This window comes from Phenylobacterium sp., assembly GCF_030680185.1.
In the GTDB taxonomy this organism is placed as follows: Bacteria; Pseudomonadota; Alphaproteobacteria; order Caulobacterales; family Caulobacteraceae; genus Phenylobacterium.
In genome coordinates, this window is sequence record NZ_JAUXVZ010000024.1 from 1 (window position 1) to 47,784 (window position 47,784).

Consider the following 47,784-nt stretch of genomic DNA (forward strand, 5'->3'; position numbering starts at 1 on the left):
CGCCGAGCTGATCGAGGTTGTTGACCAGGTCGACCATCAGAAACTCAGCCGTGAGCTTCTTCGGGAACGCGGGCTTCATCCGAAAATCGTAGGTGCGGCCGCCGAGCGCGAATTTGCCGTGGCGCTTGTGGTTATAGACCACGGTCTTGTTGTGCAGCTGGGTCGTGCCGACCCCAAGGGCATTGTAGGCGTTGGGCGACGCCAGCAGGAACGGGCCCCCCTTGAGGAAGGTCGACACCAGGGTGTCGTCCTCAGGCGGGGCCTTCCCAAACGCCGTCTGTTTGGGCGCATAGTAGAGGCCGCCGGCCAGCTTGGTTAGCACGCCGGCCTGTACCGCCTCCTTGAGGTGACGATCGACCGCCGTCGACCATTGGGCTAGGTCCGCCCGGCGATAGGTCTGCCCCGGGCGGAGCTTGGCCTTGAACTGGTCGAACTTGCTCATGGCTTCAACTTAGGCCTCCGCAGTCAGTTTGCAAGGAATGTCATTAAGAATCCATGCAAAATGGCGGGCTGGGCTTTCGGGCTAGGTATGATGGCGCGGCGCGCTGGAGCGCGCCGCGCTAAGGACGTTTGAGTTAGGTGGCTGGCGGCGGCGGGACTTGAACCCGCGACCTCCCCGCCCATACTAGGGGTGCGACCCACCTAGACTGTCGAAAACGGGGGCTCTATCCGGCTGAGCTACGCCGCCATGGGGCCTCCTATTCGCTGGCCTTGACCAGCTGGAGCTTGGGCTTCTTGCGGGCGATACGGTCTTTCTCCGCCTCGTCCCGCTTCTCGCGTTCGGCGACCTTTTCCTGGGCGTAGGGCAGGGCGGCGTCGATCAGGCCTTCGAAGCTGTAGAGATTGGTGTCGCTTCCGAACCGGGTCTTGCGCCGTTCGGTCCGGGTCAGCAGGCCGATCGCCTGCAGGGAGGCCACGCGCTTTTGCACCGTCCGGCGCTTGATGCCGATCGCCTTGGCGATGGTTGCCACTGACGGGCAGGGGAGGTTATCGGCGTGCCACCAGTAGTTCGACAGGTGGAGGATGATGTTCATGTCGATGGCGTCGAGACCCAGGGCCTCCTGCTTCTCGATGATGATGCTGGGGATGGCGTTCCAGCCGGCGGCCATCAGTGGCTTGGTCCACTTGGCTTCGTTCTTCCGCAGCGCTTCGGCTTCGGCGGGTTTGATTGCGGTGTTGGTCATGGCGAAAACTCGTGATCTGTTGTGGCGAATATCCGCCCGTGCCGCGCCGACTTCAATGGCCGCGGCGGTCCTTGGGGGTGCATATGGGTTCGCCCCCGGATGAATCCAAGGACGGGGAGCGGATGCCCCCAGGTGCAGGGATGGGGCGCAGCCGGGTTCACCCAAAATAGGACGTTCCGTAACCAGGACGAAGGCATCGAGGACCAACGGGTCAGAGCAATAAGGACAATAAACCCCGCGTACCCCGGTACACCCGGTCCAGCTCTAAAATCCGCTTTCTCATCGAAATGTCCGGCAGGGGGGAAAGTCTTCCCCTGCGGCCGAGCCTGAGGTCTCGGCCGACCCCTTCGAGCGGGGACACCCCGCAACGCCCCGGAATATGGAGAGCGGCCGGCGGGCGTGCTCGGTCCCGCCGCATACTGCGGCTCCTGCGGGTCCGCCCCTGGCGGGCGCCTTCAGGCGCCGCCGGCCGCTCGACGGCGCTTTCCGCCATGGCCTCCGGCCAGGCTCCTTGCGGCCTTCATATTAGAGGGGCCGGCCCGGGGCCGGGCCAGTCACACGAGACCTCTAGTCCTCACCCCAATTCTTGAGGGTTTCGCCTTCTGGCAACGGCTGGCCCAAGAGGTCGACCCAGGCTGATTGATCGAGGCACCAGCTCACGGCAACCAGACGCGCGCCGCCGTCAAACCTGAACCAGCCCCGGATCACGCGGCCATCCTTCGGCGCGGTTTCGGCTGGATGCGGCGCGATCACAGGGTCACGGCGCGCGAGCTCATTCCTAGACCTCTTCCCCTTCGGCTTCGACGGCCACAGAGGCGGCGCCGCCCAGCGCTTCGTAGCGTCGAGCCGACAGCCACTGCAGGCGCTTGGCCTGGGTCAGCAGGACCCGCCGCAGGCCGCCCTGCACCTTACGCTCGGAAATCACCTGGGCGAGCCGCGAGAGGATCAGTGAGCGGCGGGCGATGCGAAAGTCGGGGTGGGAACGCAGCTCGAAGACGCGGTCGGAGACGATCCGGCCACGGAAGGACGGCGGCGCCTCGACGGCCAGGTCGCCGGGCGGCGGGTCCTTCTCGTTGAGGATCGCCTTGAACTGCGAGCCCTGGACCGCGCGGTCGGTGATCAGCCGCTCGAGCGCATCGAGGTGCTGCCGGGCGGCCAGATCGGACCGGTTCGAATCCTGGAACTGGGGGAGGGGCCAGACCTCAATCTCGAAGACCTCGAAGGGATCGAGCACGGACATGGCCACGGCGTCGGTACGCTGGTTGGTCAGGTGACGGCGGATGCGGGTGCGCAAGCGCTCGTTGGTCTGGCCGACATAGATCGGCTCGCCGTCGTAGTCGAAGAAGGCGTAGACGCCCCACTTGTAGTTGCCCACGAAGGGGTGGGTCCCGGCGGGATCGTCAAAGGGGCTGTTGAGGAAGCGGCTGAGGTTCTGGCGCAGATCCTCGGTCTCGAACGGCGGGATGTTGACCGCGTCAGGGTCGCGCCTGAAGAGCTCGGTCACGCGACCGCACGCGCCTCGGCCGCCTCCGCCAGCAGGGGTTCGAACACGTGCTTGGCCAGGTGGCGCACGACGTCAACCACCACGCCATCGCCGGTCAGGTGGTAGGCCTCGTTGTAGTTCTTGGGCAGCTTGTAGTCGTCCGGCAGACCCATCAGCCGGGCGGTCTCCCGCGCCGAGATCAGGCGCGAGCGAATCTTCTTGCCGTCGATGACCAGGATCACTTGGCGGCTGGATCCGCCGCCAGGGGTCCGAAGGCAGCCCGATACATCGTCAAACCGGACTTCGGCCCGCTGCACCTTAACGCCGCGCTCATCGAGGCGGGTGCGGTTGTACACGCCGCCCACCATACGCCGGCCCGCCCGCACGGCCGCGGCGACCTTGGCCTTGTTGACCGGGGACATCCTGGCCAGCAGGCGCTCAGTCTCAGCCGGCGTGTGCCAGGCGACGCTCGTGGGGTGCTCCTCGATCTCGTCAGCCAGGGTCCGCACCCGGTGTCCGGGCGTGGGGACATTCCACCACAGCATGTTGGCGCGCACAGCCTTAGGCAGGGCGTCGACCGCGCGGCGGATAGCTCGGGTGTGGAACGGGTCGAGCGGCTCGGGCGACAGGAGGGCCGGGTCGATCGCCACATCCTCGCGCACGCCGATGACGAAGAGCCGCGGGCGCGATTGGGGCACGAACAGGTCGGCGTTGATGACCAGGGCGCCGAAGCGATAGCCGGCCTCAGCGAAGGTCCGGCAGATCGCCTCGAAATCCTTGCCGCCGTGGGAGGTGAGCGTCCCGCAGACATTCTCCAGGGCGATCAGCCGTGGGGCCCGACCTTCGGCCTTGAGCGCGCGGACCACGTCCCAAAAGGGATAGAAGGTCCCGGACCGCTCGCCTTTCAGCCCGGCGCCGACGCCCGCCAGCGACAGGTCCTGACACGGGAACGATCCCCACATCAGGTCGGCAATGCCCGGTAAATCGGCGGGCGTGACGGTGCGGATATCGGCCACCTTCAGCGCGTCCGCGCCGAAGTTGGCCTGGTAGGTCAGGCCCTTCTTGAAGTCGAAGTCGTTGGCGAACAGGCACCTCCAGTCGGGGCCAAGGCCCGTTCGGGCCATGCCGCCGCCGGCGAAGAACTCGTAGAACTCAGCCATGGGCGCGACGCTCGGGGCTGTGGGCAGCGGTCCGGGGCTCGCGGGCCAGCTTCTCCTGCACGGCCTCAGCTATCCAAGTGTTGCGCGAGACGTTGCCGGGCCGCGCGGCGCAGGCGGCGTCGATCTCAGCGAAGGTGTCGGCGGCCAGGCGCAGGTTGATGCGGTCGAGGCTGCGGACGGTGGCGGTTTTCGAATCGGAATCCATGGAGCCACGTTGGCGCCTGCGTGGCGCCACGTCGAGCGGTGTTTCTTGTTTTGTTCTGCGACCTGATAGACGGTGCGGCATGACCGAACAACGCCGTGCCCCTGCAGCGCTCGTGGTGACTTCGCGCATTGAAGAGCGTGAAATCGGGAAAGCCGGATTGACGGATTCCTGTCTTTCTGGCTTTCATTACACGATTGGCGGTCGGCGCCCCCACGAGGTCCTCTTCAATGGCGACGCAGCGCGCAGAAACGCAAGTGGATGGCGACGCCGACAAGGATCAGACGCTCAATTTCCGCGTCACTGCCGAATTCAAAAAAGCCTTCAAGGGATACGCGGTCGCCGAGGGCATCAGTATGACTGATCTCCTCAAGGAGGGTTTCCTCCTTTCAAAGAAGGCCCGCGGAAAGTGAAGGTCCAGGGAAACGTCTGGAGGCCGTCGATTCGCGGCAGCACGAGCGCCGAACGATGAGCGTGCGCGCGGCGTCACGCCGTGAGTCTGACGCCAGTTGGCTGTTCGAGATTGGGGTCGACGCCACTGGCCCCGTCGTCGATGGCCTGATCCGGGTCGACGATTTCGTCACAACCTCCCAGGCGCCCGAAGTTGTAGCGGTGCTGGAAAAGGCCCGCCGTTACGGCGCGCATTCCGTTTTCTTCGAGGCGTCGCGGAACGGCCGAGCTCCAGTGGCGCAGGCCTTTATTTTCCTTGCCCCTGGCGGTCTCGATGATGCCGCGTTCGCCCAACTGCACAAGCGGCTGTGGAGCTGGGGGGGAGTGCCCCTTCTGTACCGCGTCGCTCCCGGGCAGGTGCAACTGTTCCGATGCGCCCACAAACCGGATTTCGTTGATGCTTCCGGAGCGCCGATCTGCAACCCGGTCCGGACGCTTCAGATCGGCGCTGCTGTTGCTTCCGCCGATGGATGGTGGGACCGTGAGCAACTCCGGAATGGAACGCTGTGGGATGATCCAGCCGCCTGTCAGCTCATGCTGTCGCCACACGGATCGTCGCACCGAATGCTCGTCGATACTGTCCGCGACCTGCACGTCGAGCTCTCGGCCGAAAATCTCTTAGACCCGCACCTCCGGCGGCGCCTGCTGATCCTCTCGCTTTTAATCGCCTACTTAGAGGAACGTGGGGTACTTGAAGCGGACTACTTCGGTTCGTTCCTGCCGGGGGCCAGTCGGTTTTTTGAAGTGCTCGGAAACGGGCCCGCTCTCGTGCGGTTGCTTGCTGCGCTGGAGGACCGATTCAACGGTCACGTCTTCACGTTGCCGCCTGAGCAGCGTCGTTTGCTTGAGACTAGCAGCCAGCTAGGGCGCTATGCGCGTCTAATAGAAGGCTACGAGGAGGCTGGGGGTCAGTTGACCCTCTGGCGTCTGTATTCTTTCCGCGACCTGCCGATCGAACTGATCAGCAACATCTACCAGTTGTTCGTAAAGGACGCAGCGAGCTCAGTTTACACGCCTCCAGCACTTGTCCGAGCCATCCTCGAGGAGGTGCTAAGCTGGGATCGACTTGACCAGATTATGAAGACGGACGAGGTCATTCTCGATCCTGCGTGCGGATCTGGTGTCTTCCTTGTTGAGGCCTACAAGCGGCTCGTCCTTCATTGGCGCAGTAAAAACGGCTGGGCGAAGCCCGGCGTGGAGGACTTGCGGCCACTATTGCTCCGAGTCCATGGTGTGGACTTGGAGGAGGGTGCGGTCGAACTCGCGGCGTTTAGCCTGTGTCTGGCGCTTTGCGACGCTCTCGAACCAGAGGAAATCCGATCGAGCGTGAAGCTTTTCCCGCCGCTTGCGGGCGTGAGCTTACATCGCATCTGCTTCTTTGAGGCTAAGTCCACGGGCGTGATCGGCGCGCCTGTCGCGGCGGTCGTCGGCAATCCGCCGTTCGCGTCGTCGTTGACCACGCCTGGCGCTCGAGCCGCCTACGCTGCCTATAATGTGGATCACGGTCAGCTAGCGGATCATCAACTCGCCTACCTTTTCCTCCACGAGGCCATGGGCCTGCTGGTGGAAGGCGGGATGATCGGGATGATCGAACCGTCCGGCTTTCTCTACAATCATCACGCGCTGTCGTTCCGCCGCACCTTCTTCTCAAAATGGCGTGTGCGGGAGATCCTCGACTTCGTTTCGGTTCGGGGCCTCTTCAAGAAAGGAGAAGCGGACCCGAAGATCGTTGTGGTGGTCGCCGAGGCTTCAGCGCCGGTTGGCGAGCCAGTCTTGCACGCTGTTTTCCGAAGGAGCGGACGAGCGGCTGCCGAACAAGGGTTCGATATCGACTACTATGACCTTCACTGGCTGAGCGCCGAAGACGCCGCTAACAATCCCCACGTCTGGCGGGCTGACCTCATGGGCGGCCCAAGGGTGCTCAATCTGGTGGAGCGCCTAAGCGCAATGCCAACCCTCGGCGAGTTTGTCCGTAGTCGGGGTTGGGAGGTCGGCGAGGGGTATATCGCCGGCCGTCAGGGCAGTTCGGGGGACGCTGCGCACCTAGCAGGTAAACCTCTGCTGGCAACAACCGCGTTGTCGACGGCAGGCATCGATCCTGCAGGAATTAGCGTCGTGCCAAGCGGACCGATTATCCGCCCTCGCACCGCCGCGCGATTCACACCCCCGTTGCTCCTGGTGAAGGAACATGAGGACCTGCCGCATGCCCTCTGGGAGAAAGATTTTCTCGCCTACAAGCACGAAATTCTAGGGATTTCGGCTCCGAAGGCTGACACCCCGGCGCTCCGTGCAGTCGACGAGTGGCTGGACCAAGAAAGCTTGGCGCTGCGCGCCTATGTCGCCAGCACGAGCCCAAGGCTCTTCAACCAACGGGCCACAGCTATCCTCTTTGACGACATCTTGGCGCTTCCATACACGCCGGACGCCGGACTCGATCTCAGTGATAACGAGCAGATCGTTGTCGAGGACGTGGTGCACTTTCAGCGGGATTACATTCGCCTTGGTGCCAAATCGAAGCTCATGGCGGTGCCCACGTCGGCGGAGCTGGACAAGTTTGATGAGTCGCTCATCGCCCAGCTCAGTGCCGTTTATCCGAATCCTCCCCTCAAGGCCCTTACCGCCTACAAATGGCCCGGTGCGATTTGTCGAGCATATGTGCTCGGCGACGGGGATGTGGACTGGACGGGGGCGGATGCACTTCGCGGAAAACTTGACGGTCTTTTGAAGGAGGTCCGCGGCTCCGGGGTCGAAATGACTCGAGTTGCCAGGCTTTACGATGACCGCTTCATCTTCCTCCTGAAGCCCGACCGCCTGCGCTTTTGGACTCGCTCAATCGCCCTGCGCGACGCTGACGACGTGCTCGCTGACCTTCGGACTGAAGGCGTCTGACGTGCTGGCCGATGAACCTGCTTTTTCGAAGCCTGCCGGTCGACTTAGCGACGACCTCCACCTTCCAGCCGAGTGGAGGGCGTCTCTGGTGGCATTCATCGCCGACACTCTGCCTTCCTGGCGAGACGACCCCTTGCGGCCGTCGGCCACAGCTGAGACCGTACTCACTGCCCAACTCTGCGCGCTCCTCAACAGCGCCAGCCGCAAATCCAGAGGGTGGGACTACCTCCAGTTCAGAATGGAAGAGCCCGATGAGATAGTCCGCGGCCGCGCGATCGATCTTGTCGCCGCGCCATCGGGGCAGCTGATCTGGATCGATGGACGGCGCTATTCTCAGTACGAGCCGCTGCTTCCGGTGGAATGTAAGCGGTTGCCGACGCCACCAGGCCGTGAACGTGACGAGCGCGAGTATCTCCATAGCCGGCACGGGTCGCGAGGCGGTGTCCAACGCTTTAAGGCCGGGGATCACGGCGCAGCACACACCCACGCCGCGATCATCGCCTACCTTCAGAGCGACGACATTCCGGCGTGGCACGCCCGAGTCGCGCAGTGGGTCATTGATTTGTCGGCAGAGACCACGAACTGGACTTGCGACGATGGGCTCGCTCTCAACACCCATGATCCCGAACGGGGAATGGCGCGGCTGTCTTCCAACCATGCTCGCGATCGTGGCCTGGCGGACATCGCCCTCGACCATATCTGGATCCGCGTCTAGGAGCGGGGCTCAGAACCGCAACACGCTCCCTCTAATATTCTCTCAAAAATCTAGTGAAATCAATGCGTTATGGTTTGCGCCTAAGGAACATTATCGGAAATTATATAATAAGATCAATAATATACCACAGTTCCGGATCCGTGGACAGAGCGTCTACTTGGCATCGGTCGTCGCCCTCCCGCCGACAGAGTGAACCGGCAAGCTCGAACAGGTTGCCACCTGAAATAGCGAACTGGCCGCTCTCAAGGGCGCTTGATCCTCTAGCGGCTTGAGGTCGTAGGCTCCCCAATCCTTCGGAGGTCGACCCGATGGCTGAGAACATCCTGAGCGTTCTGCTCGATGCCCGCAGAGCCGCCAAAGGCGATCGGGCGGGGATTGAGCGCCGCCAGCGCGCCCGCCTTGGCGACATGGTCGCCTTTGCGCGCGAGCATTCCCCCTTCTACCGCGAACTCTATCGCAATCTCCCGGATCGCATTGAAGATCCTTCCGCCCTGCCCGTCGTCGACAAGAAGATGCTCATGGCGCGCTTCGACGACTGGTGCACGGACCGGAACGTGACCCTTGAAGCCGCGGAAACCCGATGCCCGCGATCCGCGTCCAGGGCCGCTCCGCCGACGTCCTCACCTTCCGCACGCCGCGCGGCGAGGTCAGGGTTCCGCCGCTGGCGCTCAGCCAGCCGATCGAGGCCGTCCGCGGGATCACCCTCTTCCAGATCGCCCAAACCGCGCCGGAATCGCTTGAACTGCGTCTGCTCGTGGCGCCGACCGCGAATTCAGACGCCGTCTGGGGCGAGGCCGAAGCCGGCCTGCGAACGGTGTTGGCCGGGCACGGGCTCGAACACGTCGCACTCGCGCGCGGCGGCAAACCGCCCGAGCAGGGCGGTGGCGGCAAGTTCCGGGAGGTCGTTCCCTTGGAGCCCGCAAAGCCCGAGCGCGGTCGACCCGCAGCGGCCCGATCAGACACCTGAGGAGACGTCAGCGATGAACCGAGCTCCGATACCGAAAGACCTGCCCGCGGAGATGGCGCGCGTCCGCCGTCAGGCCGCACTGTCTTTCCTGTTCTGCGCGCCCGTCCTCGGAGCCGCCGTCTGGTGGCTGCCGCAGCAGTTCGAATTTCCGGCAGAAATGGGCGAGCGGCTGGCCTTCGCCGCTCGGGCGTGCCTGCTCATCATGCTGTGGGTCCTGATCGGGGTCGGAATCATTGCGCGGCTCCGGCGAAAGTCGGCGCAAGACAATGCGGGGTCCGCCTACGGCCCGCCGACCGAGCGGCTCAGGGTTCCGCTGGCCTTCCTGCAGAACACGCTCGAGCATGCGACCTTGTCGGCCTTCGCAATCCTGGCGCTCGCCACCGTCGAGGGCGAGGCCCCGCTTGCCTTCATCGTAGGAATGGTCGTGCTGTTCGCGATCGGGCGTATCACCTTCCTTCGCGGCTACCCGCATGGCTCGGCCGGCAGAGCGTTCGGTGTCGTGACGACCGCGTTGCCGATTATGGGCGCATTCGCCTGGGTCATCTACGACATGGTCGACCGTCTACTCCGCGCCGCGATTTAGCTCAGATGAGCCCACGCCCAGCGGCCTGCAACTTCGGGCCGTGGTCTTGCATCGGTCGAAGCCGTGACCGTGCGGCGATGGCCGAAGAAGGGTCCGTTGCGCTGGGGAGCATCGACATGGGCGCGCGCGAACGGTCGTGTCACCTGGTTGGCTTCCTCGGACGCGCCCAGAGCCGGTAGGTGTCCCCGAAGACCTCGGGATGCAGGCCTTCGTGGCGATGCAGGCCATCGAGGTCGCGCAGCGCGGCCGGCCGAGGGTTCTCCGCTAGATATCGCGTCTGGTCGGCCGCATGGCCGAACCGCACGCCGAGGAACTCGAGCCCGGCGGCGTCGAACATCGCGCCGACCTGCGGCAGGGTGAAGCGATGCTCGTTGACGTGGAACAGCAGATCCCGGCAGTCGGACAGCGTCCAGAAGTCGGAAGCCGGGCTCATCACCCCCTCCAGGGCGGGCGGCGCCCCGTCGAGCATGAGGTCCCGCCGCAGGGCGCGGATCCCCTCCGCATCGTCCCGATATCCGGAATGCGCGATGTGCGCCCGCGCCGCGGCAACCGCCTGGCGGCCGATGTCGCTGTAGAGCCCGACGAAGAGGAAGCCATCGGGCTTGAGCAACTTGGCGAGGACCTGCAGGCCCTTCGCCGGATCGGCCATGTGATGCAGCACGCCGAAGCTGTCGATCAGATCGAAGCGCTCGCCGAGCGTCGGCAGGTCCAGGATGTCGGCCTGCAGATGCTGAACCTCGGCGAGCCCATAGGCGCGCGCCTTGCGCATGGCGTAGCCGAGGCTGGCGGCGCTGAGGTCGACGGCCAGGATCGAGGCGCCGCGGTAGGTGCTCGCCACGCGCAGGGTTTCCAGGCCGGTGCCGCAGCCGGCGACCAGCACGCGGGGCCGTTCGACGTCGGCGATCTCGCGGGCGGGCAGGTCCGGCAAGGCGCCCTGAATCGCCATGCGGAACGGCATCGGCTCGGCCAGGCCGCCCCGGGTCCAGCGGGGATAGGGATTCTGTTCGTACTGGGTCTGGACCGCGAGCGAGGTCGCGTCGGTGGGCGGTTTGAGCACCGGCAGGGCGGCGCGCAGCTCCGCCTCCTCGGCCGGCTCGGCCAGCTGTTCGCGCAGCAGGTCGGCGAGCGGCGGCAGCGCGCCGCCTTCGAGCCGCGCCGCAAGCGGCGTCGAACCGAGTGGGCGGTACGCCGCCACGATCGCGATCCTGGTGGCGTCTCCGGCCTCCGCGCCCAGATCGTCGCGGTCGAGGCGGGCGATCAGGGCGTCCAGCCGCTGCGGCTCGTCGGCCGCCGCGAAGAAGACGTACTCGTTCAGGAAGGCCTGCCGGGCGAGCGCGACCGCGAGACCGAGCTCCTCCTCCAGGGCGTCGGGCTCGGCGTCGGCGAGGCTCAGAAGATCGGCCCGCAGCTGCACGAGCAGCAGCTCGATCCCAACGTCCGGGATCGGTGCGGACGCCAAGAGTCTCTGGAAGAGCGGGGCCTGAATCAGCCGCGTGGCGGCCGTGCCCTCGTGCTCCAGCGTTTGCGCAACGTCACGCGGCGCAGCGACGATCGACTCCAGGAGCCGATCGATCTCCGCATCCTGGCGCAGGACCGCAATCGCCGCGGTCGCCAGGCTGCGGGGATTGACGTCGGGGCGTTCAAACAGCTTCAGCAGGATGGCCCGAAAAGCAGGCGTCGCGGGCGCCAGGCGCGTGCGCCGGAGCGCGCGTGCCAGTCGCCGCCAGGCTTCGGCATCCCCGGGCGCCGCCTCCACGGCCTGAGCAAGCGCGTCCAGCCCCTCCAGCCCCTGCCCGAGCTGCAACCGCGCAAGGCCGAGGTTCGCCAGGAGCGCGGGCCGTATTGGATGGCCCGGTGCGGCTGCGCGCAGGCCGGTCGCGAACAGCTCGGCCGCGGCGCCCGGTTCGCCGCGGCTGAGGCGCAGCAGGCCGTAGCCGTTCAGCGCGGCGGCCGAAGCCGGCGCGAGGCGCAGCGCCTTGTGGTAGTGACCCTCGGCCTCCCGGGTTCGGCCGAGGCCCCGGAGCGCATCCCCGGCGGCGGCGAAGGCCTCCGCGAAATCCGGCTTCAGCCGGGCGGCGTGCGCGAACGCGGCGGCCGCGCCCTCCAAGGCCCGCGCGCGCCGATGCGCCTCCCCCAGGTTGTACTGGATGTAGGGGTTCTTCGGCTGGCCTGCTGCGGCGCGTTCAAACCAGGCGATGGCCTCCGCGGACCGTCCAGTGTTCATCGCCACGGTGCCGAGCACGTTCAGGGCCGACGGGTCTCGAGCGTGCAGGGCGAGCACCCTCTCGGCATGGACCTCGGCGTCCCTCCACCGGCCGGCGTTCGCGTGCGCGACCGCCTGATGCAGATCCCGCATCGCCGGCGGCTGCAATCCCGGCGGCGACGGCGGCGGAAGCGATGGCCCGCGCTTCATCCGCACGCGCTCAAGCCGCCGTGGCGGCGCGCGCCTCGCGCAGGTCCGCACGCGCATGGCGCACGATCAACCACGAGGACTGCAGGAAGAGGCCCGCGATGATCACCGCCACGATCAGGTCCGGCCAGGCGGTGTCCGTCCACGCCACCAAACCCGCGGCGACGACCACGGCCAGGTTTCCGAGCGCGTCGTTGCGCGAGAACAGCCAGACCGCGCGAGCATTGGCGTCGCCGCCCCGGTGCGGCAAGAGCAGGAGGGCGGCGATCACGTTGGCGACTAGGGCGATCACGCCGAAGACGCCCATGATCTCGGCTTCGGGGCGATTGAGCACCAGGACCCGGTACGCCGTGTTGAGCAGGACGCCCGTGCCGAGGAGGCCCAGAAACACCCCCTGGATGAGCGCTGAGCGGGCGCGCCAGGTCAGCGACCAGCCCACGGCCAGCAGGCCGAGGAAGGTGATCAGCCCGTCGCCCATGAAGTCCAGGGCGTCGGCCTTAAGGGCCTGGGACCCCGCGACGAAGCCGGCGACGATCTCCGCCAGGCCGTAGCCGACGTTGATCAGGACGACCAGCCAGAGCGCCCGCTTGTACGCCGGCGTGATGTGGCTGAGGTCCTTCGGCAGGTCGTCGTCGTCGCCCGGCGCCTCGTCTCGCTGCCGGTCGAGCCGGTAGCCCAGCGACTCCACCGTCTCCTCGACCTTGGGCGCGCGGCGCGCCGGATCGTCGAGCTTCAGCGTCATGAGCGAGGTGGCGATCGAGACGCGCGCCTCCTCGACGCCGGGCAGCTTGCCGACGGCCTTCTCGATCTTGGTGGCGCAGTCGGGGCAGTCCATGCCCGTGATCCGGTAGCGGACCATCTCCAGAGCGTTCGCATTGGTGGCCGTCATCGCGGGCATCCCTTGTTCGAGCGGAGTTTAGTTCCTCTAGCCGCTAGAGGATCAACGGGGAAAAGCGCGCCCCTCACCAACCCGTTCCGCTGCGGATTCAACTCGCGAGGCTACGTCGAGCCACCCGCGCGGCGGTTTCGCTTGATCCTCTAGTAGGTCGAGGATGTAAGAACGCGCTGCAAGCCATTCGCAATCGCAGCTCGGAGCCCCGATGCCCCTCGCCTCCCGCATGTTCGCGGCCTTCCTGGTCCTGGCTGCGCTTGCCATGCCCGCGATGGCCTCCGCGCAGCAACAAGGCGCATCGGCGCAGGTGGCCTGGCGTCTGCTCGATTACATCGCCGTGGATTATCCCGCCGCGGTGGCCGACGGCCGGGTGATCAGCGCCGCCGAGTACGCGGAGATGCGGGAGTTTTCTGCGTCGGTCCGTGAGCGCCTTGCGGCCCTGCCCGCCACCTCCGCGACGCCGCAGCTGCTCAAGGACGCGGACGTGCTCATCGCCGCTATCGAGCGGCGCGCGCCGGAGGCCGAGGTGGGCCAGCGGGCCCGCGCTTTGGCGGCGGAACTGCTTCGCGCCTATCCGACGCCGCTGGCCCCCAGCGCCCCGCCCGACCTCGCGCGCGGGGCGACGCTCTACGCCGAGCAGTGCGCCTCGTGCCACGGGGCGACGGGCGCGGCCGACGGCCCAGGCGCCAAGGGGCTAGAGCCCCCGCCGATCGCGTTCACCGACCTGGCTCGGGCGCGGGAGCGCAGCCTCTTCGGGCTGTACCAGGTCGTCAGCCAAGGCCTGGAAGGCACCGCCATGGCGAGCTACGGCCACCTCTCGCCGGAGGATCGGTGGGCGCTGGCCTTCTACGTGGGCGGGCTGGCGTTCGACGCCCGGTCGGCCGAGGCCGGCGAGCGCCTGTGGCGGGAGCGCCCGGATTTGCGAGGCCGTGTGCCGGACCTCCAAGCGCTCACCCAGGCGACGCCGGCGGGCCTCGCCACCGCCATTGGCGACGCCGACGCCGGCCACATCACGGCTTACCTCCGGCGGCATCCCGAGGCCGTGGGGCCGAAGGCCTCGGGCGGGCTCGACGTCGCCCGGGTCAAGCTGGCCGAGAGCCTCGCCGCCTACCGCACAGGCGATCGCAAGCTCGCGCAGGAACTCGCCCTGTCCGCCTATCTCGACGGGTTCGAGCCTGTCGAGCCCCTGCTGCGGGCCCGGGACGGCGCCCTGATGGCCAAGGTGGAAGCCGCCATGGGCGGGCTTCGCGCCAGCATCAGCCGCGGCGCGCCCGAGGCCGAGGTCGCCGACCAGGCGCGGGCGCTTCAGGCCCTGTTCGACGAGGCCGAGCGGGCGCTGGCGCCCGAACGGGCCAGCGCGGCCTCCGCCTTCCTGGGCGCCTTCACCATCCTGCTGCGCGAGGGGGTGGAGGCGCTGCTGATCGTGATCGCCATGATCGCCTTCTTGCGCAAGGCCGAGCGGCAAGACGTGCTGCCCTACGTGCACGCCGGCTGGATTACGGCCCTGGTCGGCGGCGCGCTCACCTGGGGGGCGGCCACCTATCTCATTTCGATCAGCGGCGCGAGCCGGGAGCTCACCGAGGGCGTGGGGGCTCTGGTCTCGGCCGTGGTGCTGATCTCCGTCGGCGTGTGGATGCACGGCAAGGCGCAGGCGGGCGCCTGGCAGGCCTATATCCGCGACAAGCTCTCGGCGGCGCGCTCCCAGCGCTCCGCCTGGTTCCTGTTCCTGCTCGCCTTCATCGTCGTCTATCGCGAGGCGTTCGAGACCATCCTCTTCTACGCCGCCCTATGGAGCCAGGGCACGCACCTGGCCATGCTTTCCGGCGCGGCGGCGGCCTTGGTCGCGCTGGCGCTCATCGCCTGGGGCCTGCTCAGCTACAGCCGCCGACTGCCGATCGCCCAGTTCTTCGCCTACAGCTCGCTGCTGATCGCCGCGCTGGCCGTGGTGCTCGCGGGCAAGGGCATCGCTGCGCTGCAGGAAGCCGGCGTCCTGGCGGTTCGCCCGCTGCCGGCAATTCCGCGGATCGAGGCGTTGGGGGTATTCCCGACCTGGGAGGGCCTGATAGCGCAAGTCCTGACACTCCTGGCCGTCATCGCCGGCTTCCAGCTCGTGGGTCGCCAGGCGCGCGCTCGCGCTTGAAGGGCGCGGTCTTGCGGTGCGGATCAGGATTCGCAGAGGCGCCGCAGGTCCTCCGGGATCGGCATGGCACGGATCGCCGAAACGCGGGCGCGGCCGGTGTTCCCGGCCGGCAGCCAGCCTGCCACCGACAGCAGGCAGCCCGCAGCGAGGCGCACGAGCTGACCGGCCGCCTCGCGTACATCGCCGTCCCCGACCGCGAGCTTGAGCATCGCCCAGTGGCTCCAACTGTGGAGCCCGGCCCAGGGCTGTTCCAGGATGTGCGCCCGCTCCAGGTGGCGGTAGGCCGCGCCCTGGTCGCCCGCGGCCATGGCCTTTCTGGCGGCGGCCGCCTCCGCCGCAATGGCCTCGCGTCGGGCGCCGGACCTGATCATGCCGGGCGCTGGGCGCGATAGATCGAAATCGAACCTGTGGGGGTCGGCGTCACCGTCAGCTCCCCCACCTCGACGAATCCCGCCTCCCGCATGAGCTGCGGAAGCACGCCGTCGGCATTCGGTTGGGTCTTGTCGAAGCCGTCGAGCGCCTGCACCTGCCGGAACAGGAGGCGCATAAGCCCCGTGCGCTGCCAACCGTAATCGGCGATCAGGAGCACGCCGCCTGGCCGGAGCACCTCGCGCGCCGAGCTCAGAATCGAGCGCTTCACGGGCAACGGGCACTGGTGCAGCACGAGGCTGGAGACGACCTTGTCGAGGCTTGCAGGCTCAGCCACGGCCGTGAGCGCGTCGCCGAGCCCCTGGCGCCAGTCGACCGTCACGCCGGCGGCCTCAGCCTTCGCCTTGGCGATCTCCAGCACCGCCGGGTCGGGATCGAGGCCGATCACCCGCGCCGCAGGCGCCTCACGCTTCAGCATGATCGCGAACGTCCCCGTGCCGCAGCCGACGTCCAGGATGGTCTCGCCCGCACCAGGGGCGGCGAGTGTCAGGAGCGCCTCCCGCCAGCGGCGCTCGCGCGTCATCAGGGCGATGACCTTGTCGTACTGTCCCGTGAGCTCGTGCCGGCCCAGCGCGGGGACGAAGTCGGTGTTGCTGTTCATCCGCCGATGATGCCAGCTCGCCGAGAGGTGGGCTTGAGCGAAGCGGCTAAGGACCGGAGGTCAGCTGGGTGGCGCGGACGCCAAGCATCGCGCGCAGGGTGCGGGCGAAGTGCGCGCTGTCTGCGAAGCCGGCGTCGTGGGCGGCGGAGGTCACGTCGCCGCCTGCCTCCAGGGTCCGGAACGCGCGCTGCAAGCGTCGCCAGAGCACGTAGCGGCGGAACGGCAGGCCGACGGTTTCCACGAACAGGTGGCGGTAGCGCTCCGCCGAAAGACCCGCAGACGCGGCGGCTCGGCCCAGCGGGACAGGTCCGCCGCCAAGTGACGACTCCACGACGGCGAGGGAGCGGGCGAGCGCCTCGGATGGCCGGGACGCCACGCCAGGGGCGCCTTCCACCAGCAGGCGCCGCCAGAACCGGCGGGTCGCCGCCGCCGCTTCGAGCCACACGGCCTCGCCGAGCCGCTCGGTCAGGCGCCGCCGCACCTCTGCGGGAAGCTTGGCCGCATACGCCGGCTCAACGAACAGGATCTCCGCCTCGCAGGCTCCGTCCAACCTGTGGGGCACGAGCGGGTCGAGGAGGATGGTGCGGCCAGACCGGGCGGCGCCATCCTCGGCGTACACCCGGACTCGGTCGGCCGAAAGCACGGCCTGCGCGGCGATGTGTCGGTGGAGGGCGTTGTCGCCGACCGTGCCCCGCCAGATCGCCCACCCGTCCCCCAGGCTGAGCGCGCCCCGCCAGGACTGTGGTTTCATAGACGGACCCTCGCGCGAGCTGAGGCCGGGACCCCTCCGAGCGCGGCTCCGTGCGGCCTCACGTCTTCCGCCGCACGTTGGCCATCACGAAACCGCTGCGGGGCAGCGCCGGGAGGCGCTTGAAGTCGATGCTGAGATCCTGGTCCGGAACCTCGTAGGCGATGTCCTCCGTCAGGACCTGCAGCGATCGCTGCATGACCTCGAGGACGATCCATTCGCCCGGGCAGCGATGGCCGTTGAAGTGATCGCCGCCGCCCTGGGGCACGAACTCGAACGGGCCGGGCGTCCGCTCCAGGAACCTCTGCGGGCGGAAGGCCTCCGGGTCGCCCCAGACCGCCGCATCGTGGTTGGTGCCGTACAGATCCAGGATCGTCTGGCGTTCCGCAGGAAAGAGGAAGCCCCGCCAGGTGAACGGCCGCCGCGTGCGTGCGGCGACGGCCGGGAAGAAGGGGTAGAAGCGCCGGACCTCCTGGACCAGGGCGCGCCGGCCGTCGGCGCTGGAGAGGCAGGCCGCGGCAGGCTCCGGAAAGGCGCGCAGCGCGTGCGCCACGAACACGATGTAGACGGCGGTGGCCACGGTCGGCCGCAGCACGTTGGCGAGCTCGACGGCCGCCACGGCAGGCGGCAGCAGGCCTCCGTCGAGCGCCTTCGCAAGGGCGATCTTGTACGCGGCGGTCTGTTCACCGGGGTCGAGCCGACCCTCGCGGATCGCCACGACGACGCCGGCGAGCCACCGGTCCACCTGCCGGCGCGCATGCCGTGACCATAGATGGCGCGGGCTTCTGGATCCGGCGGCGTCGAAGAGCGCCCGCAGTTGGCCGGCCCGCGGGTTCGCCTCGTCGCTGTCCAGCGGCACGCCCGCCCAGGCGCAGACCGCCCGCGTGAGCATCGGGTGTAGCTCATCGTAGAGGGGGATGTCGGCGCTCGCCGCCGCCCAGCGCTCGGCCGCCCCCAGCCATTCCGCGCGGACGAGGTCGCCCAGCGCCGCGACCCGCTCCGGCGCCATGAGGTCCATGAACATCTGCTTGCGGTGGCGGTGCTCTTCGCCATCGAGGCCTTGTACGCCGCCCTCGCCGAGCAAGGTCTTGCGGATCGGCGCGGGCATGGCGCCGGCCCGCTTGAAGCGGTCGGCGTCGTAGAACAGCTCAGCCGCCTCGCGCCCTTTCAGGCACACCGTCTCCTTCAGCAGGACCCGCGTCTCGAAGGCCTCCACGCCGAGCTCGCGGCATCGGGTCGAGACGAAACGGTACGGATCGGCCAGCAGCGCCAGGGTCTGATCCCCCGTCAGGCGCGGGCGGTTGGTCATGGCCGTGTTCCTTTCCCCTGAAACGTCGTCTTCCGGCGGTCGGCCTCCTTGGCGGGCGCCGGCCGCCCGGATACCCGCAGCGACGCCAGCAACAGCAGGCCCACACCGGTGACGATGGCGGAATCGGCCAGGTTGAAGGTCGGCCAGCTGGCGGCGCCCACATGCAGGTCGATGAAGTCCGTGACCGCGCCATGCCGGAGGCGGTCGAGGATGTTGCCCAGCGCGCCGCCGACGACGAGGCCCAGCGGAACGACCACGGCCACACGGGCTTCGCGCCACATCCAGGCGAGGAGCCAGACGACCACGGCGGAGGTGACGGCGACGAGCGCCCAGCGGCCGAAGCCGCCGCCGTCCCCTAGGAGCCCGAAAGTCACGCCGGTGTTGAAGCCGAGCCGCAAATTCAGGAACGGGCCGATCTCAACCATCTCGGCCGCTAGGTGGGTCCGCGCGAGCGCCTTGGACGCTTGGTCCAACGCCAGCACCGCGACGGCCGCGGCCAGTCCGATCGTCAATCGCATTCGGCGCATCATGGGGCCCTAGTCGAGAGGGACCCCGAGTTTGCCACCTCAAGTCACTAGAGGATCAAGCGCAGGCGAACCATCGCTCGCAGGCCGCGATCGGCGGGCCCGCCAACCGCGGCGTCAGGGAGTTTGGTTTCCGTAGCGGACCACTTCGACCTTCTCGAAGGTGATAAGGCCGATGTCGTGCAGATCATCGAGGGTGTCGACAAAGGCGCGGAGCGGCGCTTCGGCGTCGACGATCTCGATGACCACGGGCAGGTTGTCGTCCAGTCCGAAGGGCCGGTGGGTGTGCAGCCGCGAGGAGTGGCCGTAGCCAAGGCTTCCGCGCAAGACCGTGGCGCCGGCGAGCTGCGCCGCCCGCGCTCGCTTGACGATCAGCGTTGTCAGTGGCTGATCGCCGAAGAGGGCGTCCTCGTCGGTATAGATCCTCAGCAGCATGGCCGAACTAGGCGCAAGCATGACGTGGCTCCTGGCGGGGGCGGGGTCGGGGGCTCATGTGTGGACTCCTCTGCGGATTTGCGGCCTAGGCGGGGGCGTCCAGCGGTTTGGGGGGAGGCGCCGTGACTTCCGCCGTGCGGCGCTCGCCAAAGCTCAAGAGCAGCTTCGCGATCGCCGGCAGAACCAGGAGGGTGACGGCCGTGGCCGTGATCAACCCGCCGATGACGACCATGGCCAGCGGCTTTTGCACCTCGGCCCCCGTCCCGTGGGCGATGGCCATCGGGATGAAGCCGATCGCCGGCACGAGACCCGTCATCAGCACCGGCCGGACCCGCTCCATGCCGCCTTCATAGATGGCGTCGACGACGCTCGCGCCCTCCTCCATCCGCTGGCGGATGCTGGTCATGACGACGAGGCCGTTGAGGACCGCGACGCCGGCCAGGACGATAAATCCGACCGCTGCGGAGATTGAGAAGGTGATTCCGGTGAGCGCCAGGGCGAACACGCCGCCCGAGAGGCCGAGCGGAATGGCGGCGAAGACCGCCAGCGCGGGCCAGAATCCGCCGAGCGCCATGAACAGGATGATGAAGATCGCCAAGAAGCAGAGCGGCACGACGATGGAGAGCCGCGCCGTCGCCGTCTTCAGGTTCTCGTACTGGCCGCCCCACACCACCCACGAGCCGGGCGGCAGCGGGATCGCCTCCACCTTCTCGCGAGCATCGGTCACGAACGAGCCGACGTCGCGGCCGCGCACATTGACCTGGATCACGACGCGCCGTTTGCCGTCCTCGCGGCTGATCTGATTGAGGCCTTCCGTGAAGCGGAACTCGACCAGCTGGCGCAACGGCACCGACTGCCGTGCCTGACCCTCCCCGCCGGGCAACATGACCGGCATGGCCCCCAACGCCTCCACGTCGTTGCGCTCGGCCGTGGGCACGCGCACGACGATGTCGAAGCGCCGGTCGCCTTCAAAGACGTTGCCAGCCTCGCGCCCGCCTAGCGCGCTGGCGAGGGTGTCCGCCACCTCCTCGACCGTCAGGCCATAGCTGGCGATGGCGGCGCGGTCGAACCGAACGTCGAGGGTCGGCGCGCCGGAGGTCTGTTCCACCCGCACGCCCGCGGCGCCCGGGATCGAGCCTAGCGCCGCGCCAATCTTGCCGGCGGTGGCGCTCATCTTCTCCAGGTCGTCGCCGTAGAGCTTGATCGCCACGTCGCCGCGGACGCCGGCCACCAGCTCGTTGAAGCGCATCTGAATGGGCTGGGTCACCTCGTAGTTGTTGCCGAGCAAAGGCTCGGCCTTGCCGAGGATGCGCTCGACCACCTCCTCTTTGGAATCGACGCCCTTCGGCCAGTCCTTCTGCGGCTTGAGGATCACGAAGCCGTCGCCTTGGTTGGGCGGCATGGGATCGGACGCCATCTCGGCCGTGCCGGTCTTGGAGAACATCATCTCCACTTCCGGCAGGCTGATGACGGCGCGCTCGACGTCCAGCTGCATCTCGCGCGACTGCTCCATCGCCGTGGACGGAATCCGAAGAGAGCCGAGGAGAACGTTCTTTTCGTCGAGGGTGGGGATGAACTCCTGCCCGAGCGTCGTGAAGAGTCCCGCCGCAACAGCGAACACGGCCAGGCCGCCGCCGATGAACGGCCACGGCCGAGCCAGCGCCCGGCGCAGGACCGGCTCATAGCGGGTCTTCACGACCTCGACCGCCTTGACCTCCTTCTCCGCCACCTTGCCGCGCATGAGGATGGCCACCATGGCCGGTACGAAGGTCAGGGACAGGATGAAGGCGGCCGCCAGCGCGAGCATGATGGTGACGGCCATGGGGTAGAAGGTCTTGCCTTCGACGCCCGTGAAGGTCAGGAGCGGCGCGAACACCAGGAAGATGATCGCTTGGCCGTAGACCGTCGGCCGGATCATCTCCTGCGTCGCGTGCAGCACCGTCTCCAGACGTTCGTGCAGGTTCAGGAGGCGGCCTTCATGGTGCTGCTTCTGGGCCAGCCGCAGCAGGCAGTTCTCGATGATGATGACCGCGCCGTCGACGATCAGGCCGAAGTCGAGCGCGCCCAGGCTCATCAGGTTGCCGGGCACCTTCAGTCCGTTCATTCCGATGGCCATCATCAGGAACGAGAACGGGATCACCAGCACGGCGATCAGGGCCGCGCGGACATTGCCGAGCAGCAGGAAGAGTGTCGCGGCCACGAGCAGCGCCCCTTCCGTCAGGTTGCGCTCGACCGTGCCGATCGTGGCGTTCACGAGCGCTGAGCGATCGAGCAGGGTGTGGACCACAACGCCAGGCGGGAGCGACGTTTTCACCTGCTCCAGCTTTTCGCCCACGGCCTTGGCGACGGTTCGGCTGTTTTCGCCGATCAACATCAGGGCCGTGCCGACCACGACCTCCTGGCCATTCTTGCTGGCCGCCCCCGTCCGCAGCTCCCCGCCGATCCGGACGGTGGCCACATCCTTCACGTGGATCGGCACGCCGCCGCGGGTGGCGATCACCGCCGCGGCGATCTCGTCGAGTCGCCGCACGCGCGCATCGGCGCGCACCAGGTAGGCCTCCCCGGCGCGCTGGATGAAGTTGGCGCCGACGGACAGGTTGGCGGCCTCCAGGGCTTGCGCCAGCTCGGCGTAGGAGACGCCGTAAGCCGCAAGCTTCGCCGGGTCGGGCTCGACCAGGTACTGCTTCTCATAGCCGCCGATGGAGTCCACGCCGGCGACGCCCTTCACCGTGCGCAGCTGCGGTCGGATGATCCAATCCTGGACCGTGCGCAGGTAAGCGGCCTGCGCGATCGGATCGGCCAGTCGCTCGCCTTCAGGCGTGAGATAGGCCCCGTCGCTTTGCCAGCCGGGCGCACCGTTGCGAACCTGGGCCCCGCGGCCCGGCCGGGCGAACTCGATCGAGTACATGTAGATCTCGCCGAGGCCGGTGGACACGGGCCCCACCTGAGGTTGGACGCCGGCCGGAAGCGAGGCGGTAGCCTGGGCCAGCCGCTCGGCGACCTGCTGACGGGCGAAATAGAGGTCTGTGCGGTCGGTGAAGACCGCCGTCACCTGCGAGAAGCCGTTGCGCGAGAGCGAGCGTGTGGTCTCCAGGCCCGGGATGCCCGCAAGCGCGGTCTCGATCGGGAACGTGACCCGCTTCTCGATCTCGACGGGCGAGAGCGCCGGCTCGACCGTGTTGATCTGAACCTGCTTGTTGGTGATGTCGGGCACGGCGTCGATGGGCAGCTTCGTGAGCTGCCACAGGCCGAGCGCGGCGATGACCAAAGTCAGGGCGAGGACGTACCAGCGTCCCTTCACCGAGAGGGAAATGAGGCGGGCGATCATGCTCTTTCCCCCGGCCTATTCGTCTTCTTCCGCCTCGCCCTTGGCGAGCTCGGCTTTCAGCAGGAAGGCGTTCTTGACGACGATGCTCTCGCCTGGTCGCAAGCCGGAGGTGACTTCGACCCGCCCGGCGGCGCGCGCGCCGACAAGCACCGGACGGGCGACAAACCCCGTCTTGGTGCGCACGAAGACCACGTCCTGGCCCTCCCAGGTCTGGACGGCGTCTTCTGGCACGACGATCCCTTGGGAAAGCGACTGGCGCGCAGTGATCCGCGCCCGCACCGCTTGGCCCGGCTGCAGCACCCCTTCGCCGCCCGTCAAGGTCAGCACGACCGTGGCGGCGCGCGTGGTCTCGTCGACCCCTGGCGTGACCGACCGCACCACGGCGTTCGCGGTCACGCCGTCATTCAACTCGAGCACCGCAGGATCGCCCGGCCGAATGCGGCGCGCGTCGGCCGCGGTCACCGCCGCCTCGATCTGCAGGCGGCTGGGATCGGCCACGCGGAAAAGTTCGGTCTCCGGCTGCACGAACGCGCCCAGGCTCGCCGGGGCCGAGGTGATCCGCCCGCTGATGGGGCTGGTCACCATGACATAGCGGCCATCGCGGGAGACGTCCGCCGCGCCGACGGCGGCCGTGGCGCTCCGCGCCTCGGCTTGAGCTGCGGCGTATTCGGCCTGCGCCGCCTCCAGGTCCTGCCGCGCGCTGACGCGCTGGTCGTAAAGCCGGCGCTCGCGGGCCAGGGCCTTCGCCGCCAGGTCGGCCTTGGCTGCGGCGACGCTGCGTGCGGCGGCGATCTGCGAGGCCTCTCGGCTTTCCACCAGCGCCAGCACCTCGCCGGCGCGGACCGGGTCGCCCAGGCGCTTGTTGATGCGGCTGACAGAGCCTGCCGCCCGCGCGGTGAGCACGGCCTGCGCCCCCGGCGCGGCCTCGACGGTCGCCTGGGCCACGATCTCAGACGCCAGGCCCGTCGACGAAACCGGCTGCACCACAAGACGGCTGGCGGCGATGCGCTGGGCGTCCATTTCGACTGCGTCGGGGGCGCCGGCGGGCTTTTCGCCCTCCTCCGCCTCGCTCGTAGCCGCTGGCGGGCCGCTCGTCAGCTTGGCCAGGCCGAAGCCGCCGACCGCGGCCAGGACCACAGCGGCCGCGACGCCGCCATAGAGCCTTTTGCGGCTCCCGCCTGCAGTCCTGGAGCTCCGATTGAGGTCGTGCTTCATGGTTGGTCTCCAAAGGGGGCGACGCCGGCGAGGCGGGCGAGCGCAGCCTGCGCGCTCAGCCGCTCGGTCGCGGCCTCGATGGTCTGAGTGCGGGCTTCGGTGAGCGCGCGCCGGGCGTTGAGAAGTTCCACGAGAGCCAGTTTGCCGCCCTCGTAGCCGAGCCGGGTGAGGCGATAAGCTTCCTCGGCCGTCCGCTCCCCTTCCCGCGCGGCGACAAGCCGCGTTTCGGCGGCCGTCACGCGCGCCACGCCAGAGCGTGCGGCGGCCTCGGCGTCGAGGCGCGCTGCGTTCAGCCGCGCCTCGGCGGCGCTCAGTTCCGCCCGGGCCGCGCTGATGTTCCCACGGTTGCGGTCGAAGATCGGGAACGGCATCGAGACGCCCGCCACCATGGCCGTCGCGTCCTCCCCCTGGATTCTCCGGACGCCGACGGAGACCGTCACGTCGGGCACGGCCTGGGAGCCCTCCACGCGCACACGCCGGGCCGCGGCTTCGCGCTCGGCTTCCGCCGCTAGGTAGGAAGGGCTGGTGAGCGGGCTGGGCTCAGGCGCCGGAAAGACGCGACCGGCTTCATCCAGGAGGCTGGCGGGGATGGAGGTGATCGGCGCGGGCGCCCCCGCCATTGCGGTGAGGTTCGAGAACGCCGTCGCGCGCACCGCCTTCGCCTCGTCAACACCCGCTCGAGCCGCCTGCACGGCCGCTTGCGCCTGGACGCGCCGCAGATCGGCTTCGCGGCCTGCTTCGACAAGCACGGTGGCGATACGGGCGTCCTCCTGCGCAAGCTCGAGCCCTTCCGTGGCCAGCTGCAGCCGGCGCTCGGCGCCCTCTGCCTCCGCGTAGGCGGCCGCCAGATCGAAGGCGTAATCCGCTTGCACGCGCGCAGCCCGGCGCCTCGCCGCCTCGACGTCGGCGCGGCCCGCTGAAATTCGGGCCGATCGTTTGCCGCCGAGTTCGATTGTCTGTTCGACGGATGCGGTCGTTTCGGCGATTTGCAGTCCGTTGCTCGCAGAGAAGTTCTCGACCTCGACGCCGACGGTGGGGTTGGGGATGGCGCGCGCCTGGCGGGCGAGCCCTTCGGCGCGGGCGATTTCCGCCCGCGCCTCAGCCAGTCGCGGCGCGGTCGCCTGCGCTTGCCGGAGCAATTCGCGGAATGGCGGAGCGGGCTCGGCCAGCGCCCCGCCCGCAAAGAGCGCCTGCAGGGAGAGGCCAAGGGCCAGAATGCGGCGCGAATTTCCAGCAATGGGTGACAACATGGACCTTCTCACGATTGACGAGGCGGACGCGCCGCTGGGCGCAGCGCGGCTCAGGCGCGAGGCGGTCGATTCTGTTCGAAATGAGGATGCTTGACCGGCACCGGCGTGTTCAGAAGCGCGTGCCGCTCAGTTGGCGCGGCGTCCAAGGGCGCGCTGTCGGCCGTGATCGGCGGCAGGACGGGTGCGCCGTGATGGCAGTGGCCATAGATGCAGACTCCGACGAGGTCGCCCGACGCCGCTTTGCCATGATCGCCGCTCTCCGCCGTCTTGATCACCTGAGGGGTCTCGGCTGAAGAACTCGCCAGCGCCATCCCGCCTTCGGGGCAGAAGACCGCGTCGACGCTTGGCGCGAGAACAAGCAAGGTCACGGCGCAGGCGATCGCGAGACGCGCAAACCCCCTGCCCCATGCCTTCAGCCCGTCCATGCTCGCCCTCAAGATGCTGCGCGCTTTGGTGGCGCGCAGCTGGCGACGCCGCTTCAAGTCAAGCGGAGCCTCAACGCCGGGCGATGTTGCCTCCTCCAGTAGCTAGAGGATCAAGCCATTTTTAGCGTGAAGTCGAATCTTTCTTCCTCTAGTTACTAGAGGATCACTTGGCCAACGTCGGCAACTCTCCTGGAGATCACCATGGCGACGATTTCGATCGGCGCGCTCGCCAAGGCGGCGGACGTCAAGGTCCCCACGATCCGATTTTACGAGCAGATCGGTCTGCTGCCGCCGGCGCCTCGCACGGAAAGCGATCGTCGTATCTACGACGAGGCCTCGGTTCGCCGATTGGGCTTCATCAAACGCGCCCGCCAACTCGGGTTTCCCGTCGATGCCATCCGAATTCTGCTCGATCTTTCAGACCATCCGGACCGCGCGTGCGATGACGCCTTCTCGCTCGCCCGAGAGCAGCTCGCCGCCGTAGACAGCAAGATCCAGCAACTGGAGTCGCTCCGCGCCGTGCTGGGGCGGATGGTCGCGACGGGATGTGATGGAAGTCCCGGCGGCTGCCGTGTGATCGAGGCGTTGGACCAAGCGCCTGCACACGACGCTTCAACGCCCGGTGGCGCACAGGGCGCGCTGGACCGCGGTCGCGCGGTCATCGCCGATGCACGCCGGCGTTCGAAGCGCTCTGAGGCGCGCCCTCGGAACGAGGACGACGGGGTTTGATGCGCTTGAGCAGGAAGTACGCTCCGATCGACGTAACCGACGCCGTCGTGACGCTCCAGATCGTTGCGTCCCTCAGGGCGTCCGGGAACAGGCCGAAGGCCGCGGCGATCATCCCGACGAAGACGCTGGGCGCCACAAGGGCGCCATAAGAAGGGCGTCGCGCCAACTCAGCCTGGCGGTCATCGTCCGGCGCCTGGGCCTGATCGTTCGCTGCGATGGCTCGCGCGAGCTCAGTCAGCCCTTTGCGGACGCTGCGCCGGCGGATGCTGAGGAAAGCTTCGGCCAATCGTGGGCCGTTGGGCTCGGCCAGAAGATCTTCGACATAGCGGGCAACACCGCGCTCAGCGGGGCGAGGCCCGCCGATCCAGCGCCCGCGGTACTATGAGGCGATGATGTCGATCCGACCCTACCTCGCCTGGCCTGGCGCCCCGCTCGCTATCGGCTCGGCAGCTCTCTTTGGCGCCAGCACGCCCCTGGCCAAGGCGCTGCTCGGCGGCGGCGTTAGCCCCTGGCAGCTGGCGGGCCTGCTCCACCTAGGGTCCGGCCTGGGCCTGGCCGGTGTTTACGCGCTGCGGCGTCTGCGGCCACGGCCCTCGCTGGAGGCGCCGGTGGCTGGTGGCGACCGCTAAGATTAATTGGGCGCGCAGCTCGGACGCAAGCGTGAGGCCCCCTCTCACACACCGTCGAGCTGTCGACTCACCGGGGCTCGACCGTAACGTGCGCCAGTTCATGCACCACGCGCAGACGTTGGCGCACGTCGGCGGCTGAGGCGCCGCCAGTGAAGCTGACAATAGCCGCATGGGCGCCGGGACCGATCCGCCAGACGTGCAGATCCGTGATTTTGGCGTCCCCGAGCTCTTCAACCTCCTGACGCACTTCGGCCTCCAGGTGAGGATCGGAAGTGTCGAGCAGCACGGCGGTCGTGTCGCGCATCAGGTTCCAGGCCCAGACGGAGATCACGGCTGCGCCAACGATGCCCATCACAGGGTCGAGCCAAACCCAGCCCAAATAGCGCCCGGCCACCAACGCCGCGATCGCCAGTACCGAGGTCAGCGCGTCCGCAAGGACATGCACGAAAGCGGAGCGAAGATTGTTGTCCTGGTGTGCGTGCGCCCGGTCAGGAGCGTGGTGGCTGTGGTGAGCACCCTGGTGCGGCTGCTCGTGAACATGAGCGTGGCCATGATGATGATCGTGGCCCCCTGAGAGGAGAAATGCGCTCGCGACGTTCACGGCGAGGCCCACAACGGCCACGAGCGTGGCCTCGCCGAAGCTGACGGGCTGCGGGTTGAGAAGGCGAACGACGGATTCGACACCGATCGCGAGTGCGATCATGGCGAGCACAAGCGCAGAGGCGAAGCCGGCCAAATCACCGACCTTGCCTGTACCAAAGCTGAAGCGTCGGTTTCGCGCGTGTCGGCGAGCGTAGGCGTAAGCCGCCGCTGCAACCGCCAGAGCGCCGGCGTGGGTCGCCATGTGGAAGCCGTCGGCGAGCAGAGCCATCGAATTGAAGACACTGCCGGCGATGATCTCGCCAACCATCATCACGGCGGTCAGGGCCACGACCCACAGCGTGCGTCGGGCATTTTCATCGTGCCGTTCGCCGAGGAAGACGTGGTCGTGGGACGAGGCCTCGTCCGAGGCTGACAGATTCAAGGCGGCCCTTCCTATTTTGCGTATCGGCGCACGACTGCGATCAGTTCTTCGGCGCCGGAGGCTCGATCCGCATCCGTTAGGTCGGGCCGGGCCACGTGTTCGCGGACATGGTCCTCGATCAGCTCGTCCATCAGCCCGTTGACCGCCCCGCGCACGCCGGCAGCCTGATGCAGGATCGTCGAACAGCCCGCCTCGTCAGCGATGGCCCTCTCGATCGCGGCGACCTGGCCGGCGATGCGCCGGACTCGGGCCAAGAGCTGCTCTTTGTTGTTCGTCGTATGGGCCATAGGATACCCCCCTACCCCTTATAGCGTGAGACGCCCAGCCCTGACTTGTCCTGCGCACGCAATATGCGCGCTTCACGGCCACACCGCTGGCCAGGACCGAACGAGTCGCTCTTCGACGAGAGGAAGCGCCTCGCCTTTCAAGTGGAGAACCCTCGTTCAAGCCCAGTACAGGCGCGGCAGCTAGTTTGAGGGGTCGGCGTGCCGAGATGCGTAGACGTTCACAGACACCTTGTCGGGAGACCCCCATGAAGACCCCCCTTTTCGGACTTGCCGCCCTTGCGGGAGCGACCGCCCTCATCGTTTCCAGCCCGGCTTGGGCGCATGCCCATCTCGTGAGTTCCAATCCAGCGGCCAACGCTGCCGTCGCGGTCGCGCCGAAGGTCATCACCCTGACCTTCAACGAAAAGCTTGTGCCGGCCTTCTCCAAGTTCGAGCTCACCATGCCGGAACACGGCGGCATGAAGGTGCCGGTGAAGACGACCGTCTCCAAGGACGGCAAGAGCATTACCGGTACGCCCCAGAGCGCGCTGACGAAGGGCGCCTACAACATCGTCTGGTCCGCGGCCTCGGCCGACGGCCACAAGATGAACGGCGAAGTGGCCTTCAAGGTCGGCTGACGTGCTCGAGCCTGCGGTCATCATCCTCAGGCTGATGCAGTATGCGGGAGCGATGGCCCTCATGGGATCATCGCTCTTCTTCATCTATGCTCTCCCCTCGACGGGTCCCGGCTCGGCCGCGGAGGCGCCCTGGACCCGCAGGCTGCTGGCGGGCGCAGGTGCGGTACTGGCGCTCGCGACGCTGCTCTGGATCGTCGCCCAGGCCAGCGTGCTGGCCGGATCGATAGCGGAGGGACTCAAACCCGAGGCGCTCGGCGCCGTGGTGACGAGCATGGACCTCGGCAAGGCGGGCGTCCTTAGGGCGGGCGTCGCCCTCTTGGCCACGATCTTCGCCGTGATGCTGAGGCCAACGCAAGCCAGCTGGATCGTCGCGGCCGCGCTCGGAACTGTCGCGACCGCGACCTTCGCCTGGATGGGTCATGGCGCGGCGACGGAGGGCCCAGGCGGCGTCCTCCACCTTGTCTCCGACATCCTTCACAGCTGGGCAGGGGCCGTCTGGATCGGCGCGCTCGTGGCCTTCGCGCTGATCCTGCGCACCCGCAGCCCCACGCCGGCAGGGGTGGTCGCCCTGCACCGGGCGCTGCACGGCTTTTCGAGGATCGGCACGCTGCTGGTGGCGGTCCTAGTAGCGACCGGACTCGCCAACAGCTGGTTTTTGGTCGGGGTGGACCGGATCGACGGCCTCTGGACCACCCCTTATGGGCGGCTCTTGAGCCTCAAAATCCTCCTGTTCGTGGGCATGCTCGGCCTGGCGGCCGCAAACCGCTTCCGGCTGACGCCCGCACTGGCTCTGGCCTTGGACGAACCATCGCGGCAAGGCGCGGCGCTTGCGGATCTCCGCCGCAGTATCGCGCTGGAGACCGCCGCCGCCCTCGGGATCGTCGCGCTCGTGGCCTGGTTCGGCACGCTCGCGCCGCCGGCGGCGATGTGAATCCCATGGCGCCCCCGCAGGACACAGCATCGCGAAACCAAGTGACAACAGTCGCTGTAGCGCTAGGCTCACGAGCGATGCGCTTCCTGCTCGCCCTTCTGGCCGTGATCGGCCTCCTTGCCAGCCCGGTGTCCGCCACGGCGGCCCAGGCGACGTGCCAGGGACATGGCGACGCGATGATGAGCATGCCGATGGCCGACATGCCGGGGATGGATCACGCCGACGGCGAGGTCGACCCTTGCTGCGATCCCGCCCAGGACGCGTCCCCCTCGAAGCATGACGGGATGAGCTGCCTTCTCGCTTGCATCGCCATGTGCGGCGTGACGGCGGCCCTCCCCAGCACGCCGCCCATCAGCCTTCTTAGGGCTGATCACTTCGCGCCCGCGCCCGGGCGGATGGCGTCCTTGACGCCCCACGACCCCGGACGCCTCGAACGACCTCCCAGACCGATCACCTGAACCCGGCGCTGCTCGCCTGCGGCGGCGCCTTGTGTCCAGAACCCGGCCGGACTCCGTCCGGCCATGATGATCGATCCCAATCGGGAGTGTTCCCATGACCTATCGTATTCCTCTGACCGCAGCGGCGCTGGCCCTCGGTCTCGCCGCGACCGCGAGCGCCGCCTCCGCCCAGCCTTACGGTAAGGGCGGAAACTACAGCATGGCGCCAGCCGCTCGGCCGCCCGCGGCCCAAGCCGCACCCATGCGCGACTGCAACTGTCCGATGATGAAGGGCGACCACGCCATGCGCGAGCAGTGCATGTCGATGATGCCTGATCGTGCCCCCCCGACGCCCAAGAGCGGCTCCGCCGGCTGACCGTGATCGCCCCCGCGCCCCGATCCCCTTGGGTGCGCTAAGCGAGGGCGCCGGCGGTCGGCTTGCCCGGCCGTCGGCGCTTCCGCGTCATCCCTTGTTCTCTCAAGAGGAGTCCCTCATGCGGCCTTTTTGGCTGATGCTGGGCGCCGCGTTCCTATCGAGCGCCGCCCAGGCCGCCCCCGTCACCTATTCGGCGGCGCTGCAACGCGCCGGCGAGGCTCCCACGCTTCAGGCTAGGGAGGCCGAGGTCGCAGCTGCTCGAGCGGCCGCGGGCGCGGCGGGCCGCCTGCCGGACCCGAAGCTCCGGTTTGGCCTCGACAACTTTCCGGTCTCGGGTCCGCCAGCCTGGCGGTTCGGGCCGGAAAGCATGACCATGGCCACGGTCGGCGTTACGCAGGATGTCCCCAATGGCGCGAAGCGACGCGCCGAGCGCAAACGCGCAGCCGCCGATATCAGCGCAGCCGAGTCGGGGCAGGCCGTAGAGGCCCGCAACGTCCGCCTCGCAGCCGCCGTGGCCTGGATCGACCTTCATTACGCCCAGCGCCAGCTCGCGGCCCTGGACGAGATCGCGGCGGCGCTCAAGCCGCTGCACGACGCCGCGCCAGCCCAGCTGGCGGCCGTCTCAAGCCGCCCCGCAGCGGCCTTGGAGGCCGACGAACTGACCGCGGCGCTCGGCGATCGTCGCGCCGAACTGTTGGCCGCCGCGGCCAAGGCCCGCGCCGAGCTGACGCGCTGGACCGGTGAGCCCGAACCGGAGGCGCTGGGGGATCCGCCGCCGCAGACCATAGACGTCCCTGGACTGCGCGCGGCCCTCGACCATCACCCGGCGCTGCTCGCGTACGACGCCATGGGCGGTCAGGCCGCAGCCGATCTGGCGGCCGCGCGGGCGGACAAGCGGCCGGATTGGAGTTGGGAGCTCGCCTATCATCGCCGCGATCCGATGTGGGGCGACATGGTCTCCCTCGGCGGAACGGTCAGCCTGCCGATATTCCCCGGCAAGCGAAAGGACCCGACGATCGCCGCCAAGGCCGCGAGTGCTAGCCGCGTGACCGCCGAACGGGAGGCCATGCGCCGGCAACTGCGCGCCCAGCTTGACGCCGACCTTGCCGACCATGCCATGCGCCACGACCGCATGATGCGCGCGCAGGCGACGCTCGTGCCCCTCGCCCGACGCAAGGCCGATTTGGAAACGGCCAGTTACGCCGCGGCGAGCGCCAGCCTCTCCGACGTGCTCCAGGCCTTTTTGGGCTTGGCGGAAGCCCGCGTTGACGCCCTGGACCGCGAGGCGGCCGTGGTCCGCGACGCGGTGCGCATCAATCTCAACTACGGAGCCGGCGAGCCATGAGCGTCCTCAATCTCACCCGTGCTCAGCTGGCGGTCGGCGCCGCCTCCGTGGCGCTGATCGGTGCGCTCGGCGGCTATGGCTTGGCGCACCTGCGCCAGGCAGCGCCGGCCGCGAGCTCGGGCCAGGAGGCCGGCCGCAAGGTCCTCTACTGGTACGACCCCATGGTTCCGGGGCAGCGCTTCGACAAGCCCGGCAAATCGCCCTTCATGGACATGCAGCTCGTGCCCCGATACGCCGACGAGGCGCCCGGAACGGCCGGAGTAAGGATTGATCCGGCGCAGCTCCAAAGCCTCGGCGTCCGCTATGCAACGGTGCGGCGGACGGCCTTCGCCGAGGACCTGACGGCCCCGGGCGTTCTCGAATTCAACGGGCGTGACGTGGCCATCGTGCAGGCTAGGGCCGCAGGTTTCGTGCAGCGGGTCTATGGCCGCGCGCCCGGCGACGTTGTCACCGCGGGGTCGCCCATCGCGGATCTACTGATCCCGAGCTGGAGCGGCGCTCAGGCTGAGTATCTCGCGGTCCGCAGGTCAGGGAGTACAGAGCTTGAAGCGGCCGCCCGCCAGCGACTGCGCCTCTTGGGCATGCCGGAGGCTCTGATCGAATCCGTCGCCCGCTCAGGCCGTCCGCGCTCGGTCGTCACTGTCACCACCCCGGTAAGCGGCGCGATACAAACGCTCGACGTCCGCGCGGGCATGACCGTCAGCATGGGCCAGACTTTGGCCCAGGTCTCCGGGCTGAGCACCGTGTGGATGACGGCTGCGGTTCCCGAGGCCCGAGCGGGCCTCGTGCGCCCCGGCGCCTCCGCCCGCGTCGAGCTGGCCGCCTTCCCTGGCGAGGCTTTCTCCGGACGGGTCAGCGCCGTCCTGCCCTCGGCCCAGGCGGAAAGCCGAACGCTGCAGGCTCGGGTCGAGCTGCCCAACCGCGGTGGACGGCTGCGGCCGGGCATGTATGGGACCGTCCATCTCGACGGACCGACGAGGCCGGCCCTGGTCGTGCCGGCCGAGGCGGTGATCCGGACCGGGCGACGAGCGATCGTCATGCTCGCTCTGGACGGCGGGCGCTTTCAGCCCGTCGAGGTGAAGACCGGGCGCGAGGACGGCGGGCTTACGGAGATCCTCGGCGGCTTGCAGGAGGGCCAAAGGATCGTCGCCTCGGGTCAATTCCTGATCGACTCCGAGGCGAGCCTCGCTGGGCTGCAGGCTCGGCCACTCGCCCCGGCGAACACGCCTCAGTCCGCCACCGCGGCGCCGGCGCTCCATGAGAGCCGTGGCCGCATCGAGGCTCTGAAGGGCGACCAGGTGACCCTCAGCCACGAGCCCGTCCCGGCGATCGGCTGGCCGGCCATGACCATGACCTTCAAGCTAGATCCGCCTGGGCTCGCCGCCGGCGTCAAGGTGGGCGACCAGGTCGCCTTCGGCTTTGAGCAACGACCGGAGGGGCCTGTGGTCCGGCGGATCGCCCCGGCGGGAGCGCGCCGGTGATCGCTGCCCTCATCCGCCTCTCTGTCCGCTTTCGGCTCGTCGTGCTCCTGGGCGCCGCGGTCCTGCTGGCCTCTGGTCTCCTCGCCTTGCGCGCCACGCCCGTCGACGCCCTGCCGGACCTTTCCGACGTCCAGGTGATCATCCGCACCACCTACCCCGGCCAGGCGCCGCAGATCGTGGAGAGCCAGGTCACCTATCCGCTCACCACCACCATGCTCTCGGTGCCCGGCGCCAAGACGGTCCGCGGCTATTCCTTCTTCGGCGACAGCTTCGTCTACGTGCTGTTCGAGGACGGGACCGACCTTTATTGGGCCCGCTCGCGCGTGCTCGAATACCTCAACCAGGTACAAGGACGGCTGCCCGATTCCGCCAAACCGGCCCTCGGGCCCGACGCCACCGGCGTCGGCTGGATCTTCGAATATGCCCTCGTCGACCGGTCCGGGCGCCACGACCTCGCCCAGCTCCGATCCCTGCAGGACTGGTTCCTGCGATACGAGCTGAAGACCCTGCCCGGGGTGGCCGAGGTCGCCTCGATCGGCGGCATGGTCAAGCAGTACCAGGTCGTCCTCGACCCGGTGCGGCTGGCCGCCTACGGCGTCACTCAAGCTGAGACGGTCAAGGCGATCCAGCGGGCCAACCAGGAGACTGGGGGCTCGGTGCTGGAGCTTGCCGAGGCGGAGTACATGGTGCGCGCCGGCGGCTACCTGGAAACCCTGGACGATTTTCGCGCCGTCCCGCTCAAGACGGCGGCCGGCGGCGTCGCCGTGCGCCTCGGCGATGTCGCCACGATCCAGATCGGCCCCGAGATGCGCCGCGGGATCGCCGAGCTGAACGGTCAGGGCGAAGTCGCCGGCGGCGTGATCGTGCTGCGCTCGGGCAAGAACGCCCGCGCGACGATCGCCGCCGTGAAGGACAAACTCGCCGAGCTCAAGAACAGCCTGCCGCCTGGCGTCGAGATCGTCACCACTTACGACCGCTCGCAGCTCATCGACCGCGCCATCGCCAATCTCCGCGAGAAGTTGATCGAAGAGTTCGTCGTGGTGGCGCTCGTCTGCGTGCTCTTCCTCTGGCACGCGCGGTCGGCGCTCGTCGCCATTCTCACCCTGCCCCTGGGCGTCCTCTTCGCCCTCATCGTCATGCGGGTGCAGGGCGTGAACGCCAACATCATGTCGCTCGGCGGCATCGCCATCGCCATCGGCGCCATGGTCGACGCCGCCGTGGTGATGATCGAAAACGCGCACAAGCGGATCGAGCGTTGGGAGGCCGATCACCCCGGCGAGCACCTGGCTGGCGAGACGCGCTGGCGGGTGATCACTGACGCGGCCGCCGAGGTGGGCCCCGCCCTCTTCTTCAGCCTCTTGATCATCACCCTGTCGTTCGTGCCGGTCTTCAGCCTGCAGGGCCAGGAAGGGCGGCTGTTCGGGCCGTTGGCGTTCACCAAGACTTACGCCATGGCCGGGGCCGCGATCCTCTCGGTGACGCTCGTCCCGGTGCTGATGGGCTGGCTGATCCGCGGCCGAATCCCGGCCGAAGCCTCCAATCCCCTCAACCGCTGGCTTACGGCCGCGTACCGGCCGGGGCTCGACTGGGTCATGCGGCGGCCGAAGACGACGCTGCTGATCGCCCTCATGGCCTTTTCGACCACGGCCTGGCCCCTCAGCCGTTTGGGCGGAGAATTCATGCCTCAGCTGGACGAGGGCGACCTGCTGTACATGCCCTCGGCCCTGCCCGGGATCTCCGCTCAGAAGGCGGCGGAGCTGCTTCAGCAGACCGACCGGCTCATCAAGACGGTCCCGGAGGTGCAGACCGTCTTCGGCAAGGCGGGCCGGGCGGAAACCGCCACCGACCCCGCGCCGCTTGAGATGTTCGAGATCACCATCCAGTTCAAGCCGCGCAGCCAGTGGCGGCCCGGCATGACTCCGGAGAAGTTGGTCGAGGAGCTGGACCGAACGGTGAAGGTTCCCGGGCTCGCCAACGTCTGGGTGCCTCCGATCCGCAACCGCATCGACATGCTGGCCACTGGCGTCAAGAGCCCGATCGGCGTGAAGGTCTCGGGCCAGGATCTGGCGCAGATCGACCGCATCGCCCACGACATCGAGGTCGTGGCTAAGACCGTGCCCGGCGTCTCATCGGCCCTGGCCGAGCGCCTGACCGGAGGCCGCTATGTCGACGTGACCATCGATCGGGCGGTCGCGGCGCGCTACGGCCTCAACATCGCCGACGTCCAGGACGTGATCTCCACCGCGGTCGGCGGGCAAACCATCGGTCAGACGGTCGAAGGCCTGGCGCGATACCCGATCAGCGTCCGATATCCGCGCGAGCTCCGAGACAGCCTGGAGGGCCTGCGTCAGTTGCCGATCCTGACCCCAGCGAGCCAGCAGATCACCCTCGGGACCGTGGCGGCGGTCGAGGTCGCCGACGGGCCGCCGATGCTGAAGACGGAGAACGCCCGCCCCTCCACCTGGGTCTATGTGGACGTCCGGGGCCGCGACCTCGCCTCGGTCGTCGCCGACCTGCAGTCCGCCGTCACCGGCAAGGTGAAGCTCGCGCCTGGCGTTTCCGTCGCCTACTCCGGCCAGTTCGAATACCTGCAGCGGGCGACCGAGCGGCTGAAGATCGTCATCCCCGCCACCCTGGTGATCATCTTTCTGCTGCTCTTCATGACCTTTGGCCGTCTGGACGAGGCGGTGCTGATCATGGCCACCCTGCCCTTTGCCCTCACGGGGGCCATCTGGACCCTATATCTCCTGGGCTATCACCAATCGGTCGCCACAGGCGTCGGCCTCATCGCCCTGGCCGGCGTCGCCGCCGAGTTCGGGGTCGTCATGCTCATCTATCTCAAGGTGGCGCTCCACGACCGCGGCCCAGCGCCCTCACCGGCCCAAGTGGAAGACGCAATCCGCGAAGGCGCCCTTCTGCGGGTCCGGCCGAAGGCGATGACCGTGGCGGTGATCCTGGCGGGCCTCTTCCCGATCCTCATTGGTCACGGCGCCGGCTCGGAGGTGATGAGCCGCATCGCCGCCCCCATGATCGGCGGCATGCTGACCGCGCCGCTGCTCTCGATGTTTGTCGTGCCGGCAGGCTACCTGCTGCTGCGACGGCGACGTTCCGCGTCCTCAGCTGCAATCCTCAAAGGAGACCAACCATGAAGCGTACTGTCCTAACCGGCGGCATCCTGGGCGCCGTCCTTGCCTTGGCCGCGTGCGGTCAGGAGTCCGAGACAACCATGGCCGAAGCGCCGGCCGCGCCAGCGGCGGGCACGCCTGCCGCCCCGACCGGCGATATGGCGGGGATGAACAGGGCCGGCTCGCAGGCCGCCAAGACGGCCAAGGGGACCGGGACGGTGAAGTCCGTCGACGCTGGCGCCGGCGCCATCACGGTCGACCACGGCCCAATTCCGGAGGCCGGCTGGCCGGCGATGACCATGGCCTTCAAAGCGACGCCCGACCTCGTCCAGAGCGTCAAGCCAGGCGACAAGGTCGCCTTCGACCTGACCCTGAAGGATGGCTCCGGCGAGATCACCGCCATCGTCAGGCAGTAGAACGTGGGGGCTGGGGCGCTCGCGACGGCATGCCGCCTCAGCCGTGGCGCGCGAACACCCGCGTCTTGCCGCCCGGCAGCAGCAGGAGCGTTTGGTAGGGCTCTTTGCGGCCGTCCGGCGTCTCCATGCCGGGCGAGCCCAAGGGCATGCCTGGCACGGTGATCCCCAGCGCCTTCGGCCGCTCCTTCAGGAGGCGGCCTACGTCGGCGGGCGGGACGTGGCCAACGGCCACGTAGCCACCAATCGTCGTCAGGTGGCACGACGAGAGCTCGAAGGGCACGCCGTAGCGCTTGTTCAGCGGCGTGACGTCGTCGACCACCACCACCTTCGGCCGGTATCCGGCGCGCGTCATGGCGGTAATCCAGCCGCCGCAGCAGCCGCACGATGCCGTCTTGTAGACAGTCAAGGGCGGCGGCGCCGCCGCCCGGGCACTTGGCGCCGCCAGTGCGGCGGCAGCGGCGGCAGCGAGCAGATGACGGCGAGAAATCATCGAGGATCAGCCTCCACGGGTCAGCGCCGCCCGCCGCAGCACGAGGCCTTGGCGGCCGGCACGGCTTCCGTAGCCTCCGCAGGCGTGTAGCCCGCCTCGCGGATGGCGTCGCTCACGTCGGAGTCCGCGGCGGACGTAATAACCTCGACCGCTTTCCGGGAAAGGTCGATGGCGACCTGGGCGGTCGGATCGACGCCCTTCACGGCCGCGGTTATGGCCGCCACGCAATGGCCGCAGCTCATGTCGTCAACTTGGTAGCGAAGCATGGGAATCTCCTCGTTAAAAGCCTCGCCTTTACAGATGGGGTTTCCCACGATGGGAAGGTCAAGACCCGGGCGTACTTAAAGACGTTCGAGGATCGCCTTCATCTGCTTTATCTCCCGAGTCTGCGACGCGATGATGCCGTCTGGCCCGTAGCAGAGGTCGCGGAGTTCCGAATCCTTGAGCGAGGCCTCCTGGCACATCAGCAGCGCGCCGGAGTGGTGCGGAATCATCGACTGCACGAACTGACGATCGCCGACCAGACCTTGCGCCCGAATACCGATCAGCGAGAGCAGGAAAATGGCGACGAAGGCCACGTGCAAAGCCACGTTAAGCTTGGTGTTCATGTACATGGACTTCATCGTCAGCAACATCACGATGGCCATCGGGGCCCACATCACGAGCGCCATGTAGAAGAAGTTGATATTCTGGATAAATTCGCCCCAGCTGAATATCATCGTGAACATGGCGAAATACATGATGGCCAGGCTCAGAGCCAGATTAACGGCGAGCATCACATAGTGATGTCGCCCCTCCTTCGCGCTCATGGTGGGTTCGTCGTGGTGGGCCTGTTTCACATCAACCTCCTGAGCGGCGTTGCTTCATAGCAACTCAAAACCAAGCTCTCAGGCCCACGATGAAGCGCGTGCTCTCCACGTCTTCCCCGTGGGCGCGCACGAAGTCGGCGGTGTCGCCGAACGTGCGCTCGTAGGCGACGCCGATGTAGGGGGCGAACTCTCTGCGGATCTCGTAGCGGAGCCGCAGGCCGAGCTCGCCCTTGGACAGGCCCGAGCCAATCTCGCTATCCGGGATGTCCTGGGCCGCGAATTCGAGCTCCGCCCGGGGCTGCAGGATCAGCCGTTGCGTCAGCCGGAAATCGTAGCTGCCCTCGACACGGGCCAGCAGATCGCCCTTTTCGGACAGGAAGAGCGAGCCCTCGGCTTCGAACCAGTAAGGGAACATCGCGTCCACAGCGAGCGTGGCGTAGGCGCGCGAGCGCGGTTCCAGGTCATAGCGGATGCCAACCTGTACGTCGGTGTAGCGGGCGACGGCGCGGGAATAGAGGAGCTGAACCTCCGCGGCTTCCACGCCTTCGCGTGACTGGCCTTCCCCCTCGGTCTTGAAGACGAATCTATTGATGTCGCCGCCGTACCAGCCCTCGACCTCCCAGCTGTAGCGGTCGCCGTTGGGGGCCCATTCGAGCAGATCCGCCTGGACCTTGGAGGCCCGCGAGCCCCCGTGCTCGCTCGCGAGGATACCGCGGGCGCGCTGCATCTGCCCCGCCCCGAAGACCCGATCGGCCACGTTGTCGGTGATTACGCCCGGCGCAGACGCATTGCCGACCGGCAGGTCCGACCCCGTCTGCCCGCCATCCATCGGCGCCATGGCATGGCCCGCGTGCGGGTCGGCCGGGGCCGGCATAACGTGTCCGGCGTGCGGATCGGCAGGCGCGGGGGCGGGCTGCGCGGGCATCACATGCCCTGCATGTGGATCCGCGGGGGCCGCGGGCGTTTCGGCGGGCCGGGCGGGGCTTGAGGCGGACGGCTTGGCCGGCATCACGTGACCGGCATGCGGATCGGCCGCCTGGGCGGCTGCAGCCGTCGCAGAACCGGCCAGCGCCAGGGCCAGGAGCGACGTCCGGATCATGCCGCCGCTCCTTCGACCGGGCGCACCTTGAAGACTTGGAACATGCCAGCGTGCATGTGGTAGAGCATGTGGCAGTGGAAGGCCCAGTCGCCGCCTTCCGCGGTGAAGTCGAATGACACCTTGCCGCCGGGCAGCACGTTCACCGTGTGCTTTCGCGGCAGATGGCCGACCGGTCCGTGCACCAGCTCGAAGAAGTGCCCATGCAGGTGAATCGGGTGCGTCATCATCGAGTCGTTTATCAGGGTAATGCGCACGCGTTCGCCGGCTCGGAAGGAATAGGCCGGCGGGTTCTCGCTGAACTTCCAGCCGTCGAAGCCCCAGATGAACCGCTCCATATTGCCGGTCAGGTGGATGTCCACCGCCCGATCGGGCGGCCTCGAGTCGGGGTTGGGTTCGAGGGCGATGAGGTCCTTGTAGACCAGCACGCGATGACCGACGCTTTCCAGCCCAAGGCCTGGATCGCCGGTGCGATCCATCGGCATGGGCGCGATCATCTGCACGCCGGGGCCCTTTTTGATCTGAGGGGCTTTCGACCAGTCAAGCATGTTCATCTTCATGCCGCCCATGTCGCCCATCACATCCGAGCCGCGCTGGCGCGGCGGGGCCATGCCCGGCGCCGGGCCAGCGGCCGCCATGCCTGGCATGGCCCCGTGATCCATCCCCGGCATCTGCGAATGGTCCATCCCAGCCATGCCCGAAGCGCCCATGCCGGCCATGCCGCCATGCGCAGCCATATCCATGCCCATATCCTTCATGGTCAGGATGGGCCGCTCACGCAACGGCGGCACGGCCGCGCTCATCCCAGCGCGGGGCGCCAGGGTCGCCCGTCCCATGCCAGAACGGTCGATGGCTTCAGAGACGATCGTGTAGGCGCGATCTTCCGTCGGCTGGACAATCACGTCGTAGGTTTCGGCGTTGCCGATCTGGAACTCATCCACCTCGACAGGGCGCACGTTCTGGCCATCGGCGGCCACCACGGTGAGCTTCAGGCCGGGAATGCGGACATTGAAGACCATCTGCGCCGCGCTGTTGATGAAGCGCAGGCGCACGCGCTCCCCTGGCGCAAAGAGCCCGGTCCAGTTGTCCTTGGGTCCATGGCCGTTGACGAGGAAGGTCATCACCGCGCCGGTGACATCCGAGATGTCCGTCGGATCCATGAGCATCTTGGCCCATTCGATCCGCTCGGCCAGGGTCTGGTCCTCGCCCGCAAGAAGGCCGGCGATCGTCTGGCGCTGATAGTTGAAGATCCCGCCTTGCTGCTTCAGCCGCTTGAAGATCAAGTGGGGGTGCATCTCGCTGTGATCGGCCAGGACGATAACGTGCTCGCGATCGGCCTGCACCGGATCGGTCCCCGCCGGCTCGATGACGAGCGGCGCATAGTGCCCCTCGGCTTCCTGCAGGTCGGAGTGGCTGTGGTACCAGTAGGTGCCCGACTGGATGATCGGAAAGTCGTAGACGAAGGTCTCGCCGGGCTTGATGCCGGGGAAGCTGACCCCAGGAACGCCGTCCATCTGGAACGGCACCAGAATGCCGTGCCAGTGGATGGAGGTGTCTTCGTCGAGGGTGTTGGTGACGGCGATGCGGACCCGCTGGCCTTCCTTCAGGCGAAGGAGCGGACCGGGCACGGTGCCGTTGATCGTCACTGCATGACGGCGCTCGCCATCAATGGTGATCGGCGTATGGCCTATCGTCAGCTTGATGTCCTCGCCGGAAAGCGTGGGCAGGGTCGAGACCAGGCCGGGCGTCGCGCTCTGCGCCCACGCGGGCAGGAGCGAGCTGATCGCCGCTCCGCCCCCAAGGATGGCCGCCCCTTTGATCAGGGCGCGGCGGTCAAGGACAGGTCTGGGCCTGGACATTCAAAATCCTACAATCGGAACAATAGGCACGGTGATCGGGCTTCCCACTGTGGGAAGGTCAAGCGCCCGCCCCACACAAGCTCTACGCAATCGACGGCGCCCGCCCCTGAACTTGTGAGACTTAAATCGCCGAGCGGTCGAGAAGCTCCGCGAGCCGCTGACGGGCCCGATAGACGCGCGTCTCGATTGTCTTGACCGTCACGCCCAGGAGCGAGGCGGCTTCCTGGTGCGTGAGCTCGTCGAAATACGTCAGGAGCAACGGCTCCTTGAGCTTGATCGGCAGGCGGTCGATGGCCCTCTGGACGACGGCCCGACGCTGCGCCGAGACGACCGAGTCCTCGCCGTCAGGCGCCGGGTCAGGCTGCGCCTGCGCCTCGGGAGATTGCTCGTCCTTCTCGCCGAGGATGAGCCGACGCACCGCCAGACGGCGGGCGCGGTCACGGCATTTGTTCAGCGCGATGGCGCGGAGCCACACGGGAAAGGCGCGTTGGTCGTCATAGCGCGCGAGCGCCTTCCACGCCGCCACAAAGGTCTCCTGCACGACGTCAATGGCGGCGTCGGCATCGGCGATGTAGCGACGCACGAAGCCGTAGAGCGGCGGGTTGTGCCGCCGCATGAGCCTCGTGAACGCCCGATCGTCCCCATCCCGCGCGCGCAGGACGAGATCGGCGTCCGTCTCTTCCTCAAGCGTCACGGCGCCTGTTCAGTGAGGGCCTCGGCGACACGCTTGTCGAACTGCGCGGCCTGGTCCGGCGTCAGCACGGTGCGCATCGCCAGGATGTGCAGGATGGTTTCGTTCTGAAGCGCCCCCATGGCGTCGTGGAACCGCTCGACCGCGGCCTTCACCTCCGGCGAATACTCGTGACGCACCTGAATGGCCCGGGCCAGCTCGGCGTTGGCGGCGCGCAGCTCGGCCTCGCGCGCCCGACGACGGACCGCGAAGTCCTGCTCGAGCACATCCAGCCGCTTCCGCTGCTCGGGGCCGAGCTTCAGCTCTTCGTGGACGAACTCATGCAGCGAAGGCTGGTGACGCTGGTCATAGATATAGCGCGCGCCAATCCAGGTTCCCCCGACGGCCGCGATGACCGTCAGGAGCAGCGTGAGGATCAGCCCACGGCTGAAGAAATTCATCCGTGGTGATCCAGGAGGGTCGAGGGCGCGAGCTCCGCCTTAAGGGAGAAGGCGGACACCTCCTGCGACTGAGCCGCCACCGCAGCTGCAGTCGCTCCGCCGCTCGCCACCCCCAACCCCAGCGCGCCAATCACGGCCGCGGCTCGAGCCGCATAAAGCGTCGGCGACGCCGCCCGCGCTTGGCGGACGCGCTCGATGCCCTTCCACACCCCAGACTCCAGCTCCTGATAGCTCGCCGGGCGGGGCTCGGATCGAAGGGCTCTCAGTTCGTCATCAAGTCTGTCGTTCATTGCAACACCCCGATCTTGCTTCACGAATCTATACGCGGGCCGAGAGAAGATCCCCTCACCTGAGGGCCCGTGGCTCGGCGCTGCGTATCCTATAGTGTCGGGGATATGGGGGGCAGGAATGGTTCGTCGCGAAAGCGAGGCGCATGAGGCTGGACATCCGTTCCCGCCCGATCTTCCAGCCCTCACCAGCGTGCGCTTCGTCCTCGCCTTAGGCGTGGTGTTCTTCCACTACCAGCTGCAGTGGCCATGGGATGCAATGGCGACGACCGGCTTCCTCGACAGGGCGCGCCTCGGCGTGGACGCCTTCTTCATCCTCTCCGGGTTTGTCCTGACCCACGCCTATCGCGATGCCATCGCCGGCCATCGGCTGAACTACCGCCGGTTCCTGGTCGCCCGCTTCGCCCGGATCTACCCGGCGCACTTGGCTGTGCTCGCCTTTGTGCTGGTGATGGTCACGACGGCCAGCCTGATGGGCGTGCAGTTCGACCGCAATCTCTACAATCCTCTCGGTCTGGTCACGACACTGCTCCTGGTTCACGCTTGGCTTCCCGAGATGGTGAAGGCCGACTGGAACGGCCCCTCCTGGTCGCTGTCGGCCGAGTGGTTCGCCTATCTCGCCTTCCCGGCATTTGCGTGGATCGGTCTGAAGCTTCGGCGCCGACCGATGCTGCTCTTAGCGCTGACCGCTCTGCTCTTCCTGTCGCTGGACCAGTTCTACCAAGCCGCCTTCGGCGATGTCGTGGTGCACGCCGAAGCGAGCATGGGCATTCTGCGCATCATCCCGGAATTCCTCTACGGGGTGGCCCTCTACCACTTGGGAGTACGGCTGCTGCTGGGTCGGCGGGCCGCTGTCCTGTTCGCCTGGGCGGCGGCGATCCTTCTCGTCGCGCTCATGCACCTGAAGGCCGATGACCGATGGGTCGTCGCTGCGGCGGGCCCGCTCGTACTGGCTCTGGCTATGCTATCGAAGGTACAAGCCGAGGGTGTCCTCAAGGCGCGCTGGCCCCGCCTCGGCGGCGAAGCCTCCTACGCGCTCTATCTCGTCCACATGCCCATCCTGATCGCCTGGAAGGGCGTCTGGTCGGCCGCCCAGGGGCGCGACAGCCAATATGTACTCGGCTGGTGGGAGGTGGGCGCTCTCCTCGCGCTTTCGCTCTTAGCGGCCATCGCCCTTCACCTGCTGTTCGAAGGCCCGGCCCGTGCCTGGATTCGGCGCCGGGCGGATCGTCTTTGGCCCGCCCCTGAAGCGCGGGCCCAGATGAGGCCAGGCTCCCAGCCGCCCGACGTCTAGCTCATGGGCCAGGGGCGAGCGATCTGATCGGCTTGGCGGGCGCAAGGCGCCCTGCCCGCCGCGGATGTGCTTAGGGCTTCGGCGTGCGTCCGCCATGCTTATCGAGCCAGGCCTGAAGCTCGGCGATCTCCTTGCGTTGCTCGTCCGCCGTTTTCTGCGCCATCCTCTTGACCTCTGCGTCGTCACCATGCTTCAGCACCGCCTCCGACATGGAGATCGCGCCTTTATGGTGCTCGATCATCTTCAGCGCCCAGGCTCGATCGGGATCGGCGTCGTTGGCGGACATCATCTTCTGATGCATGTCCTGCATGCCCTTCATGTAGTCCTGCTTGGCCATTTGGCCGTGCTGCATGCCAGCGCCGCTCTGCTGAGCGAAGGCCGCCGCGGCGAGCAGAGCGGCTGCAGCCGCGACGATGGCGATCATTTTCATCTGTGAGCCTTTTGCGATCAGTGGAACGTCTGGAGGGCCGCCTGACAGGCCTGTTCGCACCGCCGGCACGACTCGGCGCAGACGCGGCAGTGCTCATGCATGCTGGCGTGACGCTCGCATTCCTCGGCGCAGAGGCGGCAAGCCTCCTCGCATGCCTTCAGCACACTCTGGATGATCGGCTCGTTTGAGCCGGTGCGGCGCGATGCGATGTGACCGGCCGCCGTGCAGATGTCGGCGCAGTCCAGGTTCAGGCGGATGCACTGGGTCAGCTGCGCGACCATCTCCTCGCCCAGGCAGGCGTCGGCGCACGACGTGCAGCTCTGAGCGCAGTCGAAGCATTCCTCGATGCAGCGGATCAGGCTGTCGTTTGTGTTTCCGCGCACCTGGGGGTGCGTACTGATCATTTCATGGGCGTGCATAGCCGTCCTCCGTATGCAGGTGAATGGCCGCTCAACCCCTCCCCGAAGCACCGGTTCCGGATCTGGAAATAAACCGGAAAAGTTTGAACGCGCGTGAGGGGGTGAACGTCTGGCTGCGTATTCAGGGCTTTTGTGCGTTTCCTATATTTCAGCAGGTCCAATGTCTTCTTGACCTTCCAACGACCGGAACGTGCAGGCTGGGCCCGCAAAGAGGTAAGCTGCCTTCAGCCGCGCGGCGCCGTCTCAGTAGCGGCGTCGCGCAGGCGTAGGCTCGGCGGGACCTCGAGGACTTAGTCGAGGGTTCTGCCCCGACGACTGCGTAGCGATTGATGAGGGGCGGCTGTGCCGCCAATGGGAGCCACCCGCATGGCCGAAGACCCCGAAAAGCACGTCCCGACAGAGGGCGGAGATGACGGAGCGCCTACCCATCATCACCATCATGGCCATGAGCGCCACGGCGATGCAGGGCCGGACTCGGTCGCAGCGGCCGCGGCCGTAAAGGACCCGGTCTGCGGAATGGACGTCGACCCGGCCAAGACCCCGCACAAGGCGCTCTACGAGGGTCATGAGTACTTCTTCTGTTCGGCCGGGTGCCAGGCGAAGTTCCAGAAGGAGCCCTCCCGCTATACGCCAAGCGCGCCGCGGCCGATGCCGGCGGCCCCGGTCGGCACGATCTACACCTGCCCGATGCATCCTCAGGTCCGCCAGGTGGGGCCGGGCTCCTGCCCGATCTGCGGAATGGCGCTGGAGCCGGAGGTGATGACCTCCGAAACGGGCCCCAGCCCAGAGTTGAAGGACATGACCCGACGCTTCTGGATCGGGCTGGTCCTCGCCCTGCCCGTGTTCGCCCTGGAGATGGGGGGGCATCTCACGGGCATGATGATGCGCCTCGAAGGGCAGACCTCCGCCTGGATCCAACTGGCCCTCGCCACGCCCGTCGTCCTCTGGTCGGGGTGGCCGTTCTTCGAGCGGGGCGCGCGCTCGCTCGCGACCCGCAGCCTCAACATGTTCACGCTGATCGCCATGGGCGTCGGCGTGGCGTGGCTCTACAGCGTCGTCGCGACCTTGGCGCCGCATATCTTCCCGCCGGCCTTCCGGCGCGAGGACGGTTCGGTCCCGATCTACTTCGAAGCCGCCGCCGTCATCACCGTCCTCGTCCTCCTGGGCCAGGTCCTGGAACTACGCGCGAGGGAGCGCACCTCCGGCGCGATCAAGGCGCTTCTCGACTTGGCGCCCAAGACCGCCCGCAGGCTGCGCGACGACGGTTCGGACGAGGAGGTCACCCTCGACCTGATCGCCGTGGGTGATCGTTTGCGCGTGCGGCCCGGCGAAAAGGTGCCGGTGGACGGCGAGATCCTGGAGGGCCGGGTGTCCATCGACGAGTCGATGGTCACGGGCGAGTCCATGCCGGTGACCAAGGAACCCGGCGCGAAGGTAGTAGGCGGCGCGATCAACAAGACCGGCTCCTTCGTCATGCGCGCCGACAAGATCGGGGCGGACACCCTCCTCTCGCAGATCGTCCAGATGGTCGCCCAGGCCCAGCGGAGCCGCGCCCCCATCCAACGGATGGCCGACCAGGTCTCCAGCTGGTTCGTCCCCAGCGTTATCGCGGTCGCCCTCGTGGCGTTCGTCGTCTGGGCGCTCGTCGGCCCGGATCCGCGAGTTGCGTTCGCCCTCGTCGCCGCCGTCTCGGTCCTGATCATCGCCTGCCCCTGCGCGCTCGGCCTCGCCACGCCGATCTCCATCATGGTGGGCGTCGGGCGAGGGGCGCAGGCCGGCGTTCTGATCAAGAACGCCGAGGCGCTCGAGCGTCTCGAAAAGATCGACACCCTCGTGATCGATAAGACCGGGACGCTCACCGAGGGCCGGCCCGCGGTCACAGCCATTCGACCTGCGCCGGGCCAGGATGAAGCCGAGGTCCTGCGGCTCGCCGCAAGCCTGGAGCGGGCGAGCGAGCATCCGCTCGCCGACGCCATCGTGCGCGCCGCCACGGAACGCGAACTGTCGCTCTCGCAACCTGCCGAGTTCGACTCGCCCGTCGGCAAGGGGGTGCTGGGTGTCGTCGATGGCCGCCGCCTGGTGATCGGCTCCGGGAAGTTCCTGAAGGAACAGGGTGTCGATACCGGGGGCTTGGAGGCGGCGGCCGACGCGCTCCGAACCGATGGCGCCACCGCGATCTTCATGGCGCTGGACGGCCAGGCGGCGGCGACTTTTGCGATCGCCGACCCGATCAAGAGCACATCGTTCGCCGCGGTTCAGGGATTGAAGGCGGAGGGCGTGCGCCTCGTGATGATGACCGGAGACAATCGCACGACGGCTCAGGCGGTCGCGCGCAAGCTTGGCATCGACGAGGTCGAGGCGGAGGTTCTGCCGCAGGACAAGGCGGCCGTCGTCGAGAAGTTCATGCGCGAAGGCCGCAAGGTCGCCATGGCCGGAGACGGCGTGAATGACGCCCCTGCCCTGGCCGCCGCCGAAGTCGGCATCGCGATGGGGGCGGGCGCTGACGTGGCGATCGAGAGCGCTGGCGTGACGCTCTTGAAAGGTGATCTCGACGGGATCGTCAAAGCACGACGCCTGTCCCGTGCGGTGATGCGCAACATCCGCCAAAACCTGTTCTTCGCCTTCGCCTACAACGTCGCAGGCATTCCCGTGGCGGCAGGTATTCTCTACCCGTTTACAGGTTGGCTCCTCTCGCCGGCCATCGCGGCGGCGGCCATGGCGCTGTCGAGCGTCAGCGTCATCACCAACGCCCTGCGCCTGCGCGCCGTCCGGCTTTAAGCCCGAAACGCCCACCCATCCGAGGGGGGCGGCTTTTCGCGCGCGTATTCCAAGGAGATCGATCGGCGACTCCGACCGTCGGCGGCAGATTCCGCGCGCTCTTGACCTTCCAATCATGGGAAGGTCCATCTGAGCTGGGCATCGTCGTTGAGGAGCCAGCCATGCCCGAACAAATCCTTCAGCCGCTGGAGATTCCCGTCCTGGGGATGACCTGCGCGAGCTGCGTCGGCCGCGTGGAGAAAGCGATCTCAGCCGTCCCTGGCGTCGTTCGCGCCTCAGTGAACCTCGCCGCCGAGCGCGTCCACGTGGAGCTAACGCCCGAAGGCCAGTCTGCGGCCGTCGTCGAAGCGATCCGCAAGGCCGGGTACGAGCCGCTTGAACACACCCTCGAACTGAAGATCGAGGGCATGACCTGCGCCAGCTGCGTCGGGCGGGTGGAGCGGGCGCTTCGCGCC

At 67.7% G+C, this 47,784-nt stretch carries 47 protein-coding genes and 1 tRNA gene; 19 read left to right on the forward strand and 29 right to left on the reverse strand.

What is annotated here, in order from left to right; all coding sequences use genetic code 11:
- The 6 genes from Q8L83_RS04305 to Q8L83_RS04330 form a co-directional block, all read right to left on the reverse strand.
- Positions 1-442 (reverse strand): hypothetical protein (locus Q8L83_RS04305; RefSeq protein WP_305284944.1); only part of this gene is annotated, 442 nt, incomplete at its 3' end.
- Positions 443-584: 142 nt separating this feature from the next.
- Positions 585-688, reverse strand: a tRNA-Thr gene (locus Q8L83_RS04310).
- Between the two features lie 10 nt (positions 689-698).
- A complete protein-coding gene (locus Q8L83_RS04315; protein ID WP_305284945.1) occupies positions 699-1,184 on the reverse strand; it encodes a helix-turn-helix domain-containing protein in 486 nt (161 codons plus the stop codon).
- 778 nt (positions 1,185-1,962) lie between these two features.
- A complete protein-coding gene (locus Q8L83_RS04320) occupies positions 1,963-2,688 on the reverse strand; it encodes a GIY-YIG nuclease family protein (RefSeq protein ID WP_305284946.1) in 726 nt (241 codons plus the stop codon).
- Entirely contained in the window at positions 2,685-3,827 is a 1,143-nt protein-coding gene (locus Q8L83_RS04325; protein ID WP_305284947.1) for a DNA cytosine methyltransferase, read from the reverse strand. Before Q8L83_RS04325 ends, Q8L83_RS04320 begins: the two co-directional genes overlap by 4 nt.
- Positions 3,820-4,032: a hypothetical protein gene (locus tag Q8L83_RS04330; RefSeq protein WP_305284948.1), complete on the reverse strand. Its 213-nt coding sequence runs from the start codon at positions 4,030-4,032 to the stop codon at positions 3,820-3,822. Before Q8L83_RS04330 ends, Q8L83_RS04325 begins: the two co-directional genes overlap by 8 nt.
- 227 nt (positions 4,033-4,259) lie before the next feature.
- Here Q8L83_RS04330 and Q8L83_RS04335 point away from each other — a divergent pair, with 227 nt between their 5' ends.
- The 5 genes from Q8L83_RS04335 to Q8L83_RS04355 all read left to right on the forward strand — a co-directional run bounded on the left by Q8L83_RS04335 (position 4,260) and on the right by Q8L83_RS04355 (position 9,633).
- Positions 4,260-4,442, forward strand: coding sequence for a hypothetical protein (locus tag Q8L83_RS04335; RefSeq protein ID WP_305284949.1), 183 nt, complete (start codon positions 4,260-4,262; stop codon positions 4,440-4,442).
- 55 nt (positions 4,443-4,497) lie between these two features.
- Positions 4,498-7,368 (forward strand): class I SAM-dependent DNA methyltransferase, encoded by a 2,871-nt coding sequence (locus Q8L83_RS04340; RefSeq protein WP_305284950.1) that lies wholly within the window; start codon positions 4,498-4,500, stop codon positions 7,366-7,368.
- A gap of 88 nt (positions 7,369-7,456) precedes the next feature.
- Positions 7,457-8,083 (forward strand): hypothetical protein, encoded by a 627-nt coding sequence (locus Q8L83_RS04345; protein WP_305284952.1) that lies wholly within the window; start codon positions 7,457-7,459, stop codon positions 8,081-8,083.
- A gap of 580 nt (positions 8,084-8,663) precedes the next feature.
- Positions 8,664-9,050, forward strand: coding sequence for a hypothetical protein (locus Q8L83_RS04350; RefSeq protein WP_305284953.1), 387 nt, complete (start codon positions 8,664-8,666; stop codon positions 9,048-9,050).
- Between the two features lie 13 nt (positions 9,051-9,063).
- Positions 9,064-9,633: an MAPEG family protein gene (locus Q8L83_RS04355; RefSeq protein WP_305284955.1), complete on the forward strand. Its 570-nt coding sequence runs from the start codon at positions 9,064-9,066 to the stop codon at positions 9,631-9,633.
- Between the two features lie 139 nt (positions 9,634-9,772).
- Here the strand turns inward: Q8L83_RS04355 and Q8L83_RS04360 are convergent, their stop codons facing one another.
- Positions 9,773-12,103, reverse strand: coding sequence for a tetratricopeptide repeat protein (locus Q8L83_RS04360; RefSeq protein WP_305284956.1), 2,331 nt, complete (start codon positions 12,101-12,103; stop codon positions 9,773-9,775).
- On the reverse strand, positions 12,057-12,932 hold the full coding sequence (locus Q8L83_RS04365; RefSeq protein ID WP_305284957.1) for a cation transporter: 876 nt from the start codon (positions 12,930-12,932) through the stop codon (positions 12,057-12,059). The genes Q8L83_RS04360 and Q8L83_RS04365 overlap by 47 nt, the downstream gene beginning before the upstream one ends.
- Positions 12,933-13,143: 211 nt before the next feature.
- Here Q8L83_RS04365 and Q8L83_RS04370 point away from each other — a divergent pair, with 211 nt between their 5' ends.
- On the forward strand, positions 13,144-15,075 hold the full coding sequence (locus tag Q8L83_RS04370; protein WP_305284958.1) for a cytochrome c/FTR1 family iron permease: 1,932 nt from the start codon (positions 13,144-13,146) through the stop codon (positions 15,073-15,075).
- Between the two features lie 23 nt (positions 15,076-15,098).
- Here the strand turns inward: Q8L83_RS04370 and Q8L83_RS04375 are convergent, their stop codons facing one another.
- From Q8L83_RS04375 to Q8L83_RS04420, 10 genes are all read right to left on the reverse strand, one after another.
- Positions 15,099-15,446 (reverse strand): DUF3703 domain-containing protein, encoded by a 348-nt coding sequence (locus Q8L83_RS04375; protein ID WP_305284959.1) that lies wholly within the window; start codon positions 15,444-15,446, stop codon positions 15,099-15,101.
- The gene (locus tag Q8L83_RS04380; protein ID WP_305284960.1) at positions 15,443-16,105 is read right to left on the reverse strand and encodes a class I SAM-dependent methyltransferase; all 663 of its coding nucleotides are present in this window, start codon (positions 16,103-16,105) and stop codon (positions 15,443-15,445) included. The genes Q8L83_RS04375 and Q8L83_RS04380 overlap by 4 nt, the downstream gene beginning before the upstream one ends.
- A gap of 46 nt (positions 16,106-16,151) precedes the next feature.
- Positions 16,152-16,856: a helix-turn-helix domain-containing protein gene (locus Q8L83_RS04385; protein WP_305284961.1), complete on the reverse strand. Its 705-nt coding sequence runs from the start codon at positions 16,854-16,856 to the stop codon at positions 16,152-16,154.
- 58 nt (positions 16,857-16,914) lie between these two features.
- Positions 16,915-18,162 carry a cytochrome P450 gene (locus Q8L83_RS04390; protein ID WP_305284962.1) on the reverse strand — a complete coding sequence of 416 codons (1,248 nt, stop codon included), beginning with the start codon at positions 18,160-18,162 and terminating at the stop codon, positions 16,915-16,917.
- Positions 18,159-18,680 (reverse strand): signal peptidase II, encoded by a 522-nt coding sequence (gene lspA, locus Q8L83_RS04395; RefSeq protein WP_305284963.1) that lies wholly within the window; start codon positions 18,678-18,680, stop codon positions 18,159-18,161. Before lspA ends, Q8L83_RS04390 begins: the two co-directional genes overlap by 4 nt.
- Positions 18,681-18,803: 123 nt before the next feature.
- Positions 18,804-19,142 (reverse strand): DUF190 domain-containing protein, encoded by a 339-nt coding sequence (locus tag Q8L83_RS04400; RefSeq protein ID WP_305284964.1) that lies wholly within the window; start codon positions 19,140-19,142, stop codon positions 18,804-18,806.
- A gap of 64 nt (positions 19,143-19,206) precedes the next feature.
- Positions 19,207-22,449, reverse strand: coding sequence for an efflux RND transporter permease subunit (locus Q8L83_RS04405; protein ID WP_305284965.1), 3,243 nt, complete (start codon positions 22,447-22,449; stop codon positions 19,207-19,209).
- 15 nt (positions 22,450-22,464) lie between these two features.
- Positions 22,465-23,664 carry an efflux RND transporter periplasmic adaptor subunit gene (locus Q8L83_RS04410; protein ID WP_305284966.1) on the reverse strand — a complete coding sequence of 400 codons (1,200 nt, stop codon included), beginning with the start codon at positions 23,662-23,664 and terminating at the stop codon, positions 22,465-22,467.
- Entirely contained in the window at positions 23,661-24,914 is a 1,254-nt protein-coding gene (locus tag Q8L83_RS04415; RefSeq protein WP_305284967.1) for a TolC family protein, read from the reverse strand. The genes Q8L83_RS04410 and Q8L83_RS04415 overlap by 4 nt, the downstream gene beginning before the upstream one ends.
- Positions 24,915-24,964: 50 nt before the next feature.
- The gene (locus Q8L83_RS04420; RefSeq protein ID WP_305284968.1) at positions 24,965-25,339 is read right to left on the reverse strand and encodes a hypothetical protein; all 375 of its coding nucleotides are present in this window, start codon (positions 25,337-25,339) and stop codon (positions 24,965-24,967) included.
- 201 nt (positions 25,340-25,540) lie between these two features.
- Between Q8L83_RS04420 and Q8L83_RS04425 the strand changes: the two genes are divergently transcribed.
- The gene (locus Q8L83_RS04425) at positions 25,541-26,068 is read left to right on the forward strand and encodes a helix-turn-helix domain-containing protein (RefSeq protein WP_305284969.1); all 528 of its coding nucleotides are present in this window, start codon (positions 25,541-25,543) and stop codon (positions 26,066-26,068) included.
- 392 nt (positions 26,069-26,460) lie between these two features.
- Positions 26,461-26,697: a hypothetical protein gene (locus tag Q8L83_RS04430; RefSeq protein ID WP_305284970.1), complete on the forward strand. Its 237-nt coding sequence runs from the start codon at positions 26,461-26,463 to the stop codon at positions 26,695-26,697.
- Between the two features lie 67 nt (positions 26,698-26,764).
- Here the strand turns inward: Q8L83_RS04430 and dmeF are convergent, their stop codons facing one another.
- Together dmeF and Q8L83_RS04440 are read right to left on the reverse strand one after the other, a co-directional pair.
- On the reverse strand, positions 26,765-27,721 hold the full coding sequence (dmeF, locus tag Q8L83_RS04435; protein WP_305284971.1) for a CDF family Co(II)/Ni(II) efflux transporter DmeF: 957 nt from the start codon (positions 27,719-27,721) through the stop codon (positions 26,765-26,767).
- Between the two features lie 11 nt (positions 27,722-27,732).
- Positions 27,733-28,008, reverse strand: coding sequence for a metal/formaldehyde-sensitive transcriptional repressor (locus Q8L83_RS04440; protein WP_066680703.1), 276 nt, complete (start codon positions 28,006-28,008; stop codon positions 27,733-27,735).
- 245 nt (positions 28,009-28,253) lie between these two features.
- Between Q8L83_RS04440 and copC the strand changes: the two genes are divergently transcribed.
- The 8 genes from copC to Q8L83_RS04480 all read left to right on the forward strand — a co-directional run bounded on the left by copC (position 28,254) and on the right by Q8L83_RS04480 (position 36,736).
- Positions 28,254-28,625, forward strand: a complete 372-nt coding sequence (gene copC / locus Q8L83_RS04445; RefSeq protein WP_305284972.1) for a copper homeostasis periplasmic binding protein CopC — start codon at positions 28,254-28,256, stop codon at positions 28,623-28,625.
- Position 28,626: 1 nt separating this feature from the next.
- On the forward strand, positions 28,627-29,556 hold the full coding sequence (gene copD / locus Q8L83_RS04450) for a copper homeostasis membrane protein CopD (RefSeq protein WP_305284973.1): 930 nt from the start codon (positions 28,627-28,629) through the stop codon (positions 29,554-29,556).
- A gap of 77 nt (positions 29,557-29,633) precedes the next feature.
- Complete coding sequence (locus Q8L83_RS04455; RefSeq protein ID WP_305284975.1) at positions 29,634-30,014, forward strand: hypothetical protein; 381 nt, start codon at positions 29,634-29,636, stop codon at positions 30,012-30,014.
- Positions 30,015-30,108: 94 nt separating this feature from the next.
- Complete coding sequence (locus Q8L83_RS04460) at positions 30,109-30,369, forward strand: hypothetical protein (protein WP_305284976.1); 261 nt, start codon at positions 30,109-30,111, stop codon at positions 30,367-30,369.
- A 136-nt stretch (positions 30,370-30,505) separates the two neighbouring features.
- A complete protein-coding gene (locus Q8L83_RS04465) occupies positions 30,506-31,714 on the forward strand; it encodes a TolC family protein (protein ID WP_370868349.1) in 1,209 nt (402 codons plus the stop codon).
- Positions 31,711-33,195 carry an efflux RND transporter periplasmic adaptor subunit gene (locus Q8L83_RS04470; RefSeq protein WP_305284978.1) on the forward strand — a complete coding sequence of 495 codons (1,485 nt, stop codon included), beginning with the start codon at positions 31,711-31,713 and terminating at the stop codon, positions 33,193-33,195. The genes Q8L83_RS04465 and Q8L83_RS04470 overlap by 4 nt, the downstream gene beginning before the upstream one ends.
- A complete protein-coding gene (locus Q8L83_RS04475) occupies positions 33,192-36,344 on the forward strand; it encodes an efflux RND transporter permease subunit (RefSeq protein ID WP_305284979.1) in 3,153 nt (1,050 codons plus the stop codon). The genes Q8L83_RS04470 and Q8L83_RS04475 overlap by 4 nt, the downstream gene beginning before the upstream one ends.
- Positions 36,341-36,736: a copper-binding protein gene (locus Q8L83_RS04480; RefSeq protein WP_305284980.1), complete on the forward strand. Its 396-nt coding sequence runs from the start codon at positions 36,341-36,343 to the stop codon at positions 36,734-36,736. The genes Q8L83_RS04475 and Q8L83_RS04480 overlap by 4 nt, the downstream gene beginning before the upstream one ends.
- Before the next feature lie 37 nt (positions 36,737-36,773).
- Here Q8L83_RS04480 and Q8L83_RS04485 read toward each other — a convergent pair whose 3' ends face one another.
- From Q8L83_RS04485 to Q8L83_RS04515, 7 genes are all read right to left on the reverse strand, one after another.
- Complete coding sequence (locus Q8L83_RS04485; protein ID WP_305284981.1) at positions 36,774-37,226, reverse strand: DUF411 domain-containing protein; 453 nt, start codon at positions 37,224-37,226, stop codon at positions 36,774-36,776.
- A gap of 20 nt (positions 37,227-37,246) precedes the next feature.
- The gene (locus Q8L83_RS04490; protein ID WP_305284983.1) at positions 37,247-37,492 is read right to left on the reverse strand and encodes a heavy-metal-associated domain-containing protein; all 246 of its coding nucleotides are present in this window, start codon (positions 37,490-37,492) and stop codon (positions 37,247-37,249) included.
- A 75-nt stretch (positions 37,493-37,567) separates the two neighbouring features.
- Entirely contained in the window at positions 37,568-38,065 is a 498-nt protein-coding gene (locus Q8L83_RS04495) for a DUF305 domain-containing protein (protein WP_305284984.1), read from the reverse strand.
- A 34-nt stretch (positions 38,066-38,099) separates the two neighbouring features.
- Entirely contained in the window at positions 38,100-39,134 is a 1,035-nt protein-coding gene (locus Q8L83_RS04500; RefSeq protein ID WP_305284985.1) for a copper resistance protein B, read from the reverse strand.
- The gene (locus tag Q8L83_RS04505; protein ID WP_305284987.1) at positions 39,131-40,990 is read right to left on the reverse strand and encodes a copper resistance system multicopper oxidase; all 1,860 of its coding nucleotides are present in this window, start codon (positions 40,988-40,990) and stop codon (positions 39,131-39,133) included. The genes Q8L83_RS04500 and Q8L83_RS04505 overlap by 4 nt, the downstream gene beginning before the upstream one ends.
- A gap of 121 nt (positions 40,991-41,111) precedes the next feature.
- Positions 41,112-41,684: an RNA polymerase sigma factor gene (locus tag Q8L83_RS04510; RefSeq protein WP_305284988.1), complete on the reverse strand. Its 573-nt coding sequence runs from the start codon at positions 41,682-41,684 to the stop codon at positions 41,112-41,114.
- Positions 41,681-42,121, reverse strand: coding sequence for a periplasmic heavy metal sensor (locus Q8L83_RS04515; protein ID WP_305284990.1), 441 nt, complete (start codon positions 42,119-42,121; stop codon positions 41,681-41,683). The genes Q8L83_RS04510 and Q8L83_RS04515 overlap by 4 nt, the downstream gene beginning before the upstream one ends.
- A gap of 408 nt (positions 42,122-42,529) precedes the next feature.
- On the opposite strand from Q8L83_RS04515, the gene Q8L83_RS04520 reads away from it, so the two are divergent.
- Positions 42,530-43,702, forward strand: a complete 1,173-nt coding sequence (locus tag Q8L83_RS04520) for an acyltransferase (protein ID WP_305284991.1) — start codon at positions 42,530-42,532, stop codon at positions 43,700-43,702.
- A 70-nt stretch (positions 43,703-43,772) separates the two neighbouring features.
- Here Q8L83_RS04520 and Q8L83_RS04525 read toward each other — a convergent pair whose 3' ends face one another.
- Positions 43,773-44,132 carry a DUF305 domain-containing protein gene (locus Q8L83_RS04525; RefSeq protein ID WP_305284992.1) on the reverse strand — a complete coding sequence of 120 codons (360 nt, stop codon included), beginning with the start codon at positions 44,130-44,132 and terminating at the stop codon, positions 43,773-43,775.
- A gap of 17 nt (positions 44,133-44,149) precedes the next feature.
- A complete protein-coding gene (locus Q8L83_RS04530) occupies positions 44,150-44,551 on the reverse strand; it encodes a four-helix bundle copper-binding protein (RefSeq protein ID WP_305284993.1) in 402 nt (133 codons plus the stop codon).
- 366 nt (positions 44,552-44,917) lie between these two features.
- Between Q8L83_RS04530 and Q8L83_RS04535 the strand changes: the two genes are divergently transcribed.
- Together Q8L83_RS04535 and Q8L83_RS04540 are read left to right on the forward strand one after the other, a co-directional pair.
- Entirely contained in the window at positions 44,918-47,329 is a 2,412-nt protein-coding gene (locus Q8L83_RS04535; protein WP_305284995.1) for a heavy metal translocating P-type ATPase, read from the forward strand.
- 161 nt (positions 47,330-47,490) lie between these two features.
- Positions 47,491-47,784 (forward strand): heavy metal-associated domain-containing protein (locus tag Q8L83_RS04540; protein WP_305284996.1); only part of this gene is annotated, 294 nt, incomplete at its 3' end.

What these genes read in the sequence shown, in the direction of transcription:
- Q8L83_RS04490 (WP_305284983.1), bottom strand. Translation starts at nt 37,492, where the DNA reads ATGCTTCGCTACCAAGTTGACGACATGAGCTGCGGCCATTGCGTGGCG.
- Q8L83_RS04350 (WP_305284953.1), top strand. Translation starts at nt 8,664, where the DNA reads ATGCCCGCGATCCGCGTCCAGGGCCGCTCCGCCGACGTCCTCACCTTC.
- Q8L83_RS04335 (WP_305284949.1), top strand. Translation starts at nt 4,260, where the DNA reads ATGGCGACGCAGCGCGCAGAAACGCAAGTGGATGGCGACGCCGACAAG.
- Q8L83_RS04425 (WP_305284969.1), top strand. Translation starts at nt 25,541, where the DNA reads ATGGCGACGATTTCGATCGGCGCGCTCGCCAAGGCGGCGGACGTCAAG.
- Q8L83_RS04525 (WP_305284992.1), bottom strand. Translation starts at nt 44,132, where the DNA reads ATGAAAATGATCGCCATCGTCGCGGCTGCAGCCGCTCTGCTCGCCGCG.
- Q8L83_RS04470 (WP_305284978.1), top strand. Translation starts at nt 31,711, where the DNA reads ATGAGCGTCCTCAATCTCACCCGTGCTCAGCTGGCGGTCGGCGCCGCC.
- Q8L83_RS04370 (WP_305284958.1), top strand. Translation starts at nt 13,144, where the DNA reads ATGCCCCTCGCCTCCCGCATGTTCGCGGCCTTCCTGGTCCTGGCTGCG.
- Q8L83_RS04375 (WP_305284959.1), bottom strand. Translation starts at nt 15,446, where the DNA reads ATGATCAGGTCCGGCGCCCGACGCGAGGCCATTGCGGCGGAGGCGGCC.
- Q8L83_RS04430 (WP_305284970.1), top strand. Translation starts at nt 26,461, where the DNA reads ATGTCGATCCGACCCTACCTCGCCTGGCCTGGCGCCCCGCTCGCTATC.
- Q8L83_RS04410 (WP_305284966.1), bottom strand. Translation starts at nt 23,664, where the DNA reads ATGAAGCACGACCTCAATCGGAGCTCCAGGACTGCAGGCGGGAGCCGC.
- Q8L83_RS04340 (WP_305284950.1), top strand. Translation starts at nt 4,498, where the DNA reads ATGAGCGTGCGCGCGGCGTCACGCCGTGAGTCTGACGCCAGTTGGCTG.
- Q8L83_RS04390 (WP_305284962.1), bottom strand. Translation starts at nt 18,162, where the DNA reads ATGACCAACCGCCCGCGCCTGACGGGGGATCAGACCCTGGCGCTGCTG.
- Q8L83_RS04500 (WP_305284985.1), bottom strand. Translation starts at nt 39,134, where the DNA reads ATGATCCGGACGTCGCTCCTGGCCCTGGCGCTGGCCGGTTCTGCGACG.
- Q8L83_RS04440 (WP_066680703.1), bottom strand. Translation starts at nt 28,008, where the DNA reads ATGGCCCATACGACGAACAACAAAGAGCAGCTCTTGGCCCGAGTCCGG.
- copC (WP_305284972.1), top strand. Translation starts at nt 28,254, where the DNA reads ATGAAGACCCCCCTTTTCGGACTTGCCGCCCTTGCGGGAGCGACCGCC.
- Q8L83_RS04400 (WP_305284964.1), bottom strand. Translation starts at nt 19,142, where the DNA reads ATGCTTGCGCCTAGTTCGGCCATGCTGCTGAGGATCTATACCGACGAG.
- Q8L83_RS04515 (WP_305284990.1), bottom strand. Translation starts at nt 42,121, where the DNA reads ATGAATTTCTTCAGCCGTGGGCTGATCCTCACGCTGCTCCTGACGGTC.
- Q8L83_RS04535 (WP_305284995.1), top strand. Translation starts at nt 44,918, where the DNA reads ATGGCCGAAGACCCCGAAAAGCACGTCCCGACAGAGGGCGGAGATGAC.
- Q8L83_RS04325 (WP_305284947.1), bottom strand. Translation starts at nt 3,827, where the DNA reads ATGGCTGAGTTCTACGAGTTCTTCGCCGGCGGCGGCATGGCCCGAACG.
- Q8L83_RS04465 (WP_370868349.1), top strand. Translation starts at nt 30,506, where the DNA reads ATGCTGGGCGCCGCGTTCCTATCGAGCGCCGCCCAGGCCGCCCCCGTC.
- Q8L83_RS04460 (WP_305284976.1), top strand. Translation starts at nt 30,109, where the DNA reads ATGACCTATCGTATTCCTCTGACCGCAGCGGCGCTGGCCCTCGGTCTC.
- Q8L83_RS04360 (WP_305284956.1), bottom strand. Translation starts at nt 12,103, where the DNA reads ATGCGCGTGCGGACCTGCGCGAGGCGCGCGCCGCCACGGCGGCTTGAG.
- Q8L83_RS04420 (WP_305284968.1), bottom strand. Translation starts at nt 25,339, where the DNA reads ATGGACGGGCTGAAGGCATGGGGCAGGGGGTTTGCGCGTCTCGCGATC.
- Q8L83_RS04505 (WP_305284987.1), bottom strand. Translation starts at nt 40,990, where the DNA reads ATGTCCAGGCCCAGACCTGTCCTTGACCGCCGCGCCCTGATCAAAGGG.
- Q8L83_RS04385 (WP_305284961.1), bottom strand. Translation starts at nt 16,856, where the DNA reads ATGAAACCACAGTCCTGGCGGGGCGCGCTCAGCCTGGGGGACGGGTGG.
- Q8L83_RS04405 (WP_305284965.1), bottom strand. Translation starts at nt 22,449, where the DNA reads ATGATCGCCCGCCTCATTTCCCTCTCGGTGAAGGGACGCTGGTACGTC.
- Q8L83_RS04415 (WP_305284967.1), bottom strand. Translation starts at nt 24,914, where the DNA reads ATGTTGTCACCCATTGCTGGAAATTCGCGCCGCATTCTGGCCCTTGGC.
- Q8L83_RS04315 (WP_305284945.1), bottom strand. Translation starts at nt 1,184, where the DNA reads ATGACCAACACCGCAATCAAACCCGCCGAAGCCGAAGCGCTGCGGAAG.
- Q8L83_RS04480 (WP_305284980.1), top strand. Translation starts at nt 36,341, where the DNA reads ATGAAGCGTACTGTCCTAACCGGCGGCATCCTGGGCGCCGTCCTTGCC.
- Q8L83_RS04365 (WP_305284957.1), bottom strand. Translation starts at nt 12,932, where the DNA reads ATGACGGCCACCAATGCGAACGCTCTGGAGATGGTCCGCTACCGGATC.
- Q8L83_RS04355 (WP_305284955.1), top strand. Translation starts at nt 9,064, where the DNA reads ATGAACCGAGCTCCGATACCGAAAGACCTGCCCGCGGAGATGGCGCGC.
- Q8L83_RS04380 (WP_305284960.1), bottom strand. Translation starts at nt 16,105, where the DNA reads ATGAACAGCAACACCGACTTCGTCCCCGCGCTGGGCCGGCACGAGCTC.
- Q8L83_RS04455 (WP_305284975.1), top strand. Translation starts at nt 29,634, where the DNA reads ATGCGCTTCCTGCTCGCCCTTCTGGCCGTGATCGGCCTCCTTGCCAGC.
- lspA (WP_305284963.1), bottom strand. Translation starts at nt 18,680, where the DNA reads ATGCGATTGACGATCGGACTGGCCGCGGCCGTCGCGGTGCTGGCGTTG.
- Q8L83_RS04520 (WP_305284991.1), top strand. Translation starts at nt 42,530, where the DNA reads ATGGTTCGTCGCGAAAGCGAGGCGCATGAGGCTGGACATCCGTTCCCG.
- Q8L83_RS04530 (WP_305284993.1), bottom strand. Translation starts at nt 44,551, where the DNA reads ATGCACGCCCATGAAATGATCAGTACGCACCCCCAGGTGCGCGGAAAC.
- Q8L83_RS04330 (WP_305284948.1), bottom strand. Translation starts at nt 4,032, where the DNA reads ATGGATTCCGATTCGAAAACCGCCACCGTCCGCAGCCTCGACCGCATC.
- Q8L83_RS04485 (WP_305284981.1), bottom strand. Translation starts at nt 37,226, where the DNA reads ATGATTTCTCGCCGTCATCTGCTCGCTGCCGCCGCTGCCGCCGCACTG.